Origin of the sequence: Arthrobacter sp. 2MCAF15 (assembly GCF_052115605.1) — a bacterium.
Taxonomy (GTDB): domain Bacteria; phylum Actinomycetota; class Actinomycetes; order Actinomycetales; family Micrococcaceae; genus Arthrobacter.
The window spans coordinates 113,443-169,190 of record NZ_JBFRGZ010000007.1 but is presented as its reverse complement, the minus strand read 5'-3'; the positions used below and the strand labels follow the sequence as shown (position 1 = coordinate 169,190).

Below are 55,748 nucleotides of genomic sequence, written 5' to 3'. Positions count from 1 at the left end.
CTCCGGCGGGCCGGGTGACAGGGATTACACTACAGACTTTGTTCACATGTTGCACTGTTGTTCGAATCACGAACTTTTTATTACGGCGTAGGCGGCTTCAGCCGGCAGCGCCCGTCACTGCTGGGGCAGCCTGGCCGACAGCTCGGCGGCCGCCGCCTGAAGCAGCGGCACGAGGGCAACGAGGGCCTCCATGCTGAGCCGAAACACCGGAACGGCCGTGGCCAGGGAGGCGAAGGCGTGCCCCTGGTCGTTGAAGACCGGGACGGCAACGGCCCGCATGCCGAGCTCGTTCTCCTCGTCCATCGTGGCGTAGCCCTGGCGCCGGATCTGCTCGATCTCCGCCCGGAATGCCTCCCGGTCCGTGATCGAGAGCGCCGTCAGCGGCTCGAGCGGCAGCTCCTCGACGAGCTGCGCGCGCGTGGCGTCGTCGGCGAACGCCACGAGCGCCTTGCCCACCGAGGTGGTGTGCAGGGCGCCGAGATGTCCGGGGTCGCTCGTGACCCGGAAGGTCTGCGGGCCGTCCACCTTGTTCACCGTCAGGTGGTGGATGCCGTCCCGGACGGAGAGGATGGTCGCCTCGCCCGACTCCTCGGTCACGCGCCGCAGGATGGGCAGCGCCGTGCCCGCGAAGCCGTGGTGGTTGGAGACCCGCTGGCCGAGCTGGAAGACCCGCAGGCCCAGGTGGTAGCGGCGGCCGTCCGGCTCATAGTCCACAAAGCCGTCCCGGGTCAGGGAGCCGAGCAGGCGGTACGTGGTGCTGAACGGCAGCTCGGCCCGCCGGGAGATCTCCGCGGCACTGGCGCCCCGTGGTTCGTCACCCAGGAGGACCAGCAGGCCCAGGGCCTTGCCCACCATGTCCGTCCGCGAGTCGTCCTTGGCGGCTTTGGCTGGTTTTGCAGCGGCTTCCGGCTCTGCGGCGGCCTGCTCGAGGGATCCGGAAACGGCGGCCGTATCTGTGGCTTGATTCACACTCATGTATCGATGTTCCCACATAGTGAGAGCTATTTCTAGATGGTGATTATTTTTCTTGACAAGTGACTGCGCTCACAGTCATTATTGCTACATCGCACAAGTAGCTTCCACCATGTGGCTACTAGTCCGGGTCTTTCCACGGACCTCCGGTTGCACCACACTTAAACCAGTGGCAGCCGAGACCTTCCTGATCCATCCGCGACAACGTCGTCACACCAAAGGAACACCATGAGCCACACAGTCCCGTCCACGACGCCGGGTACCGTCACAGGAGGGACGCCGAAGAAGGCGGCCCTTGCCAGCTTCCTGGGCAGCGCCGTCGAGTATTACGACTTCTTCATCTTCGGTTCCGCAGCGGCACTGATCTTTCCGCACGTCTTCTTCCCGGACGCCGACACCAACGCGGCGATCATGTCGTTCGCTACCTTCGGCTTCGCCTACATTGCCCGTCCGATCGGCGCCGTCGTCCTTGGCCACTTCGGCGACAGGATTGGACGCCGGAAGGTCCTCATGTTCACGCTGCTGCTGATGGGTGCCGCCACCTTCGTCATCGGCTGCCTTCCGGACTTCAAGACAGTCGGCTGGTGGGCTCCGGTCCTGCTGGTGCTGGCGCGTCTCTGCCAGGGCTTTTCCGCGGCCGGCGAGCAGGCCGGCGCCTCTTCCATGACGCTCGAGCACGCCCCGGACAACCGCCGCTCCTTCTTCACCTCGTGGACCCTTACCGGAACCCAGGGCGGCCAGATCCTGGCAGCCCTCGTCTTCATCCCGGTCCTGGCCCTGCCCGACGAGATCAAGTACACCATCGGCTGGCGCATCCCGTTCTGGCTCAGCGCCGTGGTGGTGCTGATCGCGTTCTTCATCCGCCGCACCCTGCACGAGCCGCCGGCCTTCGAGGAAGCGAAGAAGACTGCGCAGATCTCCAAGCTCCCGGTTGCCGACCTCCTCAAGGACCACTGGCGCGATGTCCTCCGCGTCATCGCCTGCGCCTTCATCGCCGCCGTGTCTACCGTCTTCGGCACCCTCGCCATCAGCTACGCCAAGAACGTCGCCGGCGTGGACGGCACCACCACCCTCTGGCTCGTGGTGGGCGCCAACTTCATGGCCCTGGGCACCCAGCCGCTCTTCGGCATGCTCGCGGACAAGATCGGCCGCAAGCCGGTCTTCATCTACGGCGCACTGTCCAGTGCGGTCCTGACCCCGGTCTTCCTGCTGAGCCTCGAATCCGGCAGCGTCCCCCTGATGTTCCTCGCGGCAGTCGGGTTTTTCTCCTTCGGCTACGCTGCAGCCAACGCGGTCTGGCCCTCCTTCTACGCCGAAATGTTCAGCACCAACGTCCGCTTCTCCGGCCTCGCGATCGGCACCCAGCTGGGCTTCCTGATGGCCGGGTTCGCCCCGGCGATCGTTGCGGTCATGGGTGGCATCCAGCCCGGCGGCTGGGTCCAGATCAGCATCTTCACCGGCATCATCTGCCTGATTGCCACCGTTGCGGCCCTGACAGCCAAGGAAACCTTCAAGGTCCCCACCCGGGAGCTCGGCCAGCACTAGTTTCCCGCCCGGCGCAGCCGGCAGTTCCGCACCGTACGACGGCGGCCCGTCCCTTCTGGGGCGGGCCGCCTCTTGTTTGGTGTTGCGGCGTTTTTGGTAGCGCCGCCGCCGGGGCGTCAGGGGGTGGCGCCGAGCACCGCGGCGAGATCGAACTTCACCGGCTCCTCCAGCTGGGCGTAAGTGCAGGAGCGGGGTTCCCGGTCCGGACGCCAGCGGACGAACTGCGCGGTGTGGCGGAACCGTTCGCCCTCCATGTGGTCGTACTTCACTTCCACCACGCGCTCGGGCCGGAGCGGGGTGAAGGACAGGTCCTTGCTGCCGCTCCACCGGCTCCCCTGGGCGTTCCGCGGCGTCCGCGCCCCCTCCTCCTGCCGGGCCCAGGCCCAGGGGTGGTCCTCGAACCCGGTGACCAGCTCCTGCAGCTCGGCAAACAACTCCTGGCGCCGCGCCATCGGGAAGGCGCCCACCACCCCGACACTTGCCAGCACCCCCGCGTCGTCGTAGAGCCCCAGCAGCAACGAACCGATCCGGTCAGGGCCCGACGTGTGCACCCGGTAGCCGGCGAGCACGCAATCGGCGGTGCGCTCGTGCTTGACCTTGACCATGGCGCGCTTGTCCGGCTGGTACGTACCCTCCAGCGTCTTGGCCACAATGCCGTCGAGTCCGGCGCCCTCGAACTGCCGGAACCAGCGCTGCGCCGTGTCCCGGTCTGGCGTGGCGGCCGTGACGTGGACGGGGGCTGCGCTTGCCGCCAGGGCGCGTTCGAGTTCGCTCCGGCGCTCGGCAAAGGGTTTGCCCGTCAGGTCCTCATCCCCCAGGGCCAGCAGGTCGAAGGCCACGAACCGCGCCGGGGTCTGCTCCGCGAGCAGCTTCACGCGGCTTGCCGCCGGATGGATGCGCTGCTGCAGCGCATCGAAGTCGAGCCGGTCCCCGGAGGCCGCCACCAGGATGATCTCGCCGTCCACCACGCAGCGCTCCGGCAGCTCTGCTTTCAGCGCCTCGACGAGCTCGGGGAAGTAGCGCGTCATCGGTTTGCCGTTGCGGCTGCCGATCTCCACCTCGTCCCCGTCACGGAAGATGATCGAGCGGAAGCCGTCCCATTTCGGCTCGAACAGCCAGCCCGTTCCGGCGTCCGTCGCCGGCAGGGCGGGGAGTGCTTTGGCCAGCATGGGCGCAATGGGAGGCATCAACGGCAGTCGCATAGCGCCCATTCTTGCGCCGCGGACCCGGTACCGCCAGCCCCGGGGGCGGGGATTCCTCGCGCGCCAGGGGTCAAGGCAGGGCGGGTAACCGCGGCGCCGTCGAAAACTAACCCGCCCCTTACCGTGCTGAAACGCGGACGCAACATTGGCGCAGGACACTGGAGGTGCCGGCAAGAGCAGGCACCAGCTCCAGTCCAGGAGGCCCCCGCCATGTTGAAGGAAGCCAAAGCCCATGTGACCCGTATCCGTGCCCTCGACCAGCTGCACCGCGGCGATGAGATCGAGGCCCGCCTCAGCGTGGGCCCGAACTACGACGACGTCGTGATCCGCCGCGGCCGCGTCCAGGAAACGGCCCCCGGAATCGGCGTCGTCTGGATCATGGACCGCCATACCGGCATGCGCAAGGCCATCAACGCGGACGAATGCACCGTCTGGCGGGTCGCCTGAGGCTCAGCCTCCCGCCACTGACTGGATGATGAGGACTTCCTGGCCCGGGGCCACGGCAGTCACCAGGCCCTGCAGCCGCCGGATCTCATTCCCGTTGACGTATATATTCACGTAGCGGCGAACTGTTCCGGTCTCGTCCCGCAACCGCCGCGACAGCGCGGGGTAGTCCCCGGTCACGGTATCCAGCAACCACTCCACCGTCACCGCAGCCTCCGCGGGCGCAGTCAGGATGGACTGCCCGCCGGCCAGCGGTTGGAGAACGCTGGGCAGGACCACACTGATCGCGGACCCGGCCGGCATGGAATCGCCGTTGGCCGTGCCGCCGCTATTGCCCTCGGCGTCCATGCGCTCGTTCATCCCGTCACGGTTGCGCCGGCACGAGGGCCGCGGAAACCACGGCGGCGCGCACGCACAGCACGTCCGGAAGGTGCGAGGCGATTTCGGCGAAGTGTTCCCCCTCGTCAGCGCTGGCGTAGACACTCCCGCCCCGCGTCCCGAAGTAGACACCCGTGGGCTCGGCTTGGTCGACGCTGGCGGCATCGCGCAGCACGACGTTGTATTCGGCCCTGGGGAGCCCGGCGTCGAGCCGCTTCCAGCTGGCGCCGGCGTCATCCGTCCGGTGCACGGCCAACTTGCCGTCCGGCGGAATTCGCTCGCCGTCTGCCTTCAGCGGGATCACCCAGGCCGTGCCGGACCGGCGCGGATGCGTCAACATCACAAAGCCGAAGTCCGCCGGCAGCCCTTCGGCGATTGATACCCATGACTCGCCGCCGTCGTCGCTGCGGTAGACGCCGTGGTGGTTTTGCGCGTACAGGCGTCCGTCGTCGGCGGCGTCGGCCGCTATCTTGTGGACGCACTGGCCGAATTCCGGGTTGGGATCCGGCATGAAGTAGGCGGAGATCCCCTTGTTGCGCGGCTCCCAGGAAGCGCCGCCGTCGAGCGAGCGGTAGACCCCTCCCGTGCTCATGGCCACGTGGACCTTCTCGCCCGTGGGGTCCACGACAATCGAGTGCGCCGCGGCACCGCCGTAGCCTGCACCCCATTCGCTGCGGTGCGGATGGTCCCAGAGGCCGCGGTTAAGCTCGAAGTGCTCGCCGCCGTCGGTCGATTTCCAGACGGAGATCGGCTCGCAGCCTGCCCACACGACGCCCGGGCGGGACTCGGCGTCGGGGTGGATCTGCCAGATCCGTTCCAGGGCGGCGTCCGTGCCGTCGGGGAACGTAATGGCGCCGTTTTCGGGCTCGCTCCAGGTTCCGCCCAGGTCATCGGAGTGGAAAACCGTGGGACCCCAGTGCTCGGAGCGGACCCCCACCAGGATCCGGGTCCTGCCATCGCGGGTGTCGATGCCGATGCTGGGCACCTCGCTCATGAGGAAGTGCGGCCCGGACAGGGACCAGTCCTTCCGGTCCGGGCTGGTGGCCAGCCAAAGGCCTTTTTTGGTCCCGATCGCCAGGACATAACTCTCTGCAGCAGTAGCCATGCCACCCATGCAACCATCCAGGCCCGAAGGCCGCAATGGTTTTATGCCGGCGCCAGCGGCGCCGGTGCACCGGCGTCAGTCGACGAACTCCGACTGCGTCTCGATGAAGTCCCAATCCGCAGTCGTCAAGAGTACGGCGACTTCGGCGGACGATTCCGCGGGACTGGGCCCGCCGGCGTCGGCGATACCGCGCAGCACGGCCTCCGGCAGTTCGATGGTCCGGAGATTCTCCCGGAGCCATTCCTTGCTCGCCAAATCCAGATCCAACCACCACATGTAGATCTCCACGGGGGCCTCCTCCATCCTGTTTCTTCAACCGTAGGCCCCGGCCCCGGGGTGTTCAAGGGGCGCGCCTGCGCCGTCCCGGGCTGCGGGAACGGGAAGTAAGCCCCTGTTCAGGGCAGTGCCCCGGCGCCAGAATGAAGTATGTCTGAGAACTCCGGCAACAGCCCGGCGCCCCTTGTGGTGGGCGTGGTACCGGGGCAGCATCCCGAGGTGCTGCAGACGGCGGCATTCCTTGCCAAGAGCCTCGCCGCGCCCCTGGTCTTCGCGTACGTGGACGAGGCAAGCTACCTCGTGGAATGGGACCCGGCGCGGTCCGCGCACCGCTTGTCGCTGCACCCGGACGCGGATAACGCCCGGATCCGGGAGACAACCCAGGAGTTGCGTTCCACCCTCGAGGCAGGCTGCGCAAACCTGGGAATCGAGTGGAGCCTGCGGACCCTGGCCGGGGATCCCGCGCGGGCGATCGGCAGGCTGTCCGCGGACGTCAATGCGCGCATGATCGTGGTGGGTACCCCCGAGCGCGGCATGGGCCACCGCATTTCCGCGGCCCTCAACGGCTCCGTGGCGGCGTGGTTGAGCCACCATCAGGAGCGTCCAATCTTGGTGGTTCCGGCGGCCGCTCAGGCGGGAAGAAAATAAAGCGAAAGTACTTATTCGGAGCGCTGGCGTTATCCCACTACCGCCGAGTAAGCTCGATGTGTAGGCCGGATGAGCCGCCTACCCCAAAGCTGCTCCGGAGTGCGTATCCCCCAATAACGCACTCCGGAGCTCTTTAACGTGCACACCGCCCCGGCTTTTGCGCCGGCTCCGCCCCGGACGCTTGAAACATACCCCTAGGGGGTATAAGTTGGGGGCATGAGCGAGTCAGAAGTTCCGCCGTCGGATTCAGCGCTGTCGGATGCAGGGCAATTGGATACAGCACCCCAGGAGCAGCACGGCTACACCTCCAACAAAGACGCCTACCTGCGCCGGCTCAAGCGGATCGAAGGGCAGGTCCGCGGCATCGCCCGGATGGTTGACGAGGACAAGTACTGCATCGACATCCTCACCCAGGTCGCCGCCGTCAACAAGGCCCTGCATGCCGTGAGCCTGGGGCTCGTCGAGGAGCACATCGGCCACTGCGTTGTCGGCGCCGCCGCCGAGCCGGATCCGGAGCTGCGGGCTGAGGCCATCGATTTCAAAGTCAAGGAAGCCGCCGATGCCATCGGGCGCCTCCTGCGCTAGGACCTGCACCACCCACTACACCACCGGGCCGGGAGTCCATCCCCCGCCCAGCGACAAGGAGCACGCCATGGCCACCGTTTCCACTACCGTCAACGTTTCAGGCATGACCTGTGGCCACTGCGTGTCCTCCGTCAGCGAAGAACTCGAGGCGCTCTCCGGCGTCGAAAAGGTCGACGTCGACCTCAACGCCGGCGGCATCTCCACCGTCACGATCACCTCCAGCGAATCACTCTCGAACTCCGAGATCGGCGAGGCCGTCGCCGAGGCGGGTTACCTCGTGGTCGCCAGCGAAGCCTGAGCGCCGCTCCCGGCAACGGCCGGCACACCCAGGGAATCCAACAGAATCAGGAAGGCGCCGTGAGCAGGGAGCAGTTGTTGGACCAGGCCGGAAGCCGCGTCATTGACCTCGATATCGAGGGCATGACCTGTGCCTCCTGCGTCAACCGGGTCGAGCGCAAGCTCGGAAAGCTCGGCGGCGTCGAAGCCAGCGTCAACCTGCCCCTGGAGTCCGCCCGTGTCACGGTGCCGGCGGATATTTCCGACGAACAAATCACCGCCACGGTCGCGGCCGCGGGCTACAAGGCCACCGTCCGGCCCTCCAGGTTCCCCGGCACGATGCCGGAGCCCACAGAACGCGCCGACAGCGGTCTCGAAGCTGGTCCCACAGTTGGTCTCGAAGGTGACGCCGCGGTTGGGGACCACCCGGGGTCGAACGCAGCCGCCAAACTCCGCCCGCGGCTCATCGTGGCGGCTGTGCTCACGGTCCCGGTGTTCGCGATCTCGATGATCCCGGCGTTGCGGTTCCCGGACTGGGGCTGGGTGGCCGCCGCCCTCGCCCTCCCGGTGGTCGCATGGGCGGCGTGGCCGTTTCACCGGGCCGCGGCCATCAACGCCCGGCACCTGGCCTCGACCATGGACACCCTGGTTTCCATCGGCGTGATTTCCGCCTATGCGTTCTCCGTCGGCCAGCTCCTTGCCGACCCGCGCATGACTGCACACCCGGCAGCGGAGGGCATGGGCTCGGGCGGCCTCTACTTCGAGGTCGCCTCCGTTGTCACCACCTTCCTGCTGCTAGGCCGCTACCTGGAGGCCACGGCCAAACTGAAGGCCGGCGACGCCCTCCGGGCCCTGCTCAGCCTCGGCGCCAAGAATGCCACCGTGCTGCGTGAGGGCCGCGAGGAGAAGATCCCCGCCGGGCAGCTGATGGTCGGAGACGTGCTCCTGGTCCGCCCGGGCGAGAAGATCGGCACGGACGGCATGGTCCTGGACGGCTCCTCGGCCGTGGACGCCTCCCTGGTGACCGGAGAATCGGTGCCGGTGGAAGTCGGCCCGGGCAGCCAGGTCACCGGGGCCACCATCAACACCTCCGGCCGCCTCCTGGTCCGCGCCACCCGCGTCGGGTCTGAAACCACCCTGGCCCAGATGGGACGGCTTGTTTCCGCGGCGCAGACCGGGAAGGCACCCATCGCCCGGCTCGCGGACCGCATCAGCGCCGTGTTCGTCCCCGTCGTCCTGGTGATTGCGGCCCTCACCTTCGGAGCCTGGCTGCTTGCCGCCGCGCCCGCCGTTGGCCCCGACGGGGTCCGCGCCGCCTTCAGCGCCGCGGTAGCGGTCCTGGTCATCGCGTGCCCCTGCGCCCTGGGACTGGCCACGCCGGTGGGCCTGCTGGCGGGAACCGGCCGCGGCGCCCAGCTGGGCATCCTCATCAAGGGCCCGCAGGTCCTCGAGGACACCCGGACCGTGGATACCATCCTGCTAGACAAGACCGGCACCGTCACCACCGGCCGCCTTGCCGTGGAGGGCATCGAGGGCTTCGGAACGCACACCGAAGCCGAGGTCCTGGGCCTTGCCGGAGCGGTGGAACACGCCTCCGAGCACCCGATCGCCCGCGCCATCGCGGCCGCGGCACTGGCCGTGGAGCCGGGGCACGACGGCGCCGGCCCGGCCGCGGTCGCCGGCTTCCGGTCCGCGCCCGGCGGCGGGGTCCTGGGCACCGTGAAGGGCCGGCTGGTCGCCGCGGGGCGAACCGGCTGGCTGCTGGACAACGGCATCACGCCGTCCCCGGCACAGCAGGAGGCGTTCGCCGCCGCCGAGGACTCCGGCGCCACGGCCATCTGGGTCGCCGTGGACGGCGAACCCGCCGGAATCATCCGGCTGCGCGACACCCTCAAACCCGGCTCCCGGGCCGCGGTGGACCGGCTCCGCCGGCTCGGGCTGAGGCCCCTCCTGCTGACCGGGGACAACGCCGCGGTGGCCGCGCAGGTCGCTGCCGCCGTCGGAATCCCTCCGCAGGACGTGTTTGCCGGCGTGCTGCCCGAAGGCAAGGTCGAGGCCGTGAAGAGGCTGCAGGCCGCGGGCGCCACTGTGGCGGTGGCCGGCGACGGGGTCAACGACGCCGCGGCGCTGGCCCAGGCGGACTTGGGGGTGGCCATGGGTTCCGGAGCGGATGCGGCCATTGAAGCGGCGGACCTGACGGTCATGGGGAACGATCTGGGGCACGTGGCGCAGGCGATCGAACTTTCGCGCCGGACGCTGTCCACCATCAAGGCAAACCTCTTCTGGGCCTTCTTCTACAACGCCGTGGGCATTCCCGTGGCGGCCCTGGGGCTCCTGAACCCGATGATCGCCGGGGCAGCCATGGCCGCGAGTTCGGTGCTGGTGGTGGCCAACTCGCTGAGGCTGCGCAGCTTCGGCAGGTAGGCCGGCGCGGGGGTCCGGCCTTCGTAGGCCGCGCCGTCGGGCCATCCAATCAGGTCGCGCCGTCAGGCCGCGGCCTCAGGCCGCCCCGAAGCGGACGGCAGCCCTGGCCTTGGCCTTGGCGGCCTCCTCATCGCGGTCCCTGGCCGGAGCGTGGGTCACCAGGGCGTCGAGCAGGTGCTGCGTCGCGTGCGCGATCTCATGCACAGCCCGGTTGAAGGCCTCTTCATTGGCCTTGGACGGCTTGGTGCTGCCACTGATCTTGCGGACGTATTGCAGCGCGGCGGCCTCCACCTCGGCGGTGGTCGCGTGCGGCTCAAAATTGTGGAGGGTCCGGATATTTCGGCACATAAACCCATGGTAAGTGCCTTCGCGTCCGGGAACGAGGGTCCCGGGAGCAAAAAGCGGCCCGGCGGGCAAGGCCTGCCGGGTGCCGCAATGCGTGGCTTAGGGCACCGGCTCGCAGTCGTTCGCGTGGTCCAGCGCCGCCGCATCGGCGCCGGAGCCGGCCGCGCGCAGTTCATCCAGGCGGACCAGCACCACGCCGCCGACGATCAGCAGCCCGCCCAGGAGCTGGATGGGTCCGGGAAGTTCGCCGAGCAGCAGCCAGGCCCAGATGACGGCGAACAGCACTTCGGTGAGCGAGACAAAGGACGCCACTTTCGAACCGAGCGCCCGCGCGGCGACAATTCCGGACACGTACGCCACCACAGTGGCCAGGACCACGAGGCCGCCGAGCGCCACCCACCACGGGGTGACCCACGGTCCCAGCCGGGTGTCGGCGGTGCTGAAGGCCATCGGCAGCAGCCCGGTTGCCGCCGTCAGCCACATGACAACCGCACCCACCATGAGTCCGCCGGAGGCCAGGACGATCGGCGGGAGGGTGTCGTTTTCCTTGGCCGTGATGAAGAAGTAGATGGCGAGGCAGACGGCGGCCGCGATCCCCCAGAGCACGCCGATGGGGTCCACCTTTACGGCCCCCGTGAGGTCCAGGACCAGGATCAGCCCGCCGAGGGACAGAAGGGTTCCGGCGATGGTCAGCGGCCGGGGCCGTTTCCGGCTGGCGGCCCACAGCCAGAGCACAATGAGCACCGGTGCGAGATACTCCAGCAGGAGCGCGACGCCGACCGAAAGCCGGGACACGGCGTTGAAGTAGAACAGCTGGCAGGCGGCGACACCGATGAATCCGAACAGCAGCACGGTCAGCCAGTTGTCGCGGAGCTGGTGCCAGCGCCCGCGCAGGGCGAAAACTGCGGGGACGGCAAGAATCAGCGCCGCGCCGGTGAGCCGGGCCGTGACCGCCGCTCCCGGTGTCCAGCCCGTTTCCAGAAGAGCCTTGGCGAATGATCCGGAGAGCCCGAACACCGCGGAGGAAAACAAGGCGACGCCCAGGCCCGAGGCCATGAATCCGGACGAGGCGCCGGCCCGGCCGGCAGGCTGCGGGGTGTCCTGTTTGGTGCCCTGCTGGCGGTCCCGCGTGACGCCGGCCGGTTCGGAGGCAGGCCGCTGGGCGGCAAGGTCTCGTACCGGGGCGGCGGCGGAGCGCTGGGGGGCAGACACGGCATTCTCCTGTCAGGAGTAAAGTAGGGTTATGGTCATGACATTACGCCCCGGCGAGGTAAGGAGTCAAGATGGTTTTTGCCCCTGACACGGAGGTTGCCCTGCGTTCTGTGGTCAACCTGATCAACACCGCCGCCAACGGCGAGGAACATTTGGCCACCGTCAAGGATCTGGACGGCTTCCTTGCGGCCGAGGGCTTCACCGGCTCCCGGACCCGGGACGAGGCCGAACTGGCGAGCGTGCGGCACCTGCGCGGCGAACTCGCCGAGCTCTGGCTGGCGGACGAGGCCACGGCCGCGGAGACCGTGAACCGGCTGCTGCGCGATGCCCGGGCGCTGCCCCAGCTGGTCAAGCATGACCCTTGGGACTGGCACCTGCATGCCACGACGCCGGAGGCCCCGCTGGCAGACCGGATGAGCACGGAGGCGGCCATGGCGATCGTCGATGTGATCCGCAGCAAGGAAATGGACCGCCTGCTGGTGTGCGCAGCGGACGACTGCGACGCCGTCGTACTGGATCTGAGCCGGAACCGCTCGAAGCGCTACTGCGACACGGGAAACTGCGCCAACCGCGCCCACGTGGCCGCGTACCGGGCCCGGAAAGCCGCGTCCTGACAGCGGCCGCGGGCCATTCTTTTCAGGATCAGGGCCGCGGGGTTAGGGCCGCGGGGTTAGGACCGCGGGTTAGGGCTGGGAAGTCAGGGCTGCGGCGTTAGGGCTGCGGGCTTAGGCCTGCGGGCCGCCGTCGCGGGTATCGGCGGGGCCGGCCTCGGGGCGGGACTGCCCGCCGTGACCGGAGGGCGTCCGCTTGGAACTGAGGTTGACGCCGGAGCCCTTCCCCAGGTCCGCGGGGTTGTCCTTGTGGCTCATCGCGAGCATGGCCGCCACCACCAGGATCACAATGAAAGCGATTCCGGCGCCGATGAGTGCCAGGTCGATGCGGGGCGAGCGGGCGCTGCCGCCCGAGGCGAAGATCAGGACGCCGAAGAACACCACCACGGCCCAGAACGCGGAGAACATGAGCGGTCCCTTGACCGAGGTCCGCAGGCTGCGGGGCGCTCCGGGTTTCTGCTGTGCCAAGGTGATTTCCTCCTGCAGCCCGCGCGGGGAAGCGTGGCTGTCTTGTTACCGCAATTGTTCTACGCCGGGTAGAACCTGTCGGTACTAGTTTACGGCCTTTGCGGAATCGCCCCGAGCATCGTGCCGCAGGGTCAGGCCGGACAGCATCCAGAGGACGCCGCTGATGATGGCTCCGCCGCCCGCAACGCCGAGGAGGGCGTGCGGGCCCAGGCCGATGAAGAACGGCAGCGCGATCGCGGTGCCCAGTCCGATCACGCCGGAGGTGATCCAGTCGCGGGCCAGCACGGACCGGCCGCGGCCGAGGATGCCGGCGAACAGCTCAGCAGCGCCGGCCACGCCCAGGCCCAACGCGGCGATTGTTCCGAAGATGAGGGAGGCGGGAATCAGGGCCACGGCCGCTCCCGCGCCCGCCAGGGCTGCCCCGCCGGCGGAGAGGATCCGGCCGGCACCTTCCCGCGGGGAGAACCCGGTCTTGGGCACGGTCCAGATGATGACCACACCGGTGGCCAGCAGGTAGAGGCCGCCGGCCCAGCCCATGCCCGCCTCGGGCGGCGCGGCCCAGAACACGGTCACGGCCCCGAACACGAGCGCAACGGCGGCCCTGACAAGGACGGGCTTCCAAAGGTCGGCCGCGGCGCGGATGGCAGGGGTCGCGTCAGGCGCTGCGGGAAGAGTCACCCGTCCAGTTTAGTGCGAAGCCGACCCGGCGCGCGCCGGGCGGCCGGCATCTGCCGGCACCCGGCGGGCGGTTCCGGCTCAACGCGCGCCGAGGACCATCCATTTCTCCGTCCTGGCCCGGAGGCCCAGCGTCAGCGCGCGTGCCGCCATGTAGCCCAGGGAGAAGGCCGCCCACAGCCAGAGCAGGCCCGCGCCGGCACCGGCGCCGGAATTCCGCACTGCCAGCAGCAGCGGCAGGTAGGCCGCGAGATTGACGACGCCGGCGATCGCCAGATAGCGGGCGTCGCCCGCCCCGATGAGGACGCCGTCGAGGACGAAGACGTATCCGGCGAGGGGCTGCCCGGCGGCGAGCACCCACAGGGCGAGCGTCAGCGCCGCCCGGACGTCGGCGTCGGACGTGAACAGTGCGCCCACCCACGGCGCCGCCACCGCGAGGAGGATCCCGGTCAGGACACCGAAGCCGATCCCCCACCGGGTCATGGTGAGGGTCAGCGCGCGCGCCGCCGCGGGCCGGGCCGCGCCAAGTTCCTTGCCGATCAGTGCCTGGGCCGCGATCGCGAGGGCGTCCAGGGCGAAGGCGAAGAATGTGAAGATGGTCATGGCCAGCTGGTGCGCCGCGAGGTTGACCGGACCCTGCGCGGTGACCACCACGACGGTGGCGAGGATCGCGATACGCAGGCTGAGCGTGCGCAGCATCAGCCAGGAGCCAACCCGGGTCAGGGCCCGGATGCCTTGCCAGTCCGGCCGCAAGGGCACCCCGTTGTGGCGGGCATTGCGCCGGACGATCAGCACGTAGACGGCCGCCATGGCCCATTGTGCGATGCTGGTGCCGATCGCCGAGCCAGCGACTGAGAGCTGGAGTCCGTAGACCAGGAGGAAGTTCAGCGCGATGTTCAGGGTGAACCCGGCGGCGGCGACGATCAACGGCGTCCGGGTGTCCTGCAGCCCGCGCAGCACTCCGGTGCCTGCGAAGATCAGCAGCATCGCGACGAGTCCGGGCATCGAGGCGCGCAGGTAGTCCACCGCGAACGCCAGCACTTCGCCGCGGGCGCCCATCAGTTCCAGGAGCGGCCCGGCGGACAGGAACCCCGCCACGGCGAGGACGATTCCGAGCAGCAGGGCCAGCCAGACGCCGTCGCGGCCGGCCGCGAGGGCCTTGGGCAGCTGGCCGTTGCCGATCGCGCGCGCCACGGCCGGGGTGGTGGAGTAGGCGAGGAAGACCATGAGGCCCACCACCGTATGCAGCACCGCGGAGGCCAGCCCGACGCCGGCGAGCTGCGCCACGCCGAGGTGGCCGACGATCGCCGAATCGGCCAGCAGGAACAGCGGTTCGGCGATCAGGGCGCCGAAAGCGGGGACGGCAAGGCGCAGGATTTCCCGGTTCCGGCTCGCGGCGGCCGGCAGGGTGGCGGAGGTCGGGGACAAGGCGGGCACGGATCCACCCTAACGGCACTCCCGGCGTCACACATTTCCATATTAGTTGACATTTCAACCAATTCTCGGGAAGACTTGATCTTGAGCGCAACCGAAGTCGCGGCGGCACACGGCCGCGGCGCCCCCTACTTACGAAACGGTATTTCCCATGAACCAGCCCGCACTGACCACCTCCGCCCGAACCGTCCTGCGCGTCATCGCGGGCTTCCTGTTCGCCGCCCACGGCTGGCAGAAGTTCTACGAGTTCACCATCCCCGGCACCCAGGCCGCCTTCACCCAGATGGGTGTCCCCGCGGCACAGGTTGCCGCACCGGTGGTCGCGACCCTGGAACTGGCCGGCGGCATCGCCCTGATTCTGGGCGTCCTGACCCGCGTGTTCGCCGTTCTGCTCGCTGTGGACATGCTGGGCGCCCTGTTCCTGGTCCACGCCTCCGCCGGAGTGTTCGCCGCCACCGGCGGCTACGAACTGGTGCTGCTGCTGGCCGCCGCAGCCCTGGCCGTGGCCCTCGTCGGCGCGGGCAAGGTCTCCGTGGACAAGGTGCTGTTCGGCCGCGCCAGCTCCAAGCTCGGCGTCCTGGCCTAGTCCCCCCGCTTCCCCAGGCACACTTCTTCAGCGCACATATTCAGCTACGGCGGGCGGTCACCTTATGGTGGCCGCCCGCCGTCGTACATCATCGGGTTATGGCGGCCCGGACAGCGATTGTGTCGCCGGTCCGCGGCACCTGCCGGGCCCTTCAGTAAACTCACAGCATGAGCGAGAATGCGCCCAATGCCGTGACCCTGCGCTTCCTGGCGGCCCCCACCGATGTCGGCCACAGCGGCTCGGTGGACGCCGGCACCGTGCTCGAGTGGGTGGACAAGGCCGCCTATGCCGCCGCCGTCGGCTGGTCCAAGTCCTACTGCGTGACGGCCTATGTGGGGAATATCCACTTCGCGGACCCCGTCAACAGCGGGGACATGGTGGAGGTCGAGGCCACCATCGTCTATACCGGACGGTCCTCGATGCACATCCGCACGGTCGTGTCCTCGGGCGATCCGAAGGGTGGCCCCGCCACCATGCGCAGCCAGTGCATCGTGATCTTCGTGGCCGTGGGCGCCGACGGCAAGCCCATCCCGGTGCCGCAGTTTGAACCGGTGACGGGCGAAGAAATCGAACAACGGGACAACGCGCTGGCCCGAATCAAGGTCCGCGAGGACATCGTGGAGGCCATGAGCGGCCAGGAATATACCGACGCCGGCACGGCAGAGCAGGTGGTGCTGCGGTTCATGGCGGCGCCGACGGATGTGAACTGGGGCGGCAAGGTCCACGGCGGCATCGTGATGAAATGGATCGATGAGGCCGCCTACGTCTGCGCCTCCCGCTACTGCGGGAAGGACACCGTGGCCGTGTTTTCCGGCGGCGTGCGGTTCTACCGGCCGCTGCTGATCGGCGACGTCGTGGAGGTGGAGGCTCGCCTTGTCTACACCGGCACGAAGGGGATGCACATCGCCGTCCATGTCCGCTCGGGGGACCCCAAGGGGCGCGAACTGAACCTCACCACCTACTGCCTGACCGTCATGGTGGCCCGCGACGAAGCCGGCACCTCGGTCCCGGTTCCGCAGTGGGTGCCGGTCTCCGCCGAGGACAAGCGGCTCCACGCCCACGCCCGCGAACTGCTGGAAATCCGCGGCCGGGCGCCAGGGAACCGGCTGCCCAACCACCTGCTCGCGGCCGGCGAGGGCTAGAAGCCGCCGCCCCCGCCGGCGTCGGCCGCCATGTTGGCGAACCGTGAGTAGTGGCCCTGGAAGGCCACAACAATGTCCTTTGTGGGACCGTTACGGTGCTTGGCGATCAGAATGTCCGCCTCGCCGGCGCGCGGGGACTCCTTGTCGTAGACGTCTTCGCGGTGCAGCAGGATCACCATGTCGGCGTCCTGCTCGATGGAGCCGGACTCGCGCAGGTCCGAGACCATGGGGCGCTTGTCCTGGCGCTGCTCGGAGCCACGGTTCAGCTGCGACAGCGCGATCACGGGGACCTGGAGTTCCTTGGCGAGCAGCTTCAGGGCTCGGGAGAACTCGGAGACCTCCTGCTGGCGGGATTCGACCTTCTTGCCCGAGCTCATGAGCTGCAGGTAGTCCAGGATCACGAGCTTGAGGTCATGCTGCTGCTTGAGCCGCCGGCACTTGGCCCGGATTTCCATCAGCGACATGTTGGGGCTGTCATCGATGAACAGCGGGGCATCGTTCATGCGGCCCATGGTGGTGGCAATCTTGGACCACTGCTCGTCCTTGATGGTGCCCTTGCGGAGGTCCTGGAGACCGATGGTCGCCTCGGCGGACAACAGGCGCATCGCGATCTCGTTGCGGCCCATTTCGAGGGAAAACATGACCGTGGCCAGGTTGTTCTTGATGGCGGCCGAACGGGCGAAGTCGAGGGCGAACGTGGATTTACCGACAGCCGGGCGGGCGGCGATGACGATCATCTGGCCGGGGTGCAGGCCATGGGTCAGCTCATCGAGCTCGTAGAAACCGGTGGGGACGCCCACCATGCCCTCGCCGCGGTGCCCCGAGGCCTCGATCTCGTCCACCGTGGACTCCATGACGTCCTTGAGGACCACATAGTCCTCGGCGGTGCGGCGTTCGGCGACGGCGTAGACCTCGGCCTGGGCCTGGTTGACGAGGTCTTCTACCTCGCCGTCCTGTCCGTAGCCGAGCTGGACAATCTTGGTGCCGGCGTTGACCAGCCTGCGGAGCACGGCCCGTTCGGCCACGATTTCGGCGTAGTAGCCGGCGTTTGCAGCGGTGGGAACGGTCTGGATCAGCTCGTGCAGGTAGGCCGGGCCACCGATCCGGTTGATCTCGCCGCGCTTGGTCAGCTCGTCCGAGACCGTCACGGCGTCCGCGGGCTCGCCACGGCCGTAGAGGTCGATGATCGCCTCGTAGATGGTTTCGTGGGCCGGACGGTAGAAGTCCTGGCCACGCAGGATCTCGACGACGTCGGCAATCGCGTCCTTGGACAGCATCATGCCGCCCAGGACTGACTGCTCCGCGGGAATGTCCTGCGGGGGCTTGCGGCTGCCCTCGGCTCCCCGCGTACCCTCGACTGAGTCCAGATGCGTAACTGACAAAACTGCGTCCTCCATAGTGAGCCGTGGCGGATATCCGTTCGCCGCGGCGCGTAAGCGCTGTGCCTCGAGGCCCAGCCGCTGTGATGCCAAACTGCGTTGATGCTGAACTGCGGTGACACCGACCGGCGGTGGCGCCAAACTGCGGTGATGCTGAACTGCGGTGATGCCCAGCGGCAAACCCGGCGCATGCCGGCCGCTCAATTCTTATCAGTCAGCTCCGACAGTTCCCGCCGGTCCGCCGCACCGCCGTTATCCACAGCGCTGGTGAGGCTGCAGAGCCACCGGGATCCGGGGGCGGGTTCCTTGCGGGCACCACCCGGCAGCCACAGGATTTTCCGCTTCCAAGGCCCGATACCCTGCAACGTTATCCGCCGATCGGGCAGGCACCAACCCGGCCACCCCACTCCCCTGTGGATAACCTGTGCACTACTGCCGGATGCTTGTGCACAGTCTGTGGGTAGGGCTGTGGATAGAAAAAAACTTGTGTCCGCAATCCGCCCTTGACCTGCAGAAACATTGGATTCATGTTGTGGACACAAAAGATTTTCCACCAAGCTTCATCCACAGCCTGTACCTTGCGGCTGGGGATTCAGCACCGCACCGCAGGCCATATTTGCCGCCCAATGCACGAATTTTGTGGCCGGACTCACGCCGCAGCGCCGAATTGACGCCGGCCGCGGAGGCACTGTACGTGCGGTGCGGAATATGCTGTGGATAACCGCAATCTGGCATAAGCTCTAAGCATGGCCGATGTACTGATAGTCATGTTGCCTGCCCTCATTCTGACGGCGGTGCTCTGGGCGATGGTCACGGCACTGAAACCGCGGAATTTCGGCATTTCCGACGCAGAGCGCTACCAGCGGGAACTGGCGGTGAAGTCACAGGCGCACTACTCGGCGCAGGTCCAGGCTGCGGTTGCTGCCCGCGCCAAGATCGAAGCGACCACCCGTCCTAGCCAGAACTCCGCGCAGCAGTCACAACAGGCCGACCACGCCCGCTCCGCCCTGCTGGCCCACAGCGCCGCGACCTTTGCCGGGGCCCGCCCCGGCCACCAGGACACCCTGCTCGCCTTCGGACAGCTCAGCCCCCAACTCTTCCTGGAGCTTCAGTCGATGGCCCGCAGCGGCCACAAGATCAAGGCCACGCGGATGCTGCAGCAGGCGACGCACTCGGACCACAAGACCGCCAAGAATTACGTAGAACGGCTCTAGCGCATGGATTCGCTGCTCATTCCCGTACTGATCCTGGTCCTAGTGGCCGCAGGGGTGCTGATAGGGGTCCGGGCCTGGAGCCGCCGCGGCGAACGCCCCACGCCCTCGTCCATGCCGCAGCCGGCGCCCGACTCCGCCGACCTGGCCCGCGCCGCGGCCGCCAGGCTCAACGAGGAGCAGCACCGGCGGCTTTACGCACTGATAGCCCAGGGGCAGGCCATGGCCGCCATCAAGGTGTACCTCGAGGCCACCGGTGAGGGCCTCCGGGCGTCCCGCGACGCCGTCGCGGCCCTGGCGGCGCACCCCCAGCCCTACCGGGCCCCCGAGGCCGCACCGGAAGCCGTTGCGGACGAGGAGGACGTGCCGCAGCGGTTCCCGTACCGCTACCGCGCCATCGCCAGCAAGGGAGATGTCACGCGCGAGGTGAGCAGCAATATGCTCAATGATGAGATTTACGGCAGGATCCGCACTCTCGCCAAGAGCGGCGACACCGAGGCCGCAGCGACGGCCCTGACCCGCCACTCGGATATTTCCATGAAGCAGGCCAGGGAATTCATCGCCCTGCTCGGCGACTGAGCACGACTCCCGTTCCGGCGCTACCGCGTACCCGAGATGCCGGCGAGCAATTGCTCAAACGGCAGCGACTCCAGGGGCGCCGGCTTCTGCTGCGGCCCTGAGTCCTGCAGCAGGCTGACAAACTCCCCCGCTGCCCGGTCCACCCGCGCCGAGAGCGGCGAGCCGCCGTCGTCGTTGTTGCCCCAGTCCTGGGGCCCGGCGAAAACAGCGGTGGCCGCGATCCTGGTGCGCAGGTAGGTGAAAAGCGGCCGCATCGCAAAGTCCAGCACCATCTGGTGCCGGTCCGTGCCCGCGGTGGCGCCCAGCATGACCGCCTTGCCCTCCAGCGACTTGGGATCGAGGACATCGATGAAGGATTTGAAAAGCCCGCTGTAGGAGGCGCTGAACACGGGGCTGACGGCGATGATGCCGTCGGAGGCATGGACGCCGGCGATCACTTCGGCCAGCCGCGGAGCCGCATAGCCGGTTACGAAGTTGTTGGCGATGTCCACGGCGAGGTCCCGGAGTTCCACGACCTCGACATCGGCGGCGTAGCCCGCCGCGGCAAGCTGCCGCTCGGCAGACGCCGCCAGCTGGTCGGCCAGCAGACGGCTCGACGACGGGACGCCCAGTCCGGCGGAGATAACGGTGATACGGCGGGTTTCCACGGAGTGCTCCTAAGTTGAATCCAGGTCAGCAACGCTAATACATGCGTTTGCATCTACCCTTTCAAGGGCCCGAGGCGTGGATTTATTCCCGGGCTTTCGCTCCCCCACAGGCCGCGCCGACTGACAGGGATTCCGCGCTCTGGAAGACTGCCCTCATGGCTGAAAACAAAACGCAGGCAACCGGCGCGTCTGTCGAGGAGTTCCTGGCCGCCGTCGAGCACCCGGTCCGGCGCGGCGACGGGCTGCGGCTGCTCACGCTGATGTCCGGAATCACGGGGGAAGCGGCGGAAATGTGGGGCCCAACCATCGTGGGCTTCGGCCGCTACCACTACAAGTACGCGAGCGGAAGGGAAGGTGATGCCCCTGCGATCGGATTATCGCCCAGGAAATCCAGCCTGTCGCTCTACGGGCTCACCGACGGGCCGGAGGCTAACGATCTGCTCGGCCGGCTGGGCAAGCACAAGCTCGGTGCCGGCTGCCTGTACGTCAACAAACTCGACGACGTCGACGAGGCCGTGCTGGCGGATCTGATCCGGCACGGCTATCGGCACGTCACCACGGTGCTGCACCACGGCTAAGGCGAATCCGCCCCGCGTGACAGTTAAAGCGGAAGTTAAAGCGGAAGGCCCCCGCCTTCGGTCCCTCAAAGGGGTCCGGAGGCGGGGGCCTTCCAGCAGTTCAGGACTGCCTGGCCGGTGAGGCCGGGAGTCGAAAGACTACTTGCCTGCGACGACGTCGAGTTCGATCACAGCGGAAACGTCGTCGTGCAGACGGACGTTTGCCTGGTAGGAACCGGTCGACTTGATGTGTGCCGGCAGTTCAACCTTGCGCTTGTCGATGCGGCCCAGGCCAGCGGCCTCAACAGCGTCGGCCACGTCGCCCTGCTTGACGGTGCCGAACAGGCGTCCGGTTGCGCCAGCCTTGACGACCAGCTTGACCGGCTTGGCGGAGAGTGCAGCAGCCTGCTTCTGAGCGTCTTCCAGGGAAGCGTGCTCGCGGGCAACGCGGGCAGCCTTGATGGACTCAACCTGCTTCTCGCCACCCTTGGACCAGGTCAGGGCGAAGTTGCGGGGCAGCAGGTAGTTACGTGCGTAACCGTCCTTGACCTCGACAACGTCGCCAGCAGCACCGAGACCGGTTACTTCGTGGGTCAGAATGAGCTTTGCCATTTTAGTTAATCCCTTCCCTTAACCGCGGCCAGCGCCGGAGTAGGGCAGCAGAGCAACTTCGCGGGCGTTCTTGATTGCCTGGGCGATCTTGCGCTGTTCCTGCACCGTGACGCCAGTGACGCGACGGGCGCGGATCTTTCCGCGGTCGGAGATGAACTTGCGCAGCAATGCTACGTCCTTGTAGTCGATGACAGTGATGTCAGCGGCCTTCAAGGGGTTGGACTTTGGTTTGGGCTTACGGAGTTCAGCCTTAGCCATCGTGGAGCTCCTATTCGATGGAGCCCGTGGATATTGATCCACGGGATGGTGGTGATCCGGCGCGGTCTGCACCCGGGCGCCTTGCGGCGTCCCGGCGGTTTTCGTTGCCGGACCTTAGATGTTGTTTAGAAGGGAGGTTCGGAATCCGGGCCGTTGCCCCAGCCGCCGCCCGCATTGCTGACCCCGGGCGTGGCCCACGGGTCTTCCTGCGCGGCGGGCTGGTTGCCGCCCCATTGTCCGCCGGTGTTGCCGCCCTGGTTTGCACCCTGGCCGCCACCGAAGCCACCGCTGTTGCCGCCGCCGAAGCCACCCTGTCCACCCTGACCGCCGGAGCGCTGGGTGCGGTTGACCTTGGCATTGGCGTACCGCAGGCTCGGGCCGATCTCGTCGACCTCGAGCTCGATAACGGTGCGCTTCTCGCCTTCTTTTGTTTCGTAGGAACGGCTCTTCAGGCGGCCGGAGACGATCACGCGCATGCCCTTGGTCAGGGATTCGGCGACGTTTTCGGCTGCTTCGCGCCAGACCGACGCGCGGAGGAACAGGGTTTCCCCGTCCTTCCACTCATTGGACTGCCGGTCGAAGGTGCGGGGAGTAGAAGCGATGGTGAAATTCGCTACGGCCGAACCGGACGGTGTGAACCTGAGTTCGGGGTCATTGGTGAGGTTACCGACAACCGTGATAGTGGTTTCGCCTGCCATCTACTGCCTCCTTGTGCGTTCCTGCGGGGATAAAGATTGAAGGTTGATCGCTGAATTACTCAGCAACAACTTTCTGCTCTTCGGGGCGGGTGATCTTGGTGCGCATGATGGTCTCGTTGAGACTCAGCTGGCGGTCAAGTTCCTTGGCGGTAGCCGGCTCAGCGGTGAAGTTCACCACGGCGTAGATACCTTCGGACTTCTTCTGGATTTCGTAAGCCAGGCGACGACGGCCCCAGATGTCAACCTTTTCGATGGTTCCACCATCGTTGGTGATGACGTTCAGGAACTTCTGAAGCGACGGCTCAACGGCACGCTCTTCGACCTCGGGGTCGATGATTACCATCAATTCGTAAGGACGCATATGTGAACCCACCTCCTTTGGGCTAAGCGGTTACGGCATTTCCGTAACAGGAGGTTCATTTGCGGTGCCATGCAATGCCCGGCCACCGGATCGGAGGCAGGGCGCAGCACAGACTTCAATAGCTTAGTGCATCCGCGCCGGTTTCGGCGATTCCGTGCCCCCACCGTACGGCCCTGCGGCCAGGCCCGGAAGAGTACCGGAGGGGCATGTGGATAACCGTTGCGGCGGTTGCCGCCGTCGGCATGCCATGATCAGGGAATGAACACCGGATCCCCGCACCGAGGTGCTGTGCGCACCAGGAAGAGCCGCCTGCGTTTCGCCGTCATGCTGCTGGCGGGGTTGCTTGCCGCGACCGCAGCCGGAGTGGCGGGGCACTGGGTACAGGCTCCCACGATTGGCTGGTGCGGGGCTGCCCTGACCTACATCGTCTGGGTCTGGCTGGTCATCGGGGGCCTCGATCCGGCAGATACACGGCTGCACGCCACAGCGGAGGATCCATCCCGGAGCACCACGGACCTGCTCATTCTGGGGGCAAATGTGGCCAGCCTGGGCGCGGCAGCGGCGGTCATCGTGGATTCCCACAACAACACCGACTTCGTGTCCCGGATCGGGGGCGGCCTGCTCGCGGTGGTCTCGGTGGCACTGTCCTGGACGCTCGTCCAGACCCTCTTCACACTGCGCTATGCCGAGCTGTACTACGGCACGGGACGGAAAGCAGGCTCCGCGGTGGGCGGCATCGACTTCAACCAGACCCGGCCGCCGCAGTACACCGACTTCGCGTACCTGGCCACAAGCCTTGGCATGACATACCAGGTTTCAGACACCGCCCTCAAGAACCATGGCATCCGGGCAGAGGCGCTCAAGCACAGCCTGCTGTCCTACCTCTTTGGGACAATCATCCTGGCTACCACCATCAACCTCGTGGTCGGGGTCGCCGCGTAGTCCGTACCGGGACCTTACGCCGCCGTCCGGAAAAACGTCCGCGTCACCGTGGCCAGCCGGTGCGGGTCCTGGACGCCGCAAAGCTCGCGCGCCGAGTGCATCGAGAGCAGGGGAACACCGACGTCGACCGTCCGGATTCCCAGTCGGGTGGCGGTCAGCGGGCCGATCGTCGAGCCGCACGGCATCACGTTGTTGGAGACGAATTCCTGGTACGGAATCCCGGCGTCGGTGCACAGCCGCGCCCAGAGGGCGGCGCCGGTGGCGTCGGTCGCGTAGCGCTGGTTGGCATTGATTTTCAGCAGCGGCCCGCCGTTGAGGACGGGCCGGTTGGCCGGATCGTGCCGTTCCGGATAGTTCGGGTGCACGGCATGGCCCGCGTCCGCCGAGACGCAGAACGACGCCGCGAAGGCCTGCCGCCGCTGGCTGGCCGAGGCACCGAGCCCGTCGGAGATCCGCACCAGGACGTCCTCGAGGATGGGTCCGCACGCGCCGGAACGGGATGCTGAGCCGATTTCCTCGTGGTCGAAGGCGGCCAGCACGGCGATGGGTGCACCGTCCGGCAGCGGCGTGCCGGCGTGGGCGATCAGCGCCGTGAGCCCGGCGTGGGTCGCGGAGAGGTTGTCGAGCCGGCCGGAGGCAAAGAATTCGCCCCGCGCGCCGAAGACCGCCGGGGCCTGGGTGTCCGCGATGACGACGTCGTACCCGCCGATCTGGGCCGGATCCACGGTGGCACCGGCGACCCGGTCCGCGAGGAGCCCGAGGAGGTCCTCGCCGGCGGGATCGCCCAGGCCATAGACTGGATTCATGTGCTGCTGCTTGTCCAGGGCCAGGCCCTCGTTCACGGCCCGGTCCAGGTGGATGGCGAGCTGCGGGAAGCGCAGCAGCGGGCCCGTGGCCGTCAGGTGCTGCGTGCCGTCGCGCATGACCAGGCGGCCGGCGAGCTGGAGTTCGCGGTCCAGCCAGGAGTTCAGGAGCGGTCCGCCATAGACCTCGACGCCGGCCTGCAGCCAGCCGAACTTGCCCGTTGTGGGCTTCGGCTTGAGTTTGAAGGACGGCGAATCCGTGTGCGCGCCCAGGATGTTGAAGCCGGTGGTCGGGCCGGCGCCGGCAGGCACCACCCAGGCGATGAGGGCGCCGTCGCGGATCACGTAGAACTTGCCGGCCGTGGCGGCTCCGGCGGCTCCGGGTTCCGGCCACGCGTGCAGTTCATCCAGGCCCGTAAAGTCCGCAGCATCCAGCCGGCGCGCGGCCTCGTGGACGGCGTGGAAGCTCGACGGCGACGCGCTGACATACGCGCCGAGGTCCTGGATGTGCTCTGCTGCGGTGCTCGGTGTTGGCATGGCTCCGAGTCTAGCCCGGCCCGCACCCGGCCCCGGGGTGCGCCGGACACGCCGCTGTGCCAAGGCCGTGCCGCCGCCGCCGGGCCGGCTCCGCCGCTGTGGCTCGGATCCGCCGCTGTGGCTAGACGGTGACGTTGAGACCTGCGGTGTAGCCCGCGGTTACCGAGCCGCTCATGGCGGCCAGCTGGTAGATGCCGCCGTCGTCGCCGAAGACGTTGTCGGATTTCAGTGTGGTTCGGGGGAAGTTCTGGGCACTAGTTTCGTAGCCGGCCGACGCGTAGACCTCCTTGCAGGCCGCCTCGGTCAGCGCGATCTGGGACACGGCCAGGACCTGGCCGGCCGCCGTCGCATTGCTCATGGACTCGAAGACTTCAAAGTGGATGTGCGGCCAGCGGCCGCTGTATGCCCCGGGGTAGATGGTTTTGAACGTGACCTGCCCGTTGGCGTCTGCCTCCTGGACGCCGCGGAGGTAGTTCTCGTTCTGGAGCCCGGAATCGTACATGGAGTATTTGCCGTCGCGGTCGCAGTGCCAGGCGTAGACGGCGGCTCCGGCCAGCGGCGTGCAGCCGTTGGCGTTGTCGAGCAGGGTCAGTGTGACCGTCAGCGGCACGCCCTCGGCGGTGCTGGTGGCGGTGCCGAAGCTGGAGGTGATGTCCTGGCGGACCACCCCGGAGGCCTCCAGGACATTGGGGCCGTTGGAACCGTCGCCAGGGTAGGGACCCGCGGTTTCCTGAGGGATTTCTGCGCCGCATTCGGCGATCGCACGGGTCAGCGTCGGAGTGGACGAGGCCGACGGCGTTGCTGCCGCCGCGGCCGACGTCGCCGGAGCTGTGGCCGCCGAAGCCTCGGCGGACGAGGCCGACGTCGAACTGCCGCTGGTGCCGGCCGGGCTGCAGGCTGCCAGGGCGGCTGCGGTTCCCGCGCCCAGGAACATGCCCAGCGAGCGGCGGCTCATGAGCGTGGAGAGGTCGAACTCCAGGCCGCGGTCGTGGTTGGGATGCTGCTCGTGCGGGGGCTGGGGCGTTTTTGTCATGGTCCCATGGAACCCGGCGGCACTATGGGCTGGCTAGCCCTTTCCTGTGAAGCGGCTGTGGCCTTGCTGGACATGCCCCTTTGCCAGCGCAGCGACCGGACATGCCCCTTGGTGCGCACGGACATGCCCTCCCCAGGTTCCAGGGACTGGACATGATGGCATTATGTCCAGCCTTGGTTTCCGAGCGAGGGCATGTCCGGATTTCATTCCTCAGAAATTGCTCTCCGCCTGCGGCAAAGTCCGGACAGGTCCCGCGTCGGCAAGGCTGGACATGCGCTCTCCACGACCCCGGGAAGGGATATGTCCCCTGGTGCACCGGACATGCGCTCCCCTGGGCCCCAAGAAGGGACATGTCCCCTGATGCGCACGGACATGCCCTCGCCACGTGCCAGGGAATGGACATGATGGCATTATGTCCACTCTTCAGATCCGGGGGAGGGCATGTCCAGTGGTGAGGTGGTGCTGGGGTGGGTGCTCCGGTGAACTGGCGGCTTACGACACCGGGCGGGCACCCACCGTGGCGTCCTCAGCGTCAACCACCTGGGCTTCGGCGCCAATCACCGCAGCATCCCCGGCAGGGGTCCCGGCGGCACCAGTGGCGTCACCGGCTGCGGGAACGGCGGCCTGGGCGCCGTTCCTGCGGTATCGGAAGACTCCGATTCCCACCACGACGGCGGCGAGGGCGAGCGAGAGCAGCAGCGATTCGCGGGTGGATTCCAGGATCACCATGCCGATCAGGAGGGCGACGATGCTGACGATGGACAACCAGGTCAGGTACGGGAAGAGCCACATTTTCAGCTGGAGGTCCTTGGCGGCGGCGCCCATGCGGCGGCGCAGGATCAGCTGGGAGGAGGCGATCACGAGCCAGACGAACAGCGCGATGGCGCCGGAGGTGTTGACCAGGAACAGGAAGACCGTGTCCGGGGCGATGTAGTTCAGGCCCACGGTGACGAAGCCGACCACCGTGGAGGCCAGCACTGCAGCTGCAGGCACGCCGCGCTTGGAAATCCGCATCCATGACTTGGGGGCGTCGCCGCGGCGGGAGAGCGAGAAGAGCATGCGGCTGGCGGTGTAGAGGCCCGAGTTCAGGCAGGAGAGCACCGAGGTCAGGACCACGACGTCCATGATGGTTCCGGCGCCGGGGATGCCGAACAGTTCGATGACCGCAACGTAGGGGCTCTTGGCGACGGACGCGGAGTTCCAGGGCAGCAGGGTGACCACAATGGCGATGGAGCCGATGTAGAAGACGAGGATGCGCCAGACGGTGGACTTCACGGCCTTCTTGACGGCATCAACCGGGTTCTCGGATTCGCCGGCGGCGATGGTGGCGATTTCCGCCCCGAAGAAGGAGAACACGACCACGAGGATGCCGGCCAGGACGGCGCCCGGGCCGTTGGGCATGAACCCGCCGTTGCCGATCAGATTGTCCAGTCCGGGGGCCGGAACACCGGGGATGAAGCCGAGGATCGCGGCGACACCGAAGAGCAGGAAGAGCACGATTGCCGCGACCTTGATGGAAGCGAACCAGAACTCGAACTCACCGTAGGACTTCACGGACCCGAGGTTGGTCAGCGTCAGCAGCACCATCAGGGCAAGCGCCCACACCCACTGGTCGATGCCCGGAACCCAGCGGTGCATGATGGCCGCCCCTGCCGTGGCCTCGATGCCAAGGACGATGATCCAGAACCAGGCGTAGAGCCAGCCGATGCTGAACCCTGYCCAGCGGCCCAGCGCCTTGTCCGCGTACGTGGAAAACGAGCCGGTTTCCGGGTTGGCCGCAGCCATCTCGCCCAACATCCGCATGACGAGGATGACGACTAGACCCGCCGCGGCGTAGGCCACCAGGATGCCCGGGCCGGCCTGCTGGATCGCCGCACCCGAACCGACAAACAGTCCGGCGCCGATTACACCGGCGATGGCGATCATGGACAGGTGCCTGGGTTTCAGGGATTTTGAGAGCTGTTGGTCAGCGGGCATGGAAGCGCCGTCCTTCGTGGGGGGTTCAGGCCCGCTCGTTGCCGGCACGGAATCGAACCCATGCTGTGCGGCGGACCACAGTGTCGTTTCACACTAGACCGCCCGGCGCACGCTCCGTCTTGTGCAATCCCACAAATGACGGCGGGCAGGACCGGGCCATTCCCCAACAAAAGAGCCTCCAAGGCAACCAAAGTTGCCCCATTGGCAATTCGGCAATGTGCCTGAAACCACTGCTTCAGGCACTACCCGCCGGTAACCGTTCGGCACCGCCGGCAGGCAGCCCCCGTCAGTAGTCCGCGTTGCTCGGCACCACCAGGCCGGTCTCGTACGCGTAGACGACGGCCTGGACGCGGTCCCGGAGGTGGAGCTTGGTCAGGATCCGGCGCACGTGCGTCTTGACCGTGGCCTCGGACAGGAAGTACCTGTGCGCGATTTCGGCGTTGGAGAGCCCCTCCGCCAGCGCTCCGAGCATCTCGTTTTCGCGGGGCGTCAGGTCTTCCAGCAAGGGATCCCGCGCGGGCCGTGCCGGGCTGCCGGCCGGCTGGCCGCCGTCGTCCGCCCCATCACCCTGACCGCCGGTGCGCTGACCGCCGCCGCCCGCCCCGGAAGGGCCGGCATCCCCGGCAGGACCGGTACCCCCGGAAGGATCCACCGCCCCGGCACCCCGGACGTAGGTCTCCAGCAGCCGCTGCGTAACCCGGGGCGCCACAACGGCGTCACCGCTGGCCACAACCCGCACCGCGCTGATCAGTTCCGCCGGCGCCACGTCCTTGAGCAGGAAGGCCGAGGCCCCCGCCCGCAGCCCCGCAAAGGCGTATTCATCAAGGTCAAAGGTGGTCAGGATGATGATCTTGGCGTCGGAGCCCGAGTCCGCGATGGCCCGGGTGGCCTCGATCCCGTCCAGGACGGGCATCCGCACATCCATCAGGACGACGTCGGGCGCGAGCTCCCGGGCGTACCGGACCGCTTCGGCGCCGTTGGATGCCTCGCCCACGATGCACAAATCATCTTCACCCTCCAAGATGAGGCGGAACCCCATCCGGAGCAGCGGCTGGTCATCCACCAGCAGAACGCGAACCGGTCCTTTGTCGACCATAGTCCCCCCTTGTTTCGGTTGCATTGTCCCCGTTGCAGTTCAGTTCCGCACGCACCCGCCAGCCCCGGTCGCCGGCGCGCCCGGCGTGCACGGTGCCTGCGTAGATCCTGGCCCGCTCCCGCATCCCGTCGATTCCGTGCCCGGTGCCGAGCGAATCCAGGGAGTCGGTCTTGCCTTGCGGGCCGGCGCCGTGACCGCCGGGATCAACTGTGCCCCGGCCGTCGTCGACCACTTCGATGACCACGCTGGAACCGTCGCGGGCAATGCTGACATCCACCCGGCTGAGCGCACGGCCGTAGCGCAGCACGTTGGTCAGCGATTCCTGCACGATCCTGTACACGGTCAGCTGGAACGCCGCATCCCCGGGCAGCGACGGGCCGGTGTGGGTGTAGTGCAGCGGCAGTCCTGCGGTGCGAAAACCCTCGAGCAGCGTGGCCAGTCCGTCTCCGGCCACCAGCGGCTCGCGCGGGGCGTTTCCCGCGGCAGAATCCTCGCGGAGCACGCCCAGGACGCGCCGCATGTCGGCCAGAGCCGTGCGTCCCGTCCGGGAGAGTTCCTCGAGGACGCCGGCGGCGCGCGCGGGATCCTTCTTGAGGACGACGGCGGCGCCATCGGACAGGCTGATCATGACCGTCAGGGAGTGGGCCACGACGTCGTGCATTTCACGGGCGATCCGGTTCCGTTCGGTGACTGAGCCCAGCTGCTGGGCCCGGGCGGCCCATGCGGCAATCTCCTGCTCATGCTCGCGGCGCTGCCGGACCGAAATTCCGATCCCCGTGGCAATCACGTTGGAAAGGGTGATGCCGATGCCGGCGGCGATGCTGGTGATCAGCTGGAAATTCTCCGGCGTGCGGACTGCCATGTCCGGGAGCCGCCCATCCAGCGGGCCCACGGCCAGCAGGAAGTATACGAGGACCAGCGGGGCGGTGGTCAGGGCCAGGGCCGTCAGGGCGAACCGCCGCGAGCGGACCACGGCGACGGCGTACAGCGAGAACCAGAGCCCGGCGGAGACGTTGGATCCCCAGGGGTGCAGGAACGTGACGGCCAGTTCCAGTACCCCCACGGCCGCCACCACCCGTACGGGATAGGCCCGCCGGAAGAGCAGGACGGGTGCGGCCGCCGCAAGAAGTACGGCCACCGGCCAGTCGCCGTGGGTGACCGACTCTACCGCGGTGGGCGTGACCAGGAGCAGGTAGCAGAGCACCACCAGGACATCCATGACCCGCGGGTTGGCCAGCAGGTAGCGCCGGAGCCGGCCGCGGCGGCGTGCGGTGAGTTCGGCAAGGAACGCGTCAGCCGAACCGGCTGACGCGTCCCTTACAGACACAGCATCAATCATGCTCCGAGCCTAGGCGCTGGGCGCGTGGCGCCGGCCTAGACGTCCCGCTTCTTGAGCATGAATCCTGCCAGGAGCAGCGGGATGACCACCCAGGCGCCCAGCACCAGGCCGGCCTGCCAGGCCTCCAGGGTGTCCGGGAGATGTTCGGCGGCGGTCATGGGTGCCAGCGTGTTGTCCGGGATGAACTTGCGCAGTTCCTTGACGAAGTCGCCCTGGATGATCTGCAGCGCGATCGGAAGCACAAAGAAGATGCCCACCAGGCTCATGATGCCGCCGGCGGAGTTCCTGATCAGGGCGCCGAGGGCCATGCCGATCGCTGCGACGGCGGCAACATAAACGCTGTTGATCAGCAGGGTCCGGTAGTACTGCCCGCTGGAGACGTCCAGCGTGTGGCCGTACTGGTCGAAGATCGGCACCGCCACCAGGCCGGCGAGGTAGAGCGAAACGGCAGTGACCAGGAACGCCGAGACCACGACGACGAGGAGTTTGGCGACGAAGGCCGGGATTCGTTTCGGGACGGCGGTAAATGTGGACCGCGCCATTCCCGTGGTGAATTCGGAGCTGATGATCAGCACGGCCAGGGAACCAAGAATCAGTTGCGCGAACGAGATCCCCGCGCTGGGTGCCGATGCCGCGATGTCGCCCTGGGCGGCCAATGCCGCGGAACGTTGCGGATTCGAGCCGGAGGCCTGCAGCGCCTGGCCGATGCCCCAGGCCGCGAGGGCGCCGATTCCAACAATGACGACGATTGTGGAGCCGAGCAGGATCAGCGTGGAGAGCAGGGTGCGGAACTTGATGAATTCGGAGTTGAGGACCCTCAGGAAGCTGGGGCCGGGGCCGGAACTGGTGCCGTTTCCGGAGCGCTGGGCGGAGGTGTCGGCGCCGCGGGAGGGCGTGGATTCAACGGTTGTGGAGCTCATGGCTTAGTTGCCTCCGGCTTCGACGGGAACGGCGCCCGTGGTGATCAGCGAGTGGTATTCGACCTCATCCTTGGTCAGTTCCATGTAGGCCTCCTCGAGGCTGGCCTGCAGCGGGGTGAGTTCGTAGATCATGACGTGGTTATCCAGGGCTGCGGTGGCGATCTGCCGCGGGTCCAGGCCCGTGACTTCGAGGAGCTCGCGTTCCTGGACCTCCACCGAGACGCCGGCGCCGGCGAGCAGCTGCATGAGCCGGTCCGGCTGGTCGGTGCGGACGCGCGCGCGGCTCTGGCCCTTCCCGGTGATGATCTCCTGGATCGGGGCGTCCGCGATGATCTTCCCGCGGCCGATCACGATCAGGTGGTCCGCCGTGACGGCCATTTCGCTCATGAGGTGGCTGGAGAGGAAGACCGTGCGCCCCTCGGAGGCAAGATACTTCGCCAGATTGCGGACCCACACCACGCCCTCGGGGTCAAGACCGTTGACGGGCTCGTCCAGGATGACGGTCTGCGGGTCGCCCAGGAGGGCGGCGGCGATGCCCAGGCGCTGGCCCATGCCGAGCGAGAAGCCCCGGACCTTCTTCCCGGCCACCTCAGCGAGCCCGGTCATCTCGATGACGTCGTGGACCCGCTTTTTGGGGATGCTGTGCGTCGCGGCCATGGCGAGCAGGTGGTTGTAGGCGGAGCGGCTCGTGTGGACGGCCTTGGCGTCCAGCAGCGCGCCGACGTCGCGCAGCGGCGCAGCGTGGTCGGCCAGGGGCGCACCGTTGACGGTCACCGAGCCCGACGTCGGCCGGTCCAGTCCCATGATCATGCGCATGGTGGTGGATTTTCCGGCCCCGTTCGGCCCCAGGAAGCCGGTGACCCGGCCGGCTTCGACGGTGAAGTTGACACCGGCGACGGCGGTCTTGTCGCCGTAAACCTTGGTCAGGCCTCGTGCTTCGATCATGGAAGCGTTCCTTTGCGTAGCGGGAGATATGTCCGGGTCACCGCGATCACGGGCCCGTCTGCACCCCACGCTACCGACACCGCCGGCGGTTTTCGCCGGTCTCAGGGATGATTCAGGGGCGAATCAGGGTAGTCCGGGAGGATGACGCCCCCGGCCCCCGACGTTCGGCCGGAGGCCTGGCGGGCCCGCCCGCGGGTCTGCCCGGGCTCAGTCGAGGGGCGAGTAATAGGTCAGCGCGCCGCCCCGGACGGTGATCTCCACGCTCCGCACCCCCGGCACCACCTCGCCGTCGACGGCGAGGACCATGGGCCCGTTTCCGGGTTCCACGGTGATTCGGTCGGTTTCGCTGAGGTGGGTGATGCCGGACGTGGCCACGGTGCCGGTGAGCACGGCCCAGAGCAGCCGCAGCCGGGCGAACGGCTCATCAGCGGTGATCATCCGCAGGTCCAGGACCCCGTCCGAGAGCACGGGGCGTACGAGCGGCGCGTGGTCGCGGGGGTAGTAGCGGCCGCGGCCGATGTAGAGGATCCACAGCCGGTGCCGCACGCCGTTGACGACCAGGCTGGTGGGGGTGCCGGCGGCGAAGGTCCGGAGCATCGCCACGATTCCGGCCAGGGGTTTTCCGAGTGCCGGCTGGAGCTGCTCCCGCCGGCGGACCAGGTTCGGGTAGAGGCCGATGCTGGCCGTGTTGAGCATGGTCAGTTCGAGGTGCTCCGGGCTGTCGGGGAGCCCTCGTTCGACCCTCACGTGGCCGACGTCGGCCACGGCGGCGTCGCCGTTTGAGGCCGCCTGCACCGCCGCCATCAAGGTGGGCGTCCCGGCGTCGCGGGCGAAGTGGTTCAGCGTCCCGCCGGGGAGCACCAGCAGCGGAAGGGAATGTTCGACGGCGGCGGCCGCTGCGGCGCCCACGGTGCCATCGCCGCCCCAGACGCCCAGGGCCTCGATGCCCGACCGGGTCGCAATCCCTGCGATGCCGGCCTCAACGGACTCGTCCTGCCCGATTTCCTTTATATACGCCTTGGGGAATGTCTTCTGCAGGGTGGCAACGGTCTCGTCAGCATAGGACCCGCCGAGGGTATTGATCCCGATGCAAAGTCCCTGGCCGTCCGGGAGTTCCTCGGCACGGACTGTACTGCGGCGGGTTTCCGGGAAGGGCGGCCGGACGGGCCACCATTTCCGCGTCACCATGGCCGCCCCGGCGCCGATCGCCGAACCAAAGAGCACATCCGAGGGCCAGTGGGCCCCCGTGTGGACCCGTGAGTAGGCCACGCCGGCCGCGACGGGGGCCAGCGCCGCCCCCAGCGCCGGGCGGACCAGGCCGACTCCCAGGGCGAAGGCCACCGCGGAGGCGGAATGGCCCGAGGGCATCGATGAGCTCGTCGGCTGCGGGTTGACGAAGCGGAACACCGGAAGGTGTTCGGGCAGGGGACGGGTCCGGGGCAGGAGGGTCTTGAACGCCAGGTTTGTCACGGCCGATGCCACGCCCTGCGCAAGGAGCCCATGGAGGGCTGCCCGCCGCGTCTTCCCGGGCACAAGCGCCATCACTCCGGCAACGCCGAACCAGAGTTTGCCATTGTTGGCAGCTGCGGACAGGCGGCGGAAGAACTCATCGTGGCCGCCGGCGGGCAGATTGGAGACGGCGCGCACCAGTTTGCGGTCGAACGTCGACAAGCGGCCTGGAGCCTTCTTCAGCATGGTTCGCATCTGACCACCATACTGCCGGACACTGCGTGCCAGAGGCGGAAACACACGACGGCAGCGGGGAGCCTAGCGAGGCCGCAGCGGGCGTAGCGGGCGTAGCGGGGCTTGCTACCTCGAGGGCAGCGGCTTCGCGGCACCGGCGAGCAGCAGGGCCACGAGGATCGGGATTCCGATCGCCAGCAGGGCCGTCCTGATGCCGGTCAGATCTCCCAGATAGCCCAACAGGGGCGGCCCGGCGAGGAACGCGATGTAGCCCAGGGTGGACACGACGGACACCCGCGCTGCTGCCTTCCTGGGGTCATCCGCCGCGGCGGACATGCCGATCGGAAATGCCAGCGCGGCCCCCACGCCCCAGAGCACGGCACCGGCCGCGGCCAGCCAGATGGTTCCCGCGAAGACGAAGAGGCAGAGGCCCGCGGTTGCCGCGGCCATGCTGGCGCGCAGCACGGCCACACGGCCGTAGGCGTCGATCGCGCGGCCGCCGAAGAAGCGCATGGCGGTCATGGCCAGCACAAAGGCGGCGAACAGCAGCGCCCCCGTGGATTGTTCGGCGCCCAGGCCGTCAACAGCGGCTTTGGCAATCCAGTCGTTGCCGGCGCCTTCAGTCAGGGTGGCGCCCAGGACGACGACGCCGATCAGCAGCGTGCGGCCGTCCCGCCAGGCCGAGCCGCCCTTGCCGGCCTCCAGGTCCCCTGCGGTGGAGGCTTCTGCGGCCTCATGCGGCAGGAAGTACCGCGGGGCCACTGTGGTCAGGACGGCAACGACGGCGGCGATGACCAGGAGGTGTGCCGGGAGGCCGACGCCCAGGGTGGACAGGCCAGCGCCGATCAGGGCGCCCACGAACGCGCCGCCGCTGAAAGCCGCGTGGAACTGCGGCATGATGGTGCGCCCGAGCTGGTGTTCGACGTCGGCACCTTCAATGTTCTGCGAAACATCCCACAACCCGACGCCGATTCCGAAGAAGAAGAGGGCGATCGCCGTCCCCGGGACGGAAGCGGCCATCAGCGAGAATGCCACGGCGACGCCGGCCGCCGCGGCCACAAGTCCGGCGCTCCGGACGGTGTTCGCGGTGCCGATCCGGCCGACGACGAACCCGGCCGTGGGCAGCGCGATCAGCGAGCCGACCGCCAGGCACAGCAGCAGCGTTCCCATTTGCCCGGCGGTGATGTTCAGGATCTCCGTCACCGCGGGGATCCGGGCGGCCCAGCTGGCGAAGACCAGGCCGTTGATGCCGAAGACAAGGAAGGTGGCCCCTGCGGCAGCCTTCAGCTGCGGGACGGTTGCGGTACTGGTCATACGATCACTGCTTCCACCGAGTGTTGTGCGAGTTGGTCACGTTCTTCAGGACTGAGCTGTCGGTCGGTCACGATGGTGTCCACGGCGTCCAGGGGCGCCACGAGGGCGACGGCGCTGGCGTTCCATTTTGATCCGGCACAGGCGACGATGACCCGGGCCGCGGATTCGAGGCCTGCGCGCTTCACGGCAGCGTCGTCGAGGTCGTGGGCCAGCAGCCCGTCCTTGAGGTTCAGGGCGCAGGGCGTCACGACGGCGGCGTCGAAGCGCAGGGAGCGGATGTTGGATTCCGTCATCGGCCCGCGGAAGGACAGTTCGCCGGGGATGAGGCTTCCGCCGGGCATCAGGATGTCCGGGCGCCGGCCGGCAGTCGCATCGTCGGGGGACAGTGCCGTGACGGACCGCAGTGACATCGGCATGATCGTCATCTCGCGCTGGCGCAACTGCCGGGCGATTTCCGTGGCCGTGGTGCCGCTGTCCAGCCAGACGTGGCCGCGGTCCTGGAGCAGGGCGACCACTCCGGCGGCGATCCGCACTTTGGCGGCGTGGTCCTCCAGCTCGCGTTGGCCGTACTCGGGGTTTTCGCCGCCGAAAACCAGGCTTTTGGCGCCGCCGTGGACCCGTCGCAGCACGCCGTGCTGGGCCAGGACGTCCAGGTCGCGCCGGATGGTGGCACCGGATGCCCCGCAGGCGGCCATCAGTTCGTCCACCGTGACCTGCTCCCGGCTGCGAAGCAGTCCGCCGATCAGGCGGTGCCGCTCATCAGTATGCATGATCAAATGCTAATGCTTTTTGATCATTTAATCATCTGTTGCGCGGGGCGCAGAAGCAACGCGGTGCGGACCCGTCGTCGTCCTGTGGGTCAGCGGGCGCGCTCGACGCGCTTTTCGTCCCAGACGGGTTCAGCGGATTCATAGACCCTGCCGTCGGAGCCGAAGACCAGGAAACGGTCGAAGGTGCGGGCAAACCAGCGGTCGTGGGTGACCGCCAGGACGGTACCCTCGAAGTGGTCGATGGCCCGTTCCAGGGCTTCGGCCGAGTGCAGGTCCAGGTTGTCCGTGGGCTCGTCGAGCAGCAGCAGCGTGGCGCCGGAGAGCTGCAGCAGCAGGATCTGGAACCGCGCCTGCTGGCCGCCGGAAAGGGACTCGTACTTCTGCTCCGACTGCCCCGCGAGCCCGTAGCCGTCCAGCGCCCCGGCGGCGGCTTCGCGGCCCAGCCCGGAGCGGTGCTCGTCGCCGCGGTGCAGGATTTCGAGCAGGGTCTTGCCCAGCAGGTCGGGCCGGACGTGGGTCTGGGCGAAGAAACCGGGGCGGATCCGGGCGCCGAGTTTCACGGTGCCCTCGTGCGGGACCTCGGCGATCTCGACGTCGGACACGGGCAGGTGCTCCCGCTCCGGGTCGGTGCCGCCGGTGGCGAGCAGGCGCAGGAAGTGGCTCTTGCCGGAGCCGTTGGACCCCAGTACCCCGACCCGGTCACCGAACCAGACCTCGGTGGAGAACGGCTTCATCAGGCCCGTCAGTTCCAGCTTCTCCGCCACGATGGCGCGCTTGGCGGTGCGCCCGCCCTTGAGCCGCATCTGCACATTCTGCTCAATCGGCAGGGCCTCGGGCGGTCCGGCCTCCAGGAACTTCGCCAGCCGGGTCTGCGCGGCGTGGTACCGGTTGGCCATGTCGGAGCGGAACGCTGCCTTGTTCTTGTACATGTTGACGAGTTCCTTGAGCTTCACGTGCTCCTCGTCCCAGCGTTTGCGCAGCTCTTCGAAACGCGCGTTCCGGTCCGCGCGGGCGTCCACGTAGGAGCCGAAGCCGCCGCCGTGGATCCAGGCGCCCGCACCGTTGATGCCCGGCTCCAGGGTGACGATGCGGCCGGCGGCGTTGTTGAGCAGTTCGCGGTCGTGGCTGATGAAGAACACGGTCTTCTTCGACTCGTTCAGCTTGGCCTCGAGCCAGCGCTTGCCCGGGACGTCGAGGTAGTTGTCCGGCTCGTCCAGGAGCAGCAGCTCGTCGGGGCCGGCGAAGAGGGCTTCGAGGACCAGCCTCTTCTGCTCGCCGCCGGACAGGCTCGACGCCGGGCGGTGCTGCGCGCGGTCGAATGGCAGGCCCAGGGCGGCCATGCACACCTCGTCCCAGACGGTCTCGACGTCGTATCCGCCGGCGTCGCCCCAGTCCACGATCGCCTGGGCGTAGGCCATTTGGGTGGGCTCGTCGTCGTGCTCCAGCATGGCGAGTTCCGCCTCGTCGACGGCACGCGCGGCGGCGGCCAGCGCCGGCGGGGCCGCGGAAACCAGCAGGTCCCGGACCGTGGAGTCGTCACGGACCTGGCCCACAAACTGGCGCATGATCCCCATGTTGCCGGACCGGCCGATCACGCCTTCGTCCGGGACCAGGTCGCCGGAAATGATCCGGAACAGTGTGGTCTTGCCCGTTCCGTTGGGCCCGATCAGCGCCGTCTTGGTGCCGTCCGGGACCTTGAAGGTCACGCCGTTGAGCAGCTGGGTGCCGTCGGAGAGGAAGTAATCGATGTTCGAAACGTCAATATGAGCCACGCGTTCAATCTTCCCATGGTCTTCCCGCGGCCTTGCCTCGGCCATCCCGGAGACCGGCGGCCCGGGCTGCTTCCGGGGGCGTCAGCCGGCCTTGGTGAGGAACTCCTTGAGCAGCGGGCCGGAGGTGGTGGCCCCAAGGCCGCCGTCCTCAACGAAGACGGCGACGGCGAGGTCGCCGTGCACGGCCACGATCCAGGCGTGGGTCTTGGGCGGGCTGTCGTTGCCGAACTCGGCCGTGCCGGTCTTCGCGCCGACGGGCTCACCCGGGACGGACGCCAGGAACCCGGCGTGCCCGCTGGTCACGACGGCACGCATCATGTCGGCCAGCGAGGCGGCCTCCGCTGCCGTGACCGGCGTTTCGGCGGCAGCGGCCGGTGCGGGGGCCGACGGCGTGGCGTCACCGGACGGCGGCGCTGTCGGCGACGCACCGGCGGTTTCGGTGCCGGCAGTGGCTGTGCTCCCGGCCCCGGGGGCCGTGACGCCCTCGTTCGGATTCAATACCAGCTGGGCTGCCACCGGGGCGCCCTTGGCCACCGAGCCGGCCATGATGGCGGCGGCCAGCGGGGACAGGAGCACCTTGCCCTGGCCGATCATGGAGGCGGCGTGTTCGGTGCCTTCTGCGTCTCCCGGGACGGAGCCGAGGAACGCGGCGGCTCCGAGCGCGGGCGCTTCGACTGCCACGCCCAGCGAGGTCGCGGCCGATTCGAGCTGCGCCTGACTGACGGTGTCGCGGGCATTGATGAAGGCGGTGTTGCAGGAGTGCGCAAAGGCATCGCGCAGCATCACGGAGCCCAGGGAGGACGCGGGGTATCCCTCGGCGTTCTTGAACGTGCGGCCGTCCACGGTGAGGGTGGACGGGCAGTCCACCTTGGAGTCGGGGGTCATTCCGTTGCGGAACATGGCCAGGGAATCGACCATCTTGAAGATCGAACCGGGGGCGTACTGGCCCAGCATCGCGGTGTCGTAGCCGTTGCTGCCCGGCCCGGAGGCGGCCGCCAGGACGGCGCCGCTGGAGGGCCGGAGCGCCACGATGGCCGACGCCGGGCCGACCTTGGCGAGGACGTCCTCCGCGAGCTGCTGCAGCTTCGGGTCCAGGGTGGTTTTCAGCGGGGTTCCCACTTTTGTCTCAGTCTGGAACTGCACGCGGCGTCCTTCATTGGGCAAAGTCTGCTTTTCTTCGGCTGTGAGGCCTGCCTTCTCGGCGAAGACCTGAATACCGTCGCTGCCGCGAAGCTGGGCGTCGTACTGCTGTTGGAGTCCGCCGGTGCCTGTGGTGTCCCCGGCCTTGAGTGCCCCGTTCGATTTTTCGATCTGCTCGGCATTCGCCTCGGCCGCGGTGCCCAGCAGGGCGCGGGCGAAGGTGCGGGAAGGTGCCAGCGGGAGGGAACCCTGGATGGCGCGGGCACCAGAAATCTCGCCGATCTGACCGTCAGTAACGGTCCGCCCATCCTCACGCAGGGTGATGGCGGCAACGAATGCCTCGGGGCCGGACGCCTGGACCTGCTGGACGTAGGCCGCGGGGTCGACGCCGACCAGCTGGGCAAGCTTGGTGGCGGAGTCGGCAGGATCCGCGCCGCCGAGTGCGGGCTTGTCGATGCCAACGTTGACCACGGGCCGGTAGGTGACCAGCGGCACGCCTCCGGCGCCCAGGATGTCCGCCCGTGCCGGCGTGTGGGTGGCTGAGTAGACGATCTCGCCTTCGGCCAATTCGGGGACCAGGGTGGCCGGGTTCCATACCGTCAGCCACTTGTCGCCGGACTTCTTGAACTGGGCGAAGGTGGTGTACTTCCACTCCCCGGTGCCGATCTTCCAGCTGTAGTTGAGCGGGACAGTGGCCGTAGAGGACTCCAGCGTCAGTTGGCCGCTCTCCACTGCCGGCTTGACCGGGTCAAGTCCCTTGAAAATTTCCTTGAGCTGGTCGTTGGCGGCGCCGGACTCCTTGCCCTCAAAGCCGACGGATCCGACGTCGAGCGCGGACACCGCGGAGGCAAGCTGCTTGGCGGCGCTTTCGGCGCCGGCACGGCCGTCGTCGCAGGCGACCAGCGAGGCGCCAAGGACAAGACCCACAAGGGCCAGTGCAAGTTTTGATGAGTTCCCCATGGCGACATTATGCCCCGGACCACTGACTATCCCGTTGTCACATAACGCCGTCACGTGATGCAAGGACCCGCAACAGGCTAGGGCCGCCGGATGATCCTGCGCTGCGCGGCCACGGCGATTGCGGCGGTGCGGTTGTCCACGCCGAGCTTGGTGTAGATGTGCACCAGGTGGGTCTTGACCGTGGCCTCCGAGATGAAGAGCTGCTTCGCGATCGCCCGGTTTCCCAGGCCGGTGGCCAGCAGTTCCAGCAATTGGATCTCGCGGGCGGACAAGGCGGGCTCCGGATTCCTGATCCGGCCCATCAGCCGGGCCGCGACCTCCGGTGCCAGCGCCGTTCCGCCGGCCGCGGCCGAGAGCACCGCCTGGCGGATCTGTTCGGGCGGGGCGTCCTTGAGCATGTAGCCGCTGGCGCCGGCCTCGACAGCGGCGAGGATGTCGGCGTCGGAGTCGAAGGTGGTGAGGATCAGCACCGGCGGCGCAGGCTGGCCGGCCTCTCCCGCTTTGATCCGCCCTGTAGCTGTGACCCCGTCCATGCCGGCACCCATCTGCAGATCCATCAGCACCACGTCTGCGGGCTCGCCCAGGGTATGGAGCTTCGCCAGCCCGGCCAGGGCCGCCGCGCCGTCGGCGGCCTCGGCCACCACAGTGATGCCCTGCAGATCGCCCAGCATGGCCCGCAGCCCGGCGCGGACCACCGGGTGGTCGTCCACCAGGAACACCCGGATGCTGTTCATGGCAGCTCCTTGCCGGCTTGGGCCACGGCAGCGGTGGAGTCCGCTTGGTTGCCCAGCGGCAGCCGGATGGCCACCACAGTGCCCTCGCCCGGTGTGGATTCGATGTCCAGCTGGCCGTTGAGGGCGGCCACCCGTTCGCGCAGCGACCTCAGGCCGTAGCCGGAGCCGTCCGGGCGGGCGGCCACGGCCGCCGGGTCGAACCCGCCGCCGTCGTCGAAGATGTCCATGGCCACTTCCGGGCCCAGGAAGGACAGGGTGACGACGGCGACGCTCGCCTGCGCATGAATCCGGACGTTGGCCAGGCTCGCCTGGGCGGCCCGAAGCAGGGTGCTCTGGTGGGCCGCAGGGAGTTCGGTCGGCGGGCCTTCGACATCAAGGCGGCAGCGCAGTCCGGCACCGCGCGCGTCAGCTTCCGCTTCGGTCTTCTCGCACAGCCGGTGGAGGCTGGCCACGAGGGAACCGTTCTCGAGATCGGGGGACTGGAGGGCCCGGACGAAGTTGCGGGCTTCTGCAAGATTGGCGGCCGCCGTGTCCTGGACAATGCGGAGCCTTTCCCGAGCCATGGCGGAATCGCCGTCGTCCAGGGCCTTCTCGGCCGCGCGGCCCATCAGCACAATGCTGGACAGGCCCTGGGCGAGGGTGTCATGGATTTCGCGGGCCAGCCGGGTGCGCTCGGCCACGGTGCCGGCGTTGTGCTGGGTCCGGGCGAGTTCGGCACGGGTCCGGCGGAGTTCAACGGCTGCCAGCCGCTGGTTTTCCGCCTCCAGGAACAGCGCCCGGTAGGCGAGCCCGGTGACAACGGCGAAGGCCGCGCCGAACACAGGGCCCAGCACCATGGGCAGCTCCAGCGCCGCGCCGGCTTGCGCTCCACCGGCCTGCCCCGCACCGGCCTGCCCCAAGGGTGCGATGCCGCCGCCGTGGAACCAGAGCGCAGCGATGACCAGCACGGTGCTCAGTGCGATCGCCGGCAGCGCCAGACGCCGCCGGAGCACGTGCAGCTGCAGGAAGAACAGCGGGAAGGCGAGCCAGACGAAGTCGGCGCTGGCCCAGACCAGCACCAGCCAGAGCAGGCTCACGCCGCCCAGCCACCAGCCCGAGTAAGGCCTCGGATCGAACCGTGCAGGGTCCGAGGAGTGCCGCTTCTCCAGGACAGTGCCAACGAGGTAGACGGCGGCCAGCAGCGGTGCCAGCAACAGGGCGATCCAGCCGGGGCCTTGGACGCCGCCGGTGAGGAACCGGACGAGCGCCACGAGAAGCAGCACGGCGAAGCCGACATGCAGGCTCACGCGCAGGACGCGCAGAATGACGGCCGCCCCGGTGGGCTCCGCACCCGCGTGCATCGCGCCGTCCTGACCTGTGCCGCCGGGAATTGTGCCGTCGTTGACCGGGTTCCCGGCGTCGCCCTCCATGCTTCCAGCCTAGTGCCGGGCAGGACAGCACTTGCTCGGAAAGCGGTACCTCGCCGGTGGAATCAACCGATCGGTTGACCGCCCGGTGGTCCTCCCGGCGGCGGCGGTCCAGCCGCTCGGCCGATGCCTCTAAACCTGGCGCGCGGAAGGCTTGAACCTAGGCCACCAACGTCACTGACAAAGAAGGACAACTATGTATCTCGCCATCCGCGACATCCGCTTCGCCAAGGGGCGGTTTGCCCTCATGGGCGCGGTCGTCGCCCTCATCACGCTCCTGCTCGTCATGCTTTCCGGGCTCACCGCCGGCCTCGGCAACCAGTCGACGTCGGCCCTCGCCGCCCTTCCGGCCGACCAGCTGGTCTTTGGCGCGCCGGCCGGAAGCGAGCCCAAGGCCTCATTCACGGAGTCCGAAGTCACGCGCGCACAGCAGGCGCAGTGGGCGGCACGCGACGGCGTCGCCCGGGCCGATGCGCTGGGGATCAGCCAAAGCCGGTTCCAGGCCCTGGGCGCCGGTGGCGTACCGGCACGCACGGCAAGCGTGGCGGTCTTCGGCGCCGAGCCCGGCACCGGGCTGGCTCCCGCCCCCCTGTCCGAGGGAACTGTCACTGTCGGAGCGGGCCTCGCGGCGGACTTGGACCTCAGCATTGGCAGCCGAGCCTCGGTTGGCGGTTCGGACCTGATCGTGACGGCCATCGTCCCGGACCAGTGGTACTCGCACACCGGCGTCGTGTGGACCACTCTGGCCGACTGGCAGAAGCTCTCACACATCCCAGACGGCGGCGCTGCGACGGTGCTGGCCGTGAAGTTTGGCGCCGGTAAAACAGACGCCGGGACCGGGGTTGATATCGCAGCCGCCAACTCAGCCGCGGGAACCGTCAGCACCACCGTCGACGGATCCTTCCAGGCCCTCGGCTCCTACAAGAGCGAGAACGGCTCGCTGCTGCTCATGCAGGCATTCCTGTACGGCATCTCGGCCCTCGTCATAGTCGCCTTCCTGACGGTCTGGACGGTCCAGCGCACCCGCGACATCGCCGTCCTCAAGGCCCTGGGCGGATCTGCCCGCTACATCCTCAGGGACGCCATGGCGCAGGCGGCCCTGGTCCTGCTGGCCGGCGCCGCGGCGGGCGGCCTGGCCGGCGTGGCGGGTGGGACCCTCGCTTCCCGGGCCGCACCGTTCCTTCTTACCCCCTGGACAACGCTGCTACCCATCGCCGGCATTGTGCTCCTGGGCCTGGCAGGCGCGGCCCTGGCGGTCCGCAGCGTTGCGCGCGTCGATCCGCTCATCGCCCTCGGCGGCAACTGATCTGCCGGCTCCCCGGCTCCCTGCATTCCCTGAAAGGCATATCTCTTGAAATCCACACCGCACCAGCCCGCCCTAAACCTTGTCAACGTCACGCTGGAGTACCCGGACGGCGACGGCACCCTCAAAGCCCTGGACGACGTGAACCTCAAGGTCCAGGCGGGGGAGTTCGTATCCCTGATTGGCCCCTCGGGGTCCGGAAAGTCCTCCCTGCTGGCCGTCGCCGCCACCCTCGTCCGGCCATCCTCCGGTCTGGTGATGATTGACGGACAGGACGCGGGCGGGCTGCCCGACGCCGGCCGTACCGCACTGCGCCGGGACAAGATCGGCATCATTTTCCAGCAGCCTAACCTCCTGCCGTCCCTCACCGCCGTGGAACAGCTGGTGATCACCCAGCGGTTGCGCGGCAGGGCAGTCCGGGCCGCGGCGGAACGCGCCGCGGAACTGCTGGACCTCGTGGGCCTCGGCCAGGCCCTGGCCAAGCGGCCGCACCAGCTCTCCGGCGGGCAGCGCCAGCGCGTCAACATTGCCCGGGCGCTCATGGCGAACCCCGCCGTGCTGCTCGTGGATGAGCCGACGGCGGCCCTTGACCACGACCGCAGTGAGGCGATCGTCCGGCTGCTCCGGCAGGTCACGGACGAGTTCGGTGCGGCAACCGTCATGGTCACGCACGACACCGATTTTGTCCCGTTCACCGATGCCGTGGCGGGCATGCGCGACGGACGGCTCTCGGCCACGGCGACGCCTTCGTCTACAGTCCCGCGGCTGGGCTAAGCTGCGCCGATCCCGAGATCCGGGACGGCAAGCCCGAATATGTCCCTGAGGGCATATTTTGCCGCGTGGAAGCCGGGCATCCCGGTGACCCCGGGACCCGGCGGGGTGGAGGACGAGCACAGGTACACGCCGGACAGCGGCGTCCGCCACGGAACGGGACTCAGCACGGGCCGCCGCAGCATGCCCCAAAGGTCCATGCGCCCGGCGCCAAAGTCCCCGCCGACGTAGTTCTCGCTGTAGGCCGCCAGCCCTGCGGCTGTGGTCACCTTGAACTCGACCACGAGGTCCCGGAACCCGGGCGCGAAGCGTTCCAGCTGGGCGATGACCGCCTCGCCCATGTCCACAGTGGAGCCGGCCGGAACATGGCAATACGTCCAGAGGATGTGGCGGCCGGCTGGAGCGCGGCCAGGATCAAAGCGTGAGGGCTGGGAAACGAGCACGTACGGCCGGTCCGGATGCCGTCCCGCGGCGACCAGGCGCTCCGCTTCGGCGGTCTCGGCCCGGGTGCCCCCCACATGCACGGTCCCGGCATCGGCGAGGCCCTCCGCTGCCCACGGGACCGGTCCGGACAGGATGAAATCTACCTTGCACGCTGCGTTCCCGAAGCGGAAGGACTCCAGCACGCGCCGGTAGCGTGCCGGGAGCCGCGCCCCCGCAAGGTGGAGCAGCGCCGGAGGCGCCACGTCCAGCAGGGTGGCCCGCACCGGCGGCAGATCCGCGAGGGACGTGATCCGCCGGCCGGTCTCGATCACCCCGCCATGGGCCTCGATGTCGGCGGTCAGCGCCCGGGCAATCGCGGCCGATCCGCCGCGCGGAATGGGCCAGCCGCCGGCGTGCCCCAGGGCGCCCAGCATAAGGCCGGCACCGGCCGCGGTGACCGAGGGCAGCGGCACCACGGCATGCGCGGCGACACCGCTCAGCAGCGCGGGAGCGAGGTCCTGACTGAACCTCGCGTTCCACAGCGGCGATCCTTGTTCAAGCGCCCGGAGGCCAAAGGCGGCGGCAGCCGCCGGGTTCCCCGGAATCCGCAGCAGCTGGTTCAGGGTGAGGTCCGCGACGCCCTCCACCCGGCGGACGAGAGGCGCCATGAGCCGGCGGTAGGCGGCGCCGTCGTGCCCGAGTTCTGCAGCAGTGCGGTCCAGGGACCGGTATGCCAGGGCCGCGCGGCCGCCGTCGAGCGGGGATCCGTAGGAGACATCCGGCACTTCCAGGGACACGCGCCGGGACAGCTCGAACTGGCGGAAGAAGGGCGAGGCCAAAGCCATGGGGTGCACGGCCGAACAGACGTCGTGGAAGTGCCCCGGTTCCATCAGTTCCGTGGTGCGCAGTCCGCCGCCTGCGGTGGCAGCCGCCTCGAACACGTGGACTTTGAGCCCGGCCCGCGCCATGGTCACCGCCGCGGCCAGCGCGTTGGGGCCGGAACCGACGACGGCGACCTCGGTCATGCCCGGCGGTCCTCCGCCACGGCAGCCTTCCGCCACGGCCCAAGGGACGCCGCCGGCCGGCTGAGATCAATCCGCAGCCAGTCCGGGGCGCCGTCGAAGGGCCCGCCGTGCGGATCATCCACGCGGTTGCGGCGGATCACGTCGTAGGACGGATCCCAGATGTCCCAGGCGACGCGCGCCATCAGGTAGGCGGTGGCGAGCATGTGGGCCACCACTGCCAGGACGTAATAGGGCATATCGATGTTGTGCTGGGTGGAGCCGCCGCTGGTCGCTTGCCCGAGGTACATCCAGATGGCGCCCCAGTGCAGTGCCTCGATGGTCTGCCAGATGAGGAAGTCGCGCCAGCGCGGCCGGGCAAGGGCGATCAGGGGGATCAGCCACAGCACAAACTGTGGCGAGTACACCTTGTTGGTCAGGATGAAGGCGGCCACGATCAGGAAATCCAGCTGCGCTATCCTCGGCCGCCGGGGTGCGGTCAGCGCGAGGACACCAATCAGGATGCAGGCCAGGAGGAACAGGTCCAGTGCAAGGGAGTTGATGGCCTCGGCCTCAAGCGGGTTCCAGCCCAGCCTCTCGGCCACCAGGTTGTAGGCGAACCAGGGTGAGCTGTACCCCGCGGGCCGTTCCTGGGTGAACTGGTAGAAGTACTTCCAGCCGTCCGGATTCGTCGCGGCCACCGGGACGTTGACCGCCAGCCAGGCCGCGGTGGCCGCTCCGGCAGTGACCAGCAACGCCCGAATGCGCCCGCTCCGGAGCGCCAGCAGCAGGACCGCACCGAGGATCAGCAGCGGGTAGAGCTTAGTGGCCGTGCCCAGGCCGATGCAGATCCCGGCCAGGACAAGCTTGTTGCGCGAAAAGAAGTACATGCCAAGTGCCAGCAGGCACACGGCCCACATGTCCCAGTTGATGACGCCCGCCAGGACGATACCGGGGGCGAGGGCAACCATGGCCGCATCCCAGGTCCGCCGCCGGTACGTCCGTGCCGTGGCCAGCACGGTGACAATCCAGACGGCGGCGATCAGGGTGGCGTTCACATCGAAGTACCCAAGGACGCGGGAATCCCCGGTGCCGGCTCCGGGGACCAGGAGCGCCGTGGCGCCCGCGATGAACCCCATCAGCACCGGGTATTCAAAGAGGGTTCCCTGGGTGATGAAGGGGAAGGCGCCATCGCCGAGGCCACGGTTGCGGAACAGCTCCGGAAAGTCCGAGTAGCACGTGGCGTAGAACTGGCCGGGGGTTTCCCAGCCGTTGGTGCGGCAGAAGTTCTTGAGGAGAATCCCGGCCAGGGCGGCGAGGACTGTGAGGATCACGAGGACACGCTCCACCGTGAAGAACCCTGGCGAGACGATCCCTGGTGCCGAACGCTGGCCCAGGGGACCGCCAATCAGTTCCGTAAAGTTTCGGAGAAAGGGGTCGCTGCGGCTCGGGATGACCAATCGAACCCGTTTGCGGTCCGCCGGCGGCTTTGTCTCCTGCATGACCTTGAGCTTACCGGGGGCCATTGCCCGCGCTTAACAACGCGTGCTTAACAACGCGTGCTTACCACCCGCGGGTTTGACGGCGATAGGGCTTAGACAGGGGAGAGCCCGTGCGTCGCCGCACGGGCTCTCTGGTTTCATGATCAGTCATCAGGTCTCTCCTTCGCTCTGCGGTTCAGCGAATCAGGCCGGCCTGATGCATGGCGAGGAACGTGTCGTCGCGCATTTGGTCCAGGAGCTGGCCGTTGAAGCGGGATGACTCCCTGCCTGCGGGCTTCCGGAACAGGATCGTATAGAGCTTGTTCAGCATGGTTGCTACCTCCTCTCGGGGATTTGATAGGCGCGGATTAGCGCGGTTAGGGGCAGGTGCGGCGGTGCTGCGGGCTGGAGCAGTAGTCACGGGGACCTTTCGTGGATGGGGATTGCGGGCCGGCCGGGGACCAACCTGGAATGTCCAGGCGAATACAAACGGACGCCTTTTGGGCATGACAAATAGAGCCACAGATGAAATGAATTCGAATAGCCGATTCCAGGCGCGACTAATAGCCGAGAAATTACCCGGCCTAAATTAAGCCGAAATTCCGGATGCCGAGAGATATTCGATGGGAAATGGCCCCTGGACGCGGTAGCGCTGAAAACCCCAACAAGAAGCTGGGTTCCGAACTATGGGGTGTCTGCGCAACCGCGTGGTTCCGCCTGTTCAGGCTGCTGTTACCGGGCTTTCCGCCGAGGAAGCCAGTTGCCGCCGGCCCCGGGGTGAATTACCGGGGCGGGAAGGCGTCAGGAAACAGTCAGTCCGACATTTGGGCGCGGCTCAGCGAACGAGGCCGGGATCGCGGTGGTGGAGTACATCCGTCCGCTAGTCAAAGTAATCATCATTTTCCCAACCTCCTTTTCTGTTCTGCCGTTGCTCCGGCTGACTGGCCGGGCGACGCGCGCCGTGACCCCGGCAAGTCGCTCTGGGGTCAGAAATAAAAATACACTATGAATGCGGCAGTTGCCTACCGAATTCACAAACTTTCTTGGACTTTATTTTGTAAACCGGATTTAGAGTCCCCAGCGCACGATTGCGGGCGTCTTCTTGTCCCATCCCAGCGTGCAGACTTTTGCGGTCCCCAACACGAAATGCCGGCCCTCGCGCGGATCAAGTCCGAGCCAGCGCGCGGTGAGGATACGGGAGAAGTGTCCGTGCGCGACGATCAGTACGTTGTCCAGGCCCGACTCCAGCACGCGGGCCACGATCTTGTCCGCCCGGGCGGCGACGTCGTCGAGCGCTTCACCGTTCGGCACGCCGTGCGTCCAGATCAGGTATTCGGGGTTGTCCTTGCGGATGAGGTCCGAGCTGATGCCCTCGTAGTCGCCGTAGTCCCATTCCACGGCCAGCGGCTCCAGCTGGGCATCGGGGTAGCCGGCGAGTTCGGCGGTCCGGCGGGCGCGACGCAGGGGCGAGGTCAGCACGAGGTCGAAGTCAACGGTCTCGAGCACCCTGCGCGCCTCGACGGCCTGCTGCTCGCCTTCCACCGTGAGGGGCATGTCGGTGAGGCCGGTGTACTGCCCGCTCTTGGACCACTCTGTTTCACCGTGGCGCAGGATCCACAGTTGGGGTCGGGGGCCGTTGGCTGGTGCAATCACTTAGGACTCCTCTGTGGTGGAAGGTTCGACGCCGGCGGGCGCCGCCTCGGGCTGGGCCGCCCACCAGTCCCGCAGGCGGGATTCGGCGACGGCGGGATCGAGCGGACCATGTTCCATGCGCTCTTCCAGCAGGAACTTGTAGGCACGGCCCACGACGGGGCCGGGTTTGAGGCCCAGCATGGCCATGATCTGGCCACCGTCCAGGTCCGGGCGGACGGCGTCGAGGGATTCCTGTTCGCGCAGCGCCGCAATCCTGTCCTCGAGGTCGTCGTAGGCGAAGGACAGCCGGTCGGCCTTGCGCTGGTTCCTGGTGGTGACGTCGGAGCGGGTGAGCCGGTGAAGGCGCTCCAGGAGCGGCCCGGCGTCCGTGATGTAGCGGCGGACCGCGGAATCGCTCCAGCCGGCCTCGCCGTAGCCGTAGAAGCGCATGTGCAGCTCCACAAGCCTGGCGACGGCCTTGATGGTGTCGTTGTCGAAGCGGAGCGCCTTCATGCGTTTGGCGGTCAGCTTGGCGCCCACCATGTCGTGGTGGCGGAAGCTCACCGCGCCGCCGGGTTCGAAGCGGCGCGTGGCCGGCTTGCCGACGTCGTGCATCAGCGCCGCGAACCGCAACACGAAGTCCGGGCCGGGCACCGGGCCGTCCGCCTCCGTTTCGAGGGCGGCGGCCTGTTCCAGGACCTGGAGCGAGTGCTGGTAGACGTCCTTGTGGCGGTGGTGCTCATCGGATTCGAGCCGCAGTGCCGAGACTTCAGGCAGCACCAGGTCAGCGAGTCCGGTGTCCACCAGCAGGTCCACGCCCGCCCTCGGATGCGCGGCGCAGATGAGCTTGGTCAGTTCATCGCGCACGCGTTCAGCCGAGATGATGCTGATCCGTTCCGCCATCCGGACCATTGCCTCGCGGACATCGGCGTGCAGCGACACCCCGAGCTGGGCCGCGAACCGTGCCGCGCGCATCATGCGCAGGGGATCGTCGGAGAAGGACGTTTCCGGCGGCCCCGGCGTGTTGAGGATCGAGGCGTGCAGGTCACGGACACCGCCGAAGGGATCGACGAGCTCCAGCATGGGCAGCCGCAGCGCCATGGCATTGATCGTGAAGTCGCGCCGGAGCAGGTCATCGGTGAGCGATGTTCCGAAGGCCACCACCGGCTTGCGGGACTCAGGATCGTAGGCGTCGGCACGGTACGTGGTGATCTCGATCTGGAAGCCGCCCTTGCGCATTCCGATCGTGCCGAAGGCGCGGCCGATTTCCCAGTAGTTGTCTGCCCATTTTTTGATCAGGGCAACCGTCTGGTCCGGGTTGGCGTCGGTAGTGAAGTCCAGGTCGGGCGAGATCCGGCCAAGGAACAGGTCACGGACGGGGCCGCCCACGAGGGACAGTTCGTGGCCGGCGTCGACAAAGCGCTGCCCAAGCTCCAGAACCACCGGATCCACCTGGAAGGAAACGGTGTGGGAGTCAGTCTTGTGATGTGCGTGCGCCATAGTTACTTAAGCTTGTCAGAAAACCGCGCCAGCACCACACCGGAACCCGCCAGGATCCGGCCGGTTCGTAACGATTGCCGACGAACGGGCGCAGTCCTACTTTCCCGGCCGTCCACTTTCCGGCCATGTTTAGGTCATCAACAGCGGGCAAGAGTCGTTAGAGTGGACATCATGGCCCATCCCGTACCGAGCGCTCCCGGCAGGAGGACAAACGCACCGTTGCCGTCGGCAATAGGTGCCAACGTCGCGCCTGTCCAGCACACGGGCCACGCTTCCCTGCCCACGGTCGAGGAAATTTCCGCCGGAGGCGTCGTGGTGGACATGTCCGATTCCGACCTGCGGGTAGCGATCATCGCCCGTCTCAACCGTGGCGGCCGCCTCGAGTGGTGCCTGCCAAAAGGGCACCCGGAAGGCAAGGAAAGCAACGAAGAAGCTGCCGTCCGCGAGATCGCCGAGGAAACCGGGATCGAAGGCAAGATCCTCGCACCCCTGGGAAGCATCGACTACTGGTTCACCGTGAGCGGGCACCGCGTGCACAAGACCGTGCACCACTACTTGTTGCGTGCCACGGGCGGGGAACTCACCATCGAAAACGATCCGGACAAGGAAGCCGTGGATGTCGCCTGGGTTCCCATCCAGGAGCTGGCCCGCAAGCTTTCCTTTCCGAATGAGCGCCGCATCGCGGACCTGGCCAAGGAAGTCCTCCCGGAGGACCGCTGAACACCGCCTGAGCTACCGGCCGCGGGCATCGATAGCGACTTATGCCCCGCCCGGGTGAGACGATGAAGACGATGTCATCAGCCAAACCCGCCCCCGTCCCCTCCGGCTCCGCCGATTCCAAAGCTGTCCAGCCCGGAGAAGCCCGTTCCAGCGCCATCATGGCCGCCGGCACGCTCGTGTCGCGTTTCCTGGGCTTCGCCAAGACCTGGATGCTGGCGGCCGCCTTGGGCCTGGGCTCTACGGTCAACGACACGTTCATCAACGCCAACAATCTTCCCAACCTGATCTTCCTGCTGGTGGCGGGCGGCGTATTCAACGCTGTCCTGGTGCCGCAGATCATCAAGGCCAGCAAGGCGCCGGACAAAGGCGCGGACTACATCAGCCGGCTGCTGACGCTGGCGGTGCTGGTGCTGCTGGTACTCACGCTGCTGGTCACGGTGCTTGCACCTCAGGTCATTCAACTGACCACCCAGGGCTACTCGCCGCAGCAGAAGGCCCTTGCGGTCTCGTTCGCGTTCTGGTGCCTTCCCCAGATTTTCTTCTACGGCCTGTACGCCCTGCTGACCCAGGTCCTGAACGCCCATGGAGCCTTTGGGCCCGCGATGTGGGCGCCGATCATCAACAACATCGTGGCAATCGCCGGGCTGGGTATGTTCATCGCCATCATGGGCGCCAACGCCGTCAATCCCCACACGATCGACAACTGGGGTTCCACCCAGACCATCCTCGTGGCCGGGTTCTCCACGATCGGCGTCGTCGCGCAGACCGCCATCCTGCTCATTCCGGTCTTCAGGCTCCGGCTGGGGCTCCGGCCGCGCTTCGGCTGGCGCGGGGTGGGGCTGGGCCATGCCGCGAAGCTGAGCGTCTGGACCCTGGCGACGGCCGCCGTCGGGCAGCTGGCGTTCCTGTACGTCATGCGCATCGCCACCATCCCGGGCGCGGAGCGCCTGCGCCTGCAGCAGGCAGGGGATCCGGCGGCAGACTCCATGCCCGGCAACGCCGTGCTGGAGGTGGCCAGCCAGCTGTATCTGCTGCCGCATTCCATCATTGCGCTGTCCCTGGCCACCGTGCTGTTCAACCGGATGACGCGGGCGTCGCAGGAGGGGGACCGGGCTGCACTGCGCAGCGCGCTCTCACACGGACTGCGGACCATGGCAGTGGCCACTGTTTTCGGGGCGCTGGCGCTTTTCGCGCTGGCCGGACCGCTGGGCATGTTCTTCTCCGGCGGCGTGCGGCAGGACGGCGTCATGCTGGCCCAAACCCTCACTATCCTGGCCCTCAGCACCCCCTTCATGAGCGCCAACTTCATGATGTCGCGGGTTTTCTACGCCAACGAGGACGCCCGGACGCCGTTCTTCATCCAGCTGGTGCTGGCCCTGGTCAACGTGGTGGCCGCTTTCGCGATCCAGTTCCTGGCGTTCGACAGGATCATTTTCGCGATCGCCATCCTCTACACCGGAGGCAATATCCTCTCCGTGATCGTCAGCGCGTTCTTCCTGCGCCGGCTCCTGGGCCATCTGGACGGCCCCCGTATCGCCAACTCCTACATCCGCATGGGCTACGCGGCGCTCGGGTCCGCCCTGGCCGGAGCCGTGGCCCTGTGGCTGCTGGGCAGCTACAACCCGGACGGCTACGCCTGGAGCGACCGGATCGCCGCCTTCGTGACGATCGTCGTCGTTGGCCCGGTGATGCTGGTTGTCTATTTCCTGCTGCTGAAGGTCTTCCGGGTCACCGAGCTCCAGGACCTCCTGCAGCCGCTGCTTGGCCGGCTCCGTCGCAGGGCGGCCGAGCCGGTTCCCGAGGCGGGCACTGAGCCGCAGGCAGACGGCGCAGCAGAAGTGCGGAGGGCACCGGAGCGGGCCACGATCTCCGTGGATACCGGCCTGATTCCGCGAATTTCCGGTGGGTTCGACGCCGAATCGTTCCGCGCCGGTCCCGACATCCGGGAAGAGGACTCGTTCCCGTACGGCCGTCCGGCCGGTCCGGAGGGCGGCTACCTGCCGGCCGAAGACCTGCCCAGCACCGCGCTAGGCGGTTTGGGCCGGGGCGATGCTCCCTTGCCGGGTCGCCGGACCTACCAAGGCCCGGCCGGCCACAACCCCTATTTCCCGTTTAGCCGGAAAAAGAAAAAATAAAGCCCTGCTCCGTTTCAAACCGCCGTGCTCACACGGCCTGGACAGAGCATCGGCTAGGATCGAAGACTAACAAGGGAAGTTGCGGACCAGCGGTCAACCGGCTTACCGGAGGGCACACGGTCGCTCTCAGAGTGACCACGTCGGCAGGTCCCGGACAGTCTAGGAGGAGCCCGTGTCCCACCCGATCGATGTCGGATCAGTACTCGGTGGCCGCTACAAGGTCACTGCCACCGTACTGACCTCACATGACCAGGATCTGGTGCTGGACGGTGTGGACCAGGTGCTCAACCGTCCCGTAAGCATCCTCGTCGCCGGGCCCGGCAATGCCGACCAGGTGGCCCAGAGCGCCCGTGAAGTGGCCACCGGCGAACGTCCGGGCCACGTGCAGATCCTTGACCTCGGCGTCAGCGATTCCACCACGTATTTGATCACCAACCACACCTCCGCGGCGGACCTGCTGGATCTTGTGGTGTCCTCCAACCCGCCCTACGTCGAGCCCTTCTTCACCGACACCCTGGGCAGCGAGATCTTCGGGCAGGCACGCTCCCACGAACCCGAAACCTACGACGGACTCTACGACGACGAGGAAGTCGACGCCGGTTACATCGACTACGGGAAGACCCAGTCCGCAGCCGGCCAGCAGCCGGTTTCCCCGACGGCGCCGCCCGCCGGGGTACCCTCCCGGCCCACGTCTGCACCGTCGGCCGTTACGGGCGCGGCGGCAGCAGCGGGAGCCGCAGCCGGGGCCGCCAGGTCTCCCAAGGCATCCACAACCGCGCCGCAAGAGACCGCGGCCCACACAACCGCGCCGCAGCCCGTCCAGGAAGGCACAGCGCCCCGCCAGGCCGTGCCGGCCACGCCGCGGCCGGCGACAGCCGCGGCGCCTAAAGTTTCCTTGTGGTCCGAGGACGACTACACCGGCGAGGACTACGCCGACGCCGATCAGCGCGGTGGCGGAGACCGCCACGGAGGCGCAGCTGCCGCCGGACTGGCTGGAGCCGGTTACACGGCCGCGGATCGGGCTCCGGGCCAATTCCCCGCGTCTGCCCGGGCCCAGGTCGACGAGGACGAGTACGAGTACGAAGAGGAACCGCCCAAGGAACCGCGCTCCATGCGCTGGCTGGTGGGTGGCCTGCTGGCTGCCGTGCTGGTGGTGGGCCTCATCTTCGCCGTCACCAACCTTGGCAGCCTCTTCAAGAGCAGCCCGCAGACGACGACCGCCGCGTCCTCCGCGCAGTCCAGCGCACCGGAACAGTCGACCGGGCAACCGTCGTCGACCGCCAGTGAGGCACCTGCCGCCGGGCCGCCCGTCATCGATGACGTGACGCGACTGGGCAACTTCGACTTCGCCGGAAATTACGACTCCGACCTCGTCAAGACTTTTGACGGCAACGGCGCAAGCTACTGGTCCGACATGGAATTCGCCACCGACGACTGGGGCGGCCTCGCCTCCGAGGTTCCGCTGGTGGTCAAGCTGAAGGACCCCTCTAAGGTCTCGTCCGTCACCCTGAGCCAGCTGGGCGCCTCCGGCGGCAGCATCAGCGTCTTCACCAACGACAAGCCGTCCCTGGACGGCGCAAAGCAGATTGGCAGCAACAGCTTCACCTCGCCGGATCTGACCATGCCCCTGGCCGAACCGGTCACCGCGGAGTACGTGATCGTGTCCATCAAGACACTCCCGAAGCTGGCCGCTCCCAAGACCCGCTACGGCTACGGCCTGCGCCTGGCCGAGATCAAAGTTCAGTAGCCGAACTCGTCCGTTGGCGGCCCTGTCACGCGGGGCCGTCTCCGGCCCCGGCGCTGGCAACCCGGTACCCTGAGTAGTGGTGTTGCTCCGTGACGCCCATTTCGGCCCGGAATATTCAATGCCCGGCAAGAGTTGTGCCATGTGGCCGGCCATCAAGGCGGGCGCATCGACAAAGGAAGAGGTTCACCGTTCAGTGAGCAACGCAGAAAACACTGCCTCCGAAGTACGTGATGTCATCATCGTCGGCTCCGGTCCGGCGGGCTACACCGCAGCGGTGTATACGGCGCGCGCGAACCTGAAGCCGCTGCTCCTGGCAGGCTCGGTTACCGCCGGCGGCGAACTGATGAACACCACGGACGTGGAGAACTACCCGGGGTTCCCCGACGGCATCATGGGCCCGGACCTCATGGAGAACTTCGAGAAGCAGGCCGCCCGGTTCGGCACGGAGATCCAGTTTGAGGACGTTACCGAGCTGGACCTCGACGGCGACATCAAGACTGTCACGATCGGCACGGGGGAGACCTTCAAAGCCCGTTCCATCATCCTCTCCACCGGCTCCGCCTACCGTGAACTGGGCTTGCCGAACGAGAAGCGGCTTTCGGGCCACGGCGTCAGCTGGTGTGCAACCTGCGACGGTTTCTTCTTCAAGGACCAGGACATCGCTGTGATCGGTGGCGGCGACTCCGCCATGGAAGAGGCACTGTTCCTCACCAAGTTCGCCAAGTCCGTCACCGTCGTGCACCGCCGCGACACCCTCCGGGCCTCGAAGATCATGGCTGACCGCGCCCTGGCCCACGAGAAGATCAATTTCGTCTGGAACTCCGGCGTCGAAGACGTCCTGGGACAGGACAAAGTCACCGGATTGCGGTTGAAGAACCTGGTGGACGGCGCGGAAACCGAACTGGTCGTGACCGGTGTCTTCGTGGCAATCGGCAACGATCCGCGGACCGACCTGGTCAAGGGCAAGCTTGAGCTGACCGCCGAGGGGACCATCGCAGTGGACGGCCGTACCTCGAAGACGAGCGTCCCGGGGG

Annotated in this window: 54 protein-coding genes (1 of these 54 running past the window's edge); 19 read left to right on the top strand and 35 right to left on the bottom strand. The window is 67.7% G+C overall.

The features are described from left to right. Window positions 1–114 precede the first annotated feature (114 nt). Entirely contained in the window at window positions 115–975 is an 861-nt protein-coding gene (locus AB4089_RS10510; RefSeq protein WP_441409220.1) for an IclR family transcriptional regulator, read from the bottom strand. A 225-nt stretch (window positions 976–1,200) separates the two neighbouring features. Between AB4089_RS10510 and AB4089_RS10505 the strand changes: the two genes are divergently transcribed. Continuing rightward, on the top strand, window positions 1,201–2,517 hold the full coding sequence (locus AB4089_RS10505) for an MFS transporter (RefSeq protein WP_441409219.1): 1,317 nt from the start codon (window positions 1,201–1,203) through the stop codon (window positions 2,515–2,517). A gap of 116 nt (window positions 2,518–2,633) precedes the next feature. On the opposite strand, the gene AB4089_RS10500 is transcribed toward AB4089_RS10505, so the two are convergent. Then, window positions 2,634–3,719, bottom strand: a complete 1,086-nt coding sequence (locus tag AB4089_RS10500; protein ID WP_441409218.1) for an ATP-dependent DNA ligase — start codon at window positions 3,717–3,719, stop codon at window positions 2,634–2,636. A gap of 210 nt (window positions 3,720–3,929) precedes the next feature. On the opposite strand from AB4089_RS10500, the gene AB4089_RS10495 reads away from it, so the two are divergent. After that, entirely contained in the window at window positions 3,930–4,166 is a 237-nt protein-coding gene (locus AB4089_RS10495; RefSeq protein ID WP_441409217.1) for a hypothetical protein, read from the top strand. 3 nt (window positions 4,167–4,169) lie between these two features. Here AB4089_RS10495 and AB4089_RS10490 read toward each other — a convergent pair whose 3' ends face one another. The 3 genes from AB4089_RS10490 to AB4089_RS10480 form a co-directional block, all read right to left on the bottom strand. Then, a complete protein-coding gene (locus AB4089_RS10490) occupies window positions 4,170–4,466 on the bottom strand; it encodes a MoaD/ThiS family protein (protein WP_441409242.1) in 297 nt (98 codons plus the stop codon). A gap of 61 nt (window positions 4,467–4,527) precedes the next feature. Then, window positions 4,528–5,655, bottom strand: coding sequence for a WD40/YVTN/BNR-like repeat-containing protein (locus AB4089_RS10485; RefSeq protein WP_441409216.1), 1,128 nt, complete (start codon window positions 5,653–5,655; stop codon window positions 4,528–4,530). Window positions 5,656–5,721: 66 nt separating this feature from the next. After that, entirely contained in the window at window positions 5,722–5,934 is a 213-nt protein-coding gene (locus AB4089_RS10480; protein WP_441409215.1) for a hypothetical protein, read from the bottom strand. Between the two features lie 138 nt (window positions 5,935–6,072). Between AB4089_RS10480 and AB4089_RS10475 the strand changes: the two genes are divergently transcribed. The 4 genes from AB4089_RS10475 (at window position 6,073) to AB4089_RS10460 (ending at window position 9,855) form a co-directional block, all read left to right on the top strand. After that, window positions 6,073–6,570, top strand: coding sequence for a universal stress protein (locus AB4089_RS10475; protein ID WP_441409214.1), 498 nt, complete (start codon window positions 6,073–6,075; stop codon window positions 6,568–6,570). A gap of 216 nt (window positions 6,571–6,786) precedes the next feature. Next, the gene (locus AB4089_RS10470; protein ID WP_441409213.1) at window positions 6,787–7,155 is read left to right on the top strand and encodes a metal-sensitive transcriptional regulator; all 369 of its coding nucleotides are present in this window, start codon (window positions 6,787–6,789) and stop codon (window positions 7,153–7,155) included. A 67-nt stretch (window positions 7,156–7,222) separates the two neighbouring features. Next, window positions 7,223–7,453 carry a heavy-metal-associated domain-containing protein gene (locus AB4089_RS10465; RefSeq protein WP_441409212.1) on the top strand — a complete coding sequence of 77 codons (231 nt, stop codon included), beginning with the start codon at window positions 7,223–7,225 and terminating at the stop codon, window positions 7,451–7,453. A 59-nt stretch (window positions 7,454–7,512) separates the two neighbouring features. Continuing rightward, window positions 7,513–9,855 carry a heavy metal translocating P-type ATPase gene (locus AB4089_RS10460; protein WP_441409211.1) on the top strand — a complete coding sequence of 781 codons (2,343 nt, stop codon included), beginning with the start codon at window positions 7,513–7,515 and terminating at the stop codon, window positions 9,853–9,855. A 75-nt stretch (window positions 9,856–9,930) separates the two neighbouring features. Here the strand turns inward: AB4089_RS10460 and AB4089_RS10455 are convergent, their stop codons facing one another. Continuing rightward, window positions 9,931–10,203 (bottom strand): DUF2277 domain-containing protein, encoded by a 273-nt coding sequence (locus AB4089_RS10455; protein WP_441409210.1) that lies wholly within the window; start codon window positions 10,201–10,203, stop codon window positions 9,931–9,933. A gap of 96 nt (window positions 10,204–10,299) precedes the next feature. Next, window positions 10,300–11,256, bottom strand: coding sequence for an EamA family transporter (locus AB4089_RS10450; RefSeq protein ID WP_441409241.1), 957 nt, complete (start codon window positions 11,254–11,256; stop codon window positions 10,300–10,302). A 227-nt stretch (window positions 11,257–11,483) separates the two neighbouring features. Between AB4089_RS10450 and AB4089_RS10445 the strand changes: the two genes are divergently transcribed. Continuing rightward, the gene (locus AB4089_RS10445) at window positions 11,484–12,026 is read left to right on the top strand and encodes a CGNR zinc finger domain-containing protein (RefSeq protein ID WP_441409209.1); all 543 of its coding nucleotides are present in this window, start codon (window positions 11,484–11,486) and stop codon (window positions 12,024–12,026) included. 111 nt (window positions 12,027–12,137) lie between these two features. Here the strand turns inward: AB4089_RS10445 and AB4089_RS10440 are convergent, their stop codons facing one another. The 3 genes from AB4089_RS10440 to AB4089_RS10430 all read right to left on the bottom strand — a co-directional run bounded on the left by AB4089_RS10440 (window position 12,138) and on the right by AB4089_RS10430 (window position 14,603). Next, a complete protein-coding gene (locus AB4089_RS10440) occupies window positions 12,138–12,491 on the bottom strand; it encodes a hypothetical protein (protein WP_441409208.1) in 354 nt (117 codons plus the stop codon). Window positions 12,492–12,575: 84 nt separating this feature from the next. Continuing rightward, window positions 12,576–13,169, bottom strand: coding sequence for a hypothetical protein (locus tag AB4089_RS10435; protein WP_441409207.1), 594 nt, complete (start codon window positions 13,167–13,169; stop codon window positions 12,576–12,578). Window positions 13,170–13,247: 78 nt separating this feature from the next. Next, on the bottom strand, window positions 13,248–14,603 hold the full coding sequence (locus tag AB4089_RS10430) for an MATE family efflux transporter (protein ID WP_441409206.1): 1,356 nt from the start codon (window positions 14,601–14,603) through the stop codon (window positions 13,248–13,250). 148 nt (window positions 14,604–14,751) lie between these two features. Here AB4089_RS10430 and AB4089_RS10425 point away from each other — a divergent pair, with 148 nt between their 5' ends. Both AB4089_RS10425 and AB4089_RS10420 read left to right on the top strand, forming a co-directional pair. Beyond that, complete coding sequence (locus AB4089_RS10425) at window positions 14,752–15,186, top strand: DoxX family protein (protein WP_441409205.1); 435 nt, start codon at window positions 14,752–14,754, stop codon at window positions 15,184–15,186. A 167-nt stretch (window positions 15,187–15,353) separates the two neighbouring features. Further along, the gene (locus AB4089_RS10420) at window positions 15,354–16,328 is read left to right on the top strand and encodes an acyl-CoA thioesterase (RefSeq protein ID WP_441409204.1); all 975 of its coding nucleotides are present in this window, start codon (window positions 15,354–15,356) and stop codon (window positions 16,326–16,328) included. Here AB4089_RS10420 and dnaB read toward each other — a convergent pair. Then, entirely contained in the window at window positions 16,325–17,710 is a 1,386-nt protein-coding gene (dnaB, locus tag AB4089_RS10415) for a replicative DNA helicase (protein ID WP_390201354.1), read from the bottom strand. The two genes, AB4089_RS10420 and dnaB, sit on opposite strands and share 4 nt — an antisense overlap. Window positions 17,711–18,453: 743 nt before the next feature. Here dnaB and AB4089_RS10410 point away from each other — a divergent pair. Together AB4089_RS10410 and AB4089_RS10405 are read left to right on the top strand one after the other, a co-directional pair. Then, on the top strand, window positions 18,454–18,921 hold the full coding sequence (locus AB4089_RS10410) for a hypothetical protein (RefSeq protein WP_441409203.1): 468 nt from the start codon (window positions 18,454–18,456) through the stop codon (window positions 18,919–18,921). 3 nt (window positions 18,922–18,924) lie between these two features. Next, window positions 18,925–19,497: a hypothetical protein gene (locus tag AB4089_RS10405; protein ID WP_441409202.1), complete on the top strand. Its 573-nt coding sequence runs from the start codon at window positions 18,925–18,927 to the stop codon at window positions 19,495–19,497. A gap of 20 nt (window positions 19,498–19,517) precedes the next feature. Here the strand turns inward: AB4089_RS10405 and AB4089_RS10400 are convergent, their stop codons facing one another. Next, window positions 19,518–20,144, bottom strand: coding sequence for an FMN reductase (locus AB4089_RS10400; RefSeq protein WP_441409201.1), 627 nt, complete (start codon window positions 20,142–20,144; stop codon window positions 19,518–19,520). Between the two features lie 155 nt (window positions 20,145–20,299). On the opposite strand from AB4089_RS10400, the gene AB4089_RS10395 reads away from it, so the two are divergent. Beyond that, window positions 20,300–20,722, top strand: coding sequence for a DUF1801 domain-containing protein (locus AB4089_RS10395; RefSeq protein ID WP_441409200.1), 423 nt, complete (start codon window positions 20,300–20,302; stop codon window positions 20,720–20,722). A gap of 138 nt (window positions 20,723–20,860) precedes the next feature. Here AB4089_RS10395 and rplI read toward each other — a convergent pair whose 3' ends face one another. The 4 genes from rplI to rpsF all read right to left on the bottom strand — a co-directional run bounded on the left by rplI (window position 20,861) and on the right by rpsF (window position 22,630). Continuing rightward, entirely contained in the window at window positions 20,861–21,313 is a 453-nt protein-coding gene (rplI, locus tag AB4089_RS10390) for a 50S ribosomal protein L9 (protein WP_018775331.1), read from the bottom strand. A gap of 18 nt (window positions 21,314–21,331) precedes the next feature. Further along, a complete protein-coding gene (rpsR, locus tag AB4089_RS10385; RefSeq protein WP_003800144.1) occupies window positions 21,332–21,571 on the bottom strand; it encodes a 30S ribosomal protein S18 in 240 nt (79 codons plus the stop codon). A 125-nt stretch (window positions 21,572–21,696) separates the two neighbouring features. After that, entirely contained in the window at window positions 21,697–22,269 is a 573-nt protein-coding gene (locus AB4089_RS10380; protein ID WP_390201359.1) for a single-stranded DNA-binding protein, read from the bottom strand. Between the two features lie 55 nt (window positions 22,270–22,324). Beyond that, the gene (rpsF, locus tag AB4089_RS10375; protein ID WP_026266755.1) at window positions 22,325–22,630 is read right to left on the bottom strand and encodes a 30S ribosomal protein S6; all 306 of its coding nucleotides are present in this window, start codon (window positions 22,628–22,630) and stop codon (window positions 22,325–22,327) included. A 258-nt stretch (window positions 22,631–22,888) separates the two neighbouring features. On the opposite strand from rpsF, the gene AB4089_RS10370 reads away from it, so the two are divergent. Then, entirely contained in the window at window positions 22,889–23,572 is a 684-nt protein-coding gene (locus AB4089_RS10370; protein ID WP_441409199.1) for a DUF1345 domain-containing protein, read from the top strand. 14 nt (window positions 23,573–23,586) lie between these two features. Here AB4089_RS10370 and AB4089_RS10365 read toward each other — a convergent pair whose 3' ends face one another. From AB4089_RS10365 to AB4089_RS10300, 14 genes are all read right to left on the bottom strand, one after another. After that, window positions 23,587–24,912, bottom strand: coding sequence for a M18 family aminopeptidase (locus AB4089_RS10365; RefSeq protein WP_441409198.1), 1,326 nt, complete (start codon window positions 24,910–24,912; stop codon window positions 23,587–23,589). A gap of 121 nt (window positions 24,913–25,033) precedes the next feature. Then, on the bottom strand, window positions 25,034–25,945 hold the full coding sequence (locus AB4089_RS10360; RefSeq protein ID WP_441409197.1) for an intradiol ring-cleavage dioxygenase: 912 nt from the start codon (window positions 25,943–25,945) through the stop codon (window positions 25,034–25,036). Window positions 25,946–26,437: 492 nt separating this feature from the next. Further along, window positions 26,438–27,922: an amino acid permease gene (locus tag AB4089_RS10355; protein ID WP_441409196.1), complete on the bottom strand. Its 1,485-nt coding sequence runs from the start codon at window positions 27,920–27,922 to the stop codon at window positions 26,438–26,440. Window positions 27,923–28,208: 286 nt separating this feature from the next. After that, window positions 28,209–29,018 (bottom strand): response regulator, encoded by an 810-nt coding sequence (locus AB4089_RS10350; protein ID WP_441409195.1) that lies wholly within the window; start codon window positions 29,016–29,018, stop codon window positions 28,209–28,211. Beyond that, a complete protein-coding gene (locus AB4089_RS10345; protein WP_441409194.1) occupies window positions 28,978–30,357 on the bottom strand; it encodes a sensor histidine kinase in 1,380 nt (459 codons plus the stop codon). Before AB4089_RS10345 ends, AB4089_RS10350 begins: the two co-directional genes overlap by 41 nt. A 35-nt stretch (window positions 30,358–30,392) precedes the next feature. Then, a complete protein-coding gene (locus tag AB4089_RS10340) occupies window positions 30,393–31,277 on the bottom strand; it encodes an ABC transporter permease (protein WP_441409193.1) in 885 nt (294 codons plus the stop codon). 3 nt (window positions 31,278–31,280) lie between these two features. Further along, window positions 31,281–32,222, bottom strand: a complete 942-nt coding sequence (locus AB4089_RS10335; protein ID WP_441409192.1) for an ABC transporter ATP-binding protein — start codon at window positions 32,220–32,222, stop codon at window positions 31,281–31,283. 207 nt (window positions 32,223–32,429) lie between these two features. Then, on the bottom strand, window positions 32,430–33,926 hold the full coding sequence (locus AB4089_RS10330) for a bifunctional phosphatase PAP2/diacylglycerol kinase family protein (protein WP_441409191.1): 1,497 nt from the start codon (window positions 33,924–33,926) through the stop codon (window positions 32,430–32,432). A gap of 105 nt (window positions 33,927–34,031) precedes the next feature. Then, complete coding sequence (locus AB4089_RS10325; protein ID WP_441409190.1) at window positions 34,032–35,219, bottom strand: MFS transporter; 1,188 nt, start codon at window positions 35,217–35,219, stop codon at window positions 34,032–34,034. After that, the gene (locus tag AB4089_RS10320) at window positions 35,216–35,989 is read right to left on the bottom strand and encodes a DeoR/GlpR family DNA-binding transcription regulator (RefSeq protein ID WP_441409189.1); all 774 of its coding nucleotides are present in this window, start codon (window positions 35,987–35,989) and stop codon (window positions 35,216–35,218) included. The genes AB4089_RS10325 and AB4089_RS10320 overlap by 4 nt, the downstream gene beginning before the upstream one ends. 89 nt (window positions 35,990–36,078) lie before the next feature. Next, window positions 36,079–37,761 carry an ABC-F family ATP-binding cassette domain-containing protein gene (locus AB4089_RS10315; protein ID WP_441409188.1) on the bottom strand — a complete coding sequence of 561 codons (1,683 nt, stop codon included), beginning with the start codon at window positions 37,759–37,761 and terminating at the stop codon, window positions 36,079–36,081. 81 nt (window positions 37,762–37,842) lie between these two features. After that, window positions 37,843–39,861 carry a penicillin-binding transpeptidase domain-containing protein gene (locus AB4089_RS10310; RefSeq protein WP_441409187.1) on the bottom strand — a complete coding sequence of 673 codons (2,019 nt, stop codon included), beginning with the start codon at window positions 39,859–39,861 and terminating at the stop codon, window positions 37,843–37,845. 77 nt (window positions 39,862–39,938) lie between these two features. Beyond that, window positions 39,939–40,595 carry a response regulator gene (locus tag AB4089_RS10305; RefSeq protein ID WP_441409186.1) on the bottom strand — a complete coding sequence of 219 codons (657 nt, stop codon included), beginning with the start codon at window positions 40,593–40,595 and terminating at the stop codon, window positions 39,939–39,941. After that, window positions 40,592–41,935, bottom strand: coding sequence for a sensor histidine kinase (locus tag AB4089_RS10300; protein WP_441409240.1), 1,344 nt, complete (start codon window positions 41,933–41,935; stop codon window positions 40,592–40,594). Before AB4089_RS10300 ends, AB4089_RS10305 begins: the two co-directional genes overlap by 4 nt. Before the next feature lie 262 nt (window positions 41,936–42,197). Between AB4089_RS10300 and AB4089_RS10295 the strand changes: the two genes are divergently transcribed. After that, window positions 42,198–43,307, top strand: a complete 1,110-nt coding sequence (locus AB4089_RS10295) for an FtsX-like permease family protein (protein ID WP_441409185.1) — start codon at window positions 42,198–42,200, stop codon at window positions 43,305–43,307. Between the two features lie 45 nt (window positions 43,308–43,352). Further along, a complete protein-coding gene (locus tag AB4089_RS10290; RefSeq protein ID WP_441409184.1) occupies window positions 43,353–44,078 on the top strand; it encodes an ABC transporter ATP-binding protein in 726 nt (241 codons plus the stop codon). On the opposite strand, the gene AB4089_RS10285 is transcribed toward AB4089_RS10290, so the two are convergent. The 5 genes from AB4089_RS10285 to AB4089_RS10265 form a co-directional block, all read right to left on the bottom strand. After that, the gene (locus AB4089_RS10285) at window positions 44,075–45,523 is read right to left on the bottom strand and encodes a phytoene desaturase family protein (protein ID WP_441409183.1); all 1,449 of its coding nucleotides are present in this window, start codon (window positions 45,521–45,523) and stop codon (window positions 44,075–44,077) included. The genes AB4089_RS10290 and AB4089_RS10285 overlap by 4 nt on opposite strands. Continuing rightward, window positions 45,520–47,001 carry a glycosyltransferase family 87 protein gene (locus AB4089_RS10280; protein ID WP_441409182.1) on the bottom strand — a complete coding sequence of 494 codons (1,482 nt, stop codon included), beginning with the start codon at window positions 46,999–47,001 and terminating at the stop codon, window positions 45,520–45,522. Before AB4089_RS10280 ends, AB4089_RS10285 begins: the two co-directional genes overlap by 4 nt. Window positions 47,002–47,176: 175 nt before the next feature. After that, complete coding sequence (locus AB4089_RS10275) at window positions 47,177–47,311, bottom strand: hypothetical protein (protein WP_441409181.1); 135 nt, start codon at window positions 47,309–47,311, stop codon at window positions 47,177–47,179. 737 nt (window positions 47,312–48,048) lie between these two features. Further along, complete coding sequence (locus AB4089_RS10270; protein ID WP_441409180.1) at window positions 48,049–48,633, bottom strand: histidine phosphatase family protein; 585 nt, start codon at window positions 48,631–48,633, stop codon at window positions 48,049–48,051. Then, on the bottom strand, window positions 48,634–50,112 hold the full coding sequence (locus AB4089_RS10265) for a CCA tRNA nucleotidyltransferase (protein WP_441409179.1): 1,479 nt from the start codon (window positions 50,110–50,112) through the stop codon (window positions 48,634–48,636). Between the two features lie 171 nt (window positions 50,113–50,283). Between AB4089_RS10265 and AB4089_RS10260 the strand changes: the two genes are divergently transcribed. The 4 genes from AB4089_RS10260 to trxB form a co-directional block, all read left to right on the top strand. Further along, complete coding sequence (locus AB4089_RS10260; protein ID WP_441409178.1) at window positions 50,284–50,832, top strand: NUDIX hydrolase; 549 nt, start codon at window positions 50,284–50,286, stop codon at window positions 50,830–50,832. Window positions 50,833–50,903: 71 nt separating this feature from the next. Continuing rightward, window positions 50,904–52,967 (top strand): murein biosynthesis integral membrane protein MurJ, encoded by a 2,064-nt coding sequence (murJ, locus tag AB4089_RS10255; protein ID WP_441409177.1) that lies wholly within the window; start codon window positions 50,904–50,906, stop codon window positions 52,965–52,967. A gap of 172 nt (window positions 52,968–53,139) precedes the next feature. Further along, entirely contained in the window at window positions 53,140–54,714 is a 1,575-nt protein-coding gene (locus AB4089_RS10250) for an ABC transporter substrate-binding protein (RefSeq protein ID WP_441409176.1), read from the top strand. 193 nt (window positions 54,715–54,907) lie between these two features. After that, window positions 54,908–55,748: the 5' portion of a thioredoxin-disulfide reductase gene (gene trxB / locus AB4089_RS10245; RefSeq protein WP_441409175.1), read on the top strand. Its footprint extends 116 nt past the window's final position; the window shows 841 of its 957 coding nt (coding positions 1–841); its start codon is at window positions 54,908–54,910; the stop codon falls past the right edge of the window.

Coding starts and splice junctions, on each gene's coding strand:
- AB4089_RS10500 (WP_441409218.1), bottom strand. CDS start 3,719: ATGCGACTGCCGTTGATGCCTCCCATTGCGCCCATGCTGGCCAAAGCA.
- AB4089_RS10490 (WP_441409242.1), bottom strand. CDS start 4,466: ATGCCGGCCGGGTCCGCGATCAGTGTGGTCCTGCCCAGCGTTCTCCAA.
- AB4089_RS10280 (WP_441409182.1), bottom strand. CDS start 47,001: ATGCAGGAGACAAAGCCGCCGGCGGACCGCAAACGGGTTCGATTGGTC.
- AB4089_RS10330 (WP_441409191.1), bottom strand. CDS start 33,926: ATGCGAACCATGCTGAAGAAGGCTCCAGGCCGCTTGTCGACGTTCGAC.
- AB4089_RS10405 (WP_441409202.1), top strand. CDS start 18,925: ATGGATTCGCTGCTCATTCCCGTACTGATCCTGGTCCTAGTGGCCGCA.
- AB4089_RS10450 (WP_441409241.1), bottom strand. CDS start 11,256: ATGGCCTCGGGCCTGGGCGTCGCCTTGTTTTCCTCCGCGGTGTTCGGG.
- AB4089_RS10505 (WP_441409219.1), top strand. CDS start 1,201: ATGAGCCACACAGTCCCGTCCACGACGCCGGGTACCGTCACAGGAGGG.
- murJ (WP_441409177.1), top strand. CDS start 50,904: ATGTCATCAGCCAAACCCGCCCCCGTCCCCTCCGGCTCCGCCGATTCC.
- AB4089_RS10485 (WP_441409216.1), bottom strand. CDS start 5,655: ATGGGTGGCATGGCTACTGCTGCAGAGAGTTATGTCCTGGCGATCGGG.
- AB4089_RS10455 (WP_441409210.1), bottom strand. CDS start 10,203: ATGTGCCGAAATATCCGGACCCTCCACAATTTTGAGCCGCACGCGACC.
- AB4089_RS10320 (WP_441409189.1), bottom strand. CDS start 35,989: ATGCATACTGATGAGCGGCACCGCCTGATCGGCGGACTGCTTCGCAGC.
- AB4089_RS10310 (WP_441409187.1), bottom strand. CDS start 39,861: ATGGGGAACTCATCAAAACTTGCACTGGCCCTTGTGGGTCTTGTCCTT.
- AB4089_RS10365 (WP_441409198.1), bottom strand. CDS start 24,912: ATGCCAACACCGAGCACCGCAGCAGAGCACATCCAGGACCTCGGCGCG.
- rpsF (WP_026266755.1), bottom strand. CDS start 22,630: ATGCGTCCTTACGAATTGATGGTAATCATCGACCCCGAGGTCGAAGAG.
- AB4089_RS10495 (WP_441409217.1), top strand. CDS start 3,930: ATGTTGAAGGAAGCCAAAGCCCATGTGACCCGTATCCGTGCCCTCGAC.
- AB4089_RS10285 (WP_441409183.1), bottom strand. CDS start 45,523: ATGACCGAGGTCGCCGTCGTCGGTTCCGGCCCCAACGCGCTGGCCGCG.
- AB4089_RS10395 (WP_441409200.1), top strand. CDS start 20,300: ATGGCTGAAAACAAAACGCAGGCAACCGGCGCGTCTGTCGAGGAGTTC.
- rplI (WP_018775331.1), bottom strand. CDS start 21,313: ATGGCAAAGCTCATTCTGACCCACGAAGTAACCGGTCTCGGTGCTGCT.
- AB4089_RS10425 (WP_441409205.1), top strand. CDS start 14,752: ATGAACCAGCCCGCACTGACCACCTCCGCCCGAACCGTCCTGCGCGTC.
- AB4089_RS10325 (WP_441409190.1), bottom strand. CDS start 35,219: ATGACCAGTACCGCAACCGTCCCGCAGCTGAAGGCTGCCGCAGGGGCC.
- AB4089_RS10445 (WP_441409209.1), top strand. CDS start 11,484: ATGGTTTTTGCCCCTGACACGGAGGTTGCCCTGCGTTCTGTGGTCAAC.
- AB4089_RS10370 (WP_441409199.1), top strand. CDS start 22,889: ATGAACACCGGATCCCCGCACCGAGGTGCTGTGCGCACCAGGAAGAGC.
- AB4089_RS10475 (WP_441409214.1), top strand. CDS start 6,073: ATGTCTGAGAACTCCGGCAACAGCCCGGCGCCCCTTGTGGTGGGCGTG.
- AB4089_RS10300 (WP_441409240.1), bottom strand. CDS start 41,935: ATGCACGCGGGTGCGGAGCCCACCGGGGCGGCCGTCATTCTGCGCGTC.
- AB4089_RS10340 (WP_441409193.1), bottom strand. CDS start 31,277: ATGAGCTCCACAACCGTTGAATCCACGCCCTCCCGCGGCGCCGACACC.
- AB4089_RS10335 (WP_441409192.1), bottom strand. CDS start 32,222: ATGATCGAAGCACGAGGCCTGACCAAGGTTTACGGCGACAAGACCGCC.
- AB4089_RS10295 (WP_441409185.1), top strand. CDS start 42,198: ATGTATCTCGCCATCCGCGACATCCGCTTCGCCAAGGGGCGGTTTGCC.
- AB4089_RS10275 (WP_441409181.1), bottom strand. CDS start 47,311: ATGCTGAACAAGCTCTATACGATCCTGTTCCGGAAGCCCGCAGGCAGG.
- AB4089_RS10510 (WP_441409220.1), bottom strand. CDS start 975: ATGAGTGTGAATCAAGCCACAGATACGGCCGCCGTTTCCGGATCCCTC.
- AB4089_RS10265 (WP_441409179.1), bottom strand. CDS start 50,112: ATGGCGCACGCACATCACAAGACTGACTCCCACACCGTTTCCTTCCAG.
- AB4089_RS10420 (WP_441409204.1), top strand. CDS start 15,354: ATGAGCGAGAATGCGCCCAATGCCGTGACCCTGCGCTTCCTGGCGGCC.
- AB4089_RS10465 (WP_441409212.1), top strand. CDS start 7,223: ATGGCCACCGTTTCCACTACCGTCAACGTTTCAGGCATGACCTGTGGC.
- AB4089_RS10350 (WP_441409195.1), bottom strand. CDS start 29,018: ATGGTCGACAAAGGACCGGTTCGCGTTCTGCTGGTGGATGACCAGCCG.
- rpsR (WP_003800144.1), bottom strand. CDS start 21,571: ATGGCTAAGGCTGAACTCCGTAAGCCCAAACCAAAGTCCAACCCCTTG.
- AB4089_RS10360 (WP_441409197.1), bottom strand. CDS start 25,945: ATGACAAAAACGCCCCAGCCCCCGCACGAGCAGCATCCCAACCACGAC.
- AB4089_RS10410 (WP_441409203.1), top strand. CDS start 18,454: ATGGCCGATGTACTGATAGTCATGTTGCCTGCCCTCATTCTGACGGCG.
- AB4089_RS10470 (WP_441409213.1), top strand. CDS start 6,787: ATGAGCGAGTCAGAAGTTCCGCCGTCGGATTCAGCGCTGTCGGATGCA.
- AB4089_RS10380 (WP_390201359.1), bottom strand. CDS start 22,269: ATGGCAGGCGAAACCACTATCACGGTTGTCGGTAACCTCACCAATGAC.
- AB4089_RS10305 (WP_441409186.1), bottom strand. CDS start 40,595: ATGAACAGCATCCGGGTGTTCCTGGTGGACGACCACCCGGTGGTCCGC.
- AB4089_RS10260 (WP_441409178.1), top strand. CDS start 50,284: ATGGCCCATCCCGTACCGAGCGCTCCCGGCAGGAGGACAAACGCACCG.
- AB4089_RS10345 (WP_441409194.1), bottom strand. CDS start 30,357: ATGATTGATGCTGTGTCTGTAAGGGACGCGTCAGCCGGTTCGGCTGAC.